The organism is Coleofasciculus sp. E2-BRE-01, from assembly GCF_040221695.1.
Taxonomy (GTDB): domain Bacteria; phylum Cyanobacteriota; class Cyanobacteriia; order Cyanobacteriales; family Coleofasciculaceae; genus Coleofasciculus.
Genome location: NZ_JAVKEA010000195.1, coordinates 1 through 45,495, shown reverse-complemented (window position 1 = coordinate 45,495; position 45,495 = coordinate 1). Strand labels below are relative to the sequence as shown.

Sequence of the window (45,495 nt, the reverse complement as noted above, 5' to 3'; positions counted from 1 at the left end):
GGTGAATGGTGGTAGGTGTGAGGTTTTTTCGCCTCCAACAGACAATTCCATCCTGACACCCGACACCCGACACCCGACACCCGACACCCGACACCCGACACCCTTGCTCAACCGAGCTTTCACCTTAAGTTGACACCAATGCTGTCTAACCCGCCCCTACACCCTACACTCTACCTGCACAGTTTCCTGTTCCCCGTTCCCTGTTCCCTTTAAGCTTAGCTTTGAGTTTGACTTGCCAAATTAATGCGATCGCTCAATTGACTCAGTTTCTGTGCCACGCTAGGATCGCGTTCTCGTAATTGGTTAATCTTGTCGCAGCTATACATCACTGTGGTATGATCCTTGCCGCCAAATTCTTCACCAATTCGGGGTAAGCTCAAATCCGTATGCTGCCGCATCAGATACATGGCAATTTGCCTAGACCAACTAATTTCTCGGCGGCGTGAGTTCCCTTTTAAGTCTTCTACCGACACATTAAAGGCATCAGCGACGGTTGTCACAATGATCTCCGGTGCAGCTTGTACGGTTGGGGTTCGCGGATTCAAAATTGGTGCAATGTTCTCGACACTCATCGGTACTCCCGAAATCGAGATGTAAGCGACGACTCGAATTAATGCGCCCTCGAGTTCGCGAATATTCGATTTATATTGAGTCGCAATATACTCGACCACCGATCGCGGCAACCGGATGTTTTCATACTCTGCCTTTTTTTGCAAAATTGCCATCCGGGTTTCCAAGTCAGGCGGCTGAATATCGGCGATTAACCCCATCGAAAAGCGAGAACATAGCCGTTCTTGCAAGCGGCTAATCTGATGCGGCGGGCGATCGGATGCCAAGACGATTTGTTTTCCGGCTTCGTGTAAGGTATTGAACGTATGAAAAAATTCTTCCTGAGTATATTCTTTTCCTTCGATAAACTGAATATCATCAATCAACAGCACCTCAGCCGCTCGATAGTGTTCCCGGAAACTTTGCATACTATCTTTGCGGATGGCGGCAATCAGATCATTGGTAAAATGTTCAGTAGACACATAAAATATCTTAGAATTGGGAGAGTTTTCCCACCGGAAATGCGCGATCGCTTGCATTAAGTGAGTTTTCCCCAAACCAACGCCCCCACACAAAAACAGGGGATTAAACTCCCGTCCTGGTGATTCGGCGACAGCCAAAGCCGCCGCATGAGCCATGCGATTATTTGAACCCACCACGAAGCGAGAAAACACGTACTTCTGATTTAACTCTGTGGGTTTAGGGAGTTGATGAGATGGACGTTCGGTATCGGGGTTGGTGGCAACCGGAGGCGACCAGGAAATACCTGTATCGCTGATTGTGGTGTTGTCGTTGTCAGTGATCACGGTAAGGTAAATGTCCACCGATTGTCCCAGGATCTCCTGCACCACATCAGTGATTGTTTTGATGTAATACTTTTGCAACCAATTTCTGGCAAAGGGATTGGGGGTACAAACCACTAAGCAATTCTGGTCAAGCTGCTGAGCGGTTGTTCCCTTGAGCCAGGTTTCAAAGGTGGGTCGGCTGAGTTGGAGTTGTAAACGCTCCAATACCTGTATCCAGAGCTGTTCGGGGGACATTTCCACGGGCATTCCTCTATTGTCGGTAATTGTTGCTTGTTCTCCTAATTCGAGCGATTGGCGAGATATTCCGGCACAGGTCTATCTTCTATATATATAGCGATTTAGCAGTGAGTGAAGTAAAACAATAAATAGCAACGGTTAGCGTCAATTTCAAACTATTATGACCCAATCCCTAGAAATCGCTCAGTTAGGCAATCCTATCTTGCGCCAGCTAGCCCAACCCATCGATAATGTCCATGACGAACCTATTCAACGGCTTATTCAGGCTCTCAAGGCAAAGGTTGTAGCCGCCAACGGTGTAGGAATCGCTGCGCCCCAAGTTTCTCAATCCTGCCGTTTGTTTATCGTAGCGTCTCGTCCCAATCCCCGGTATCCGAATGCCCCGACGATGGAACCGACAGCGATGATCAATCCGCAGATTGTGGCTCACTCAGATGAGGTGGTCAAAGGCTGGGAGGGTTGTTTAAGTATTCCCGGTATTCGAGGATTAGTACCCAGGTATCAGGCGATTGAGGTAGAGTACACCAATCAACAGGGTAAGCCGCAGCAACAACAGTTAACCGATTTTGTGGCAAGAATCGTTCAGCATGAATATGATCATCTCAATGGTCTTGTGTTTGTAGACCGCGTAGAAAGTACCCACGACTTAATCACAGAGACAGAATATCAACGGCGGATTGGTGAACAACCGTAGCAGCCAAGGCTAGAGTCATTGCACAATAGAAGCAGTTCCTAATGCTAGTTCCCTAGATCATGCCTACTGTACTCGCGGATACTCAAAATTTAATTGCAGACCTGATCGCTCGCTATCGCTCTCGCGTGGATTACTTAGCGATTCGCTTAGAAGAATCTGAAGGAACCAGCATTATCGTGCGGGGTAATAAAGTAGAAACCTTGAGTGAGGGGCTTGCTATTGGTGGACAGGTGCGAGCCTGTTATAAGGGCGGTTGGGGCTTTGCCAGTTTCAACCAACTCTCTAGCCTGAAGGAGCGACTGGAAGAAGCAATCAGCGCCGCCCGAATTGTCGGGGATGGAGAAACCCTACTTGCCCCGATTTCGATCGTGCAAGATACTTGCCAACTCCCCCTAACTGGGACTGATCCCCGGATGATTCCTCTAACAGAGAAGAAAGCGCTGTGCGATCGCTACAACCAATTGCTCAAAAGTTTTGATCCCCGGATTACAACAACCTCTGTCCGCTACGGGGACAGCCATCAACGGATTATTATCGCTACCTCCGAAGGCACGCTGATTGAGCAATCTTGGGCAGATCTAGAAATGCGTTTCTCGGCTACCGCCCGTAAGGATGAGATTGTGCAGACGGGACGAGAAACCACCGGATCTCGCAATGGCTACGAAGATCTCACTGATCTGGATATCCAGGTGCAGGGGGCGGCGCAACGGGCGGTTAATGCTTTGTCTCTGTCACCCGTTCGGGGAGGGGTTTACACGGTGGTTATTGATCCTATCCTCTCCGGTTTATTTGTTCATGAAGCCTTCGGACATCTTTCAGAAGCGGATATGGCGTATGAAAACCCCGATCTGTTGGAAGTGATGAGCAAAGGGCGTCGCTTTGGTCCACCAGATTTGCAAATCTTCGACGGTGCTGCCCCAGAGGGACATCGCGGTAGCTATTGCTACGATGATGAAGGAACACCAGCAACTACAACTCAACTGATTAAAGATGGCATTTTAGTGGGGCGTCTGCATTCTCGTGAAACCGCAGGTAAGTTAGGCGAAGCTCCCAGCGGCAATGCCCGTTGTTTAAACTACCACTATCCACCTATTGTCCGCATGACCAATACCTGGATTGAACCGGGCAAAACCCCAGTTAAGGATTTAGTCCGAGGGATTCGCGAAGGGGTTTATGCCCGCAACTGGTTAGGGGGGATGACAAATGGGGAGATGTTCACCTTTAGCGCGGGTGAAGCTTGGATGATTCGCGAGGGACAGATTGCTGAACCGGTGCGGGATGTTACCCTATCCGGTAATGTGTTTAAAACCTTAGGCGACATCGAAGCGATCGGTAATGACTTCTACTGGGATGAATCAGGCGGTTGTGGAAAAGGCGGACAGAGTGGCTTACCTGTAGGGTGTGGCGGTCCTTCTTTACGAATTCGCAATGTTGTCGTGGGAGGTAGTCAGTAGCGTTATTTGAGTCACTTGCCTGTTGTCTGTTGTTCTTTGTCCTTAGGAATAGACAACGGACAACGGACAGGTGATATACTGGGGGCGCTATTCGCGATAAATGTGTAATCCTTGATAGGCGGATCAGGTGAACCATTTAACTACGGCTCAAGAAGAGCAACTTAAAAATATAGGAATCTATTTACGACACTGTAGAGAAGAGCAGGAGAAATCAATTGAGGAAATTGCTCTCAAAACTTTTATCTCCTTACGCTCTTTGAAAGCGCTAGAGGCTGGACGGTGTGAGGATTTACCTGAACCTGTCTTTGTTCAAGGGTTTATTCGGCGGTATGCCGAAACACTGAATTTAGACAGCACAACATTACTCCAAAGCTTTGTCACCGAGGTGGTACCAGAACCCTCTGATTCTGCTGACTCTCAAGCTAAACATTCTGAACCCACCCCGATTTCGCGAGCGCGTCAATCTGATCGGCTCTACCGTCAACCTTTTCTCCTCTACATTGGCATTGGTGGAATCGTCGCGATCGGTGGATTGGTGTATCTGCTTACTCAAGTCCTCAAACCCCAACCCTCTATACCCGTTCAAGATTCTGGGACAATTGAGCAACAGCTTAATCCAAACGAACCCACTCTCACCTCAACACCTGCGCTGACTGTTTCTGATCCCAATTTCCCGGTTCAAATTACAGTAGAAATGAAAGGGGAATCCTGGGTGCGGGTTAGTGTTGATGGTAAAACGGAGTTTGAGGGAATTTTAACGGAGAACGATTCCCCAACAACGTGGAAAGCTAAAAATGAATTAACAATCCGTTCCGGAAATGCGGGGGCGGTATGGGTATCGTTGAATCAAAAAACCGCGAAACCCTTGGGAGAGATGGGTGAAGTAAAAGATGTAACCTTTACAGAATAGCGAAGGTGAAAGCCCCTGCGTTTCAACCGGGGGATGAAACTACTATTTTATTTTTTGTTTATTTCGTTCTCATCAAAGCCCGATCAACTTGTTGAAGTAAAGAGTCGCGAGTGGAGGAATTATCTAAAACCACATCAGCACGCGCCACTTTTTCGGCGAGGGGAAGCTGACTGTTGAGACGGGATTGAGCTTGTTCAAGAGAAAGGCGATCGCGTTCTCGGATGCGCTGGATTTGTTGTTCCACAGAACAGCAGACAACCCAGATTTCAGTCACTAAGTCTGTCATATTCGCTTCAAACAATAAGGGTATCACTAAAACCACCGTGGGAGACTCGCTTGTAGAGAGTTGAGACTCAATGCGATCGCGCACATAAGGATGGATCTGTTGTTCTAACCACTGGCGTTCCTCTGGGTTGGGGAAAACCATTTCCCCTAAGCGTTTGCGGTTCAGTGTGCGATCGGCTAATTGTACCTCAGAACCGTAGCGGGTAATAATTCGGTTCAAAACCGGGGAACCAGGTTGCACGGCGTCTCTGGCGTAAATATCCGCATCTAAAATCGGAAGTTGATAGGTATCGGCAAGATAATTAGAAACCGTGGTTTTACCTGTGCCAATCCCTCCGGTTAAGCCAATGATCCGTTTCAACAGTGATTCACTCAAGGTTAAAGTACGCTATCACAATAAGTATAAGTTGCAGCCGTAAAGGACGCCAGAATGCTGACCCAAGTACCAGTTACTGATATTATCCGCAAACAACGGGATTTTTTCGCCACAGGGAAAACCAAGGATGTCAAGTGGCGCATGGAACAGCTAAAATGCCTCAAACAAGCGGTTGTTGATGATCAAGAGGCAATTATCAAGGCGGTTCAAGCTGACTTAGGGCGCCCAGAGTTTGAAGCCTATTTTGAAATCGCGGCGATTACGGAAATTAATTACGCTATCAAGCACCTCAAATCCTGGGTTAAACCCAAAAAAGTAGGAGTTGGATTAGAACAATTCCCCGCCTCGGGGAAGATTTATCCTGAACCCTTGGGTGTGGTGCTGATTATCTCTCCTTGGAATTATCCCTTCCAGTTATTGATTTCTCCCTTAGTTGGTGCGATCGCAGCCGGAAACTGTGCGGTACTCAAACCCTCGGAAATTGCCGCCCATACCTCAAGTGCGATCGCCAACCTGATCCAGAAAACTTTTGATCCGGCTTATATCGCGGTTGTCGAAGGAGACGCTGATACCAGTAAAGCACTTCTGGCTGAAAAATTCGACCATATCTTTTTTACCGGGGGAACCGCGATCGGCAAAATCGTCATGGAAGCCGCTGCGAAACATTTGACGCCTGTGACGTTAGAGTTGGGCGGTAAAAGTCCCTGTATTGTCGATGCGGATACGGATCTCAAAGATACGGCTAAACGGATTACTTGGGGTAAATACCTGAATGCGGGACAAACCTGTATCGCCCCAGATTACCTGTTAGTTGATCGGCGAATTAAGTCAGATCTATTGACAGAAGTGCAAAAATGTGTTGCAGACTTTTATGGTCAGGAACCGGAGAAAAGTCCGGACTATGCCCGAATTATAAGTCACCGACATTTTGATCGGCTGGTTCCTTTGTTGAAGGACGGAAAAATAGTTATTGGTGGACAAACTCGACCAGAAGATAAGTATATCGCGCCCACTGTGATTGATGGAGTTTCGTGGGATTCACCGATCATGGAAGAGGAAATCTTTGGTCCGATTTTGCCTGTGTTAGAGTATCAGGACTTGAATGATGCGATCGCGCAGATTAATGCTCGACCTAAACCCTTAGCCCTCTACCTATTTTCCAAAGATAAACAGAAACAGCAACACGTCTTGCAGCAAACCTCATCTGGTGGTGTCTGTCTCAATGACACGGTGATGCAAGTTGGTGTGACAACTTTACCCTTTGGCGGTGTTGGGGATAGTGGAATGGGAAACTATCACGGCAAAGCCAGTTTTGATACCTTTTCTCACTTTAAGAGTGTATTGAAAAAGGGATTCTGGTTCGATTTAAATTGGCGGTATCCACCTTATAACGGCAAGTTGTCATTGTTTAAGCGAATTATTAAGTAGGTGGAATAGGTGTGCAAAACCTCTTTCCGTGTCAACTTAAGCTGAAAAATACCCAATACCTTGAGAAAAACCCCTCCCTAACCCTCCCCTTGGTAAGGGGAGGGAATTAGGGAACAGAGAACAGGAAAAAATGTATTAAATTGGCGTAACGTTCGTATTATAATTGACGAACAGTCTCAACGGCATGAACAATTATTTTTGGGGTAGCGCTACGCTGAAAAACTTATTATGTCTACGCGCACAAAAGCTATAGCATCTATCGGTTTATGGGTTAGCGGGTTCTCGCTACTCATGGGTAGTGCTTCGGCACAAACTGCTGCTATTGTGGTTAATAGCACCGCCGATGATATCAATGCTGGCGATGGCAATTGTACCCTGCGCGAAGCGATTAATAACGCCAATAGGAATAGGGATACCACAAATGACGATTGCCGGACAGGTTCTCCCCATCCTATTATTGATGCGATCGCGTTTAATATTCAATCCACTCAACCCAGCATTATCCCTAATTCGCCATTACCAACAATAACGGAAGCGGTGGTTATTGATGGCACATCCCAACCTGGTTTCCAAACTACCGCAACCCATTCCCTAACTTGTCCCAACCCAATGGGCGTTCCGCTTCCAGCCCAAACCATAACAATTAGCCGTCCAGTTATTGAGTTAAATGGTGCGGCGGCGGGTAAAGTAAGTGGTATTGCGATTGATGCGGATCAGGTAGTGATCAGAGGACTGGTAATTAATCAGTTTCAACGCGCTGGTATAGAAATATTAAATAACTCCAGCCAAATTATTATTGACAGCAATTATATTGGTACAGATATCACGGGTACAGTCGCCCTTGGTAATAACCGAGGTGTGGTGATTAAAGCCGGAAACACAACGAATCCCAATAATACTATTATTAAAAATAATGTCATTTCCGGGAATACCTTCGTGGGTGTTCTTGTCAACGGCGATGCCAATGCCGATCAGCAAGGCAATACTATTGTTAATAATTTTATTGGCACAGATTACACAGGTAAAAATGTATTGGGTAATACTACTGAAAAACGCGGTCATGGTGTAGTGATTGGGCATGGCAATTTTGCCGCTTTAGATTCCCGCTATCCTGCCCAAAACCATACCATTAGAGGCAACGTCATCGCCGGAAGCCACACGACAAATCTCTGGGTTTCCAATTATGCCAGCAATAATTTAGTGGAGTGTAATTATATTGGTACTGATCAGACAGGAACTGTCGCCTTAGGCAATTGTATAGATGGTCTGCTGATTGGCGGAACCCGCTCTGATGCACCGTCACGCCTGAACAAAATACGCCATAATTTAATTTCTGGAAATGCTCGCTGCCAAGGCAATACAGAAGCTAACCTGACGCTGCAATGGGGAGCAATTGAAAATACGATTGAAAATAATTTAATTGGTACAGATATCACAGGTACAGTGGCATTAAGTCCCATCTTAAGTACGGATGGTATTGGTATCAAAAAGTCCGCCAACCAAATTCGCAATAATGTTATCGGTGGGAATCGTCGCCACGGAATTCATATCTACCGAGGATTTGGGACACAGCCCTGGAATAACCGGATTGAAAACAATTATATTGGTATCAATCCCAGTGGTAGCAATATTGCAAATGGCGGTGATGGAATTGCTATATTTTCTAATATTTATACCCCTGATACTGTATTGCCGCTTATGGATGTTCTGATTCGGGGAACACGGATCACCGGGAATGCGATCGCGAATAATGGTCATAATGGGATTCGGTTAGAAGCGAGAGGTGATGAAGCAGGGTTGAATGCCTCTATTACTAACACCCAAATTTTAAATAACACCATTCACGATAATGGAGCCAATGGTATTCAAATCACTACGGTGGAAGCTGTTCCTGGGGGAATAGCTGAAGCAATTGAGAATTTAATCCAGACAAATCGTCTGTTTAATAATCAAGGTTTGGGCATTACTTTAAGCCAAAGTCGCTCAACATCCCACGATATCTTTCTGAATGCCGAGACAGGACAACCTTTATCTTCTTCTGTACCCATTGAGAACGATGCATTAGATTTAGACGCTGGCTCAAATCAGTTGCAAAATTACCCCACTCTTTTAAGCGCAGAGGTAAAAAATAATCACACTGAAATTCAAGGGATACTGGTTAGCACTCCTAATACCCAATTCACTCTGGAATTTTTCGCCAATAGAAGTGCTGATCCATCCAACTATGGTGAAGGCGAAGTTCCTTTAGGTTCAGTATCGGTAACGACAGATAACCGTGGAGAAGCTGAATTCACTGCCGTTTTACGTGCTACTGTTTCGGGACAATCGATAACCGCAACTGCCACTGACTCCAACGGGAACACATCCGAATTTTCTCGCCGTATTCAACTAAAGTTTTCTCTTGATAAGAGTATCAGAAACTTTGAGTAACAGAATAGATAAACGGGTAATAGAACTCGACATCGAAAAATGTTTCGATAGGATAAGCCACAAATCAATAATGGAACAGCTCATCGCCCCATCAGGCATTAAACTTAGAATCTTTCGATGCCTCAAGGCTGAAGTTAACCCAGAATTCCCCGAACAGGGTACACCTCAACGGGGAGTGTCAAGCATTACTTCGATGCTTGCGGTGTCAGCGTGGAAAATTTTGAAATTTGCCAAGTAGCCAAACTCTATCGTTATGGGGACAGAGATCGCCCCCAAAGACTGTCAAAATTGAAAAACAAGTGACAACACTTTGAGGAAAACAATATGACGGCTACTTTAACAGCACCTCAATCGATAGAATCCTGGTTGGGTGAAGAGGCAGACAATCTGTTGACGTACAACGCTAAAGTGGATAAAGGTCTGTTACATCTACCGAGTCCAGACTGGGTGGAACGGATTTTTGCCAATAGCGATCGCCCTGCCCCAGTGTTGCGTAGTCTTCAGCAGATCTACTCAAGCGGACGCCTTGCCAATACGGGTTATCTGTCTATCCTACCCGTAGACCAAGGGATTGAGCATTCCGCCGCCGCCTCTTTTGCCCCGAACCCGGTCTACTTTGATCCGGAAAACATTGTCAAACTTGCTCTGGAAGGCGGTTGTAATGCGGTTGCTACGACGTTAGGGGTTTTGGGCATGGTGTCTCGCAAGTATGCCCACCGTATCCCCTTCATTGCTAAACTGAACCACAATGAAATGCTGACTTATCCGAATCGATATGATCAGCTTATGTTCGCTAATGTCGAGCAAGCTTGGAACTTAGGCGCCGTGGCTGTTGGTGCTACGATTTACTTTGGGTCTGAGGAATCGAGCCGCCAAATCGAGGAAGTGAGTAAAGCATTTGCCCGCGCCCACGAGTTGGGGATGGCAACAATCCTGTGGTGCTATTTACGCAATAGCGTTTTTAAGCAAGATAAAGATTATCATCTTTCTGCTGATCTCACAGGTCAAGCTAATCATCTTGGCGTTACCATTGAAGCCGATATTATTAAGCAGAAGCAGCCTGAATGCAATAATGGCTATGGTGCGGTGGCTAAAGCCACGGGTGAGAAATATGGAAGAACGGACGATCGCGTTTACACTGAACTTACCAGTGATCACCCCATCGATTTAACTCGTTATCAAGTTCTTAATTGCTATGCGGGTCGTGCAGGTTTAATTAATTCTGGCGGTTCATCAGGGAAAAATGATTTTGCCCAAGCTGTTCGCACTGCTGTGATTAATAAACGGGCTGGCGGTTGTGGATTGATTTCTGGACGCAAGACATTTCAGCGACCTTTCGAGGAAGGTGTTAAGCTGTTCCACACGATTCAGGATGTTTACTTGTCCGGCGATGTGACCATTGCGTGACACCGAGTTGCATTTAAACCTCAGTCGGGGCGGGTTTAGTTACATCTAGTGTGAGATAAGTCACGATAATCGTGAAACCCGCCCCTACACAAAATCCTTCTCACAACCACGTAACCACAAGGGCACTATCTTTAGCATGAGGCTCAAAGCGTAACGGTGACGCCACGTAAACCACTCCTTCAATTAGTTTCGCTTTCTTGATCGTTGTCGTTGCTTGATAGCGTCGCTCCAATTCTTTTCGAGTTAAGCGATCGCCATTTTCTAGGGGCGGTAGGTTGGACATCGCCTGGGACTGTTTAAATGTATGGGTTTGGGAATTTTTGACCGCCATAGTACAAGACCTTTTAACCGCTATTGTCAGTATAGATAAATGTCTCTGAATTTAAGAGAGATTCTCATACCTCGACATGCCCAACAAAACCCGACAAGCTCGCTTGGATCGTTTTATCCATGCCCCCCAAACTGAACTGGCGCTGATCGTTCTCATTCTGCTTTCTGTAATCCTGGTGATTGCAGAAGTCACGCTTGATAATAACACTCAAGCCTATAAACTTGTCTATTTGACTCAAGAACTACTCACTGGCATCTTTATTATCGAGTTGACAATTCGCTATTTTGCTGCTAAGAATAAACGCCGTTTCTTCCGCCACTATTGGTTAGATATTATTGCCGTATTGCCCCTATTGCGAGCCTTTCGCCTGTTGCGGGTGTTGCGCCTCTTACGACTATTGCGAGTGGGAATCCTACTCAATCAGAATTTAAATCGTCTTGGCTCTACCTTAGCCACGAGTATTGGTGTACAGATTGGCGTATTGCTGGTTGTCGGTTTAATTATTTTAGTCGGCGCGATCGCGATTCACTTGCTAGAGGGCTTTAACAATCCAGATTTCGCCTCTGTGAAGGATTCCCTTTGGTGGAGCTTTTTTACCCTGGTATCCGGAGAACCCATCGGCGGCGAACCTCAAACCGATGCGGGACGATTGGTTACACTCATAGTAATCCTGGGTGGCTTGACGATGTTTGCCATGTTTACGGGTGTCGTTTCCGCCGTCATGGTACAACGATTGAGAACAGTGATGGAAATTAAATACTGGGAATTGGACGAACTACGCGATCATATTGTTATCTGTGGCTGGAATCGCAGTGGACATCTGCTGATTGAGCAACTGCAAGCCGATCCCAGTTTAAAACATCATCCGATTGTGGTGGTTGCTGAATTTATCCAAACCCCGGAGCGAGAACTGAAACATGTTAATCGTTCCCAAATTTACTTCTATACCGGGGATTACACGACAATTGATGTCCTGGAAGCGGTGGGAATTTATTACACCTCACGGGCTATTTTGTTGGCAGATGCCACACATCCGCGCAGTGATCAGGATCGGGATGCCCGAACTGTTTTAGCGGCATTAACGATTGAAAAACTGCATCCGGGTATCTATACCTGCGCTCAACTTCTTGATGGCAAAAATAATGTGCAACTGCGAGTAGCGGGAGTGGAAGATGTGATTGTCGCAGATGAATTGGCGAGTCATTTAATCGCGACTTCAGTCCGAAACTGGGGTTCTGTGGATGTGTTAGCGGAATTGCTCACTGTGCAAACGGGGAACCAAATCTATAAAATTTCCCTACCCCAGCAATGGAATGGTATTTCATTCTGGAATGCGGCTCAATGGCTAAAAGAGGAGCTAGATAGTATTTTAGTTGCTGTGGAACGGCAAACTCAGGGACATCGAGAGACATTGGTTAACCCACCCAAAAATGAACAACTCATGTTGGGCGATCGCTTGGTTGTGATTGCTCGCCACCAGCCCCAAATTGAGAAAATTCTCCAGTCTAAAAAGTTGTAGATCAAAGAAGAAGGGCTAAAGCCCTTACTACGAACTACGAATAGGCTGGAGTTATGGGTGTACCTGGGGCGATTGTGGGAAAAATTGGGATCGATGGATCAGCCACAGATAATTGAACTCTGATTCCCACAGGTAAGGGTGTATTCAGGGCGGTGCGAGCATGGAGTTCTTTGCCTGACGGGGTTTGGAGACAATACCGATACTCGCGACCTAAAAAATGGCGATCGCGAATCAAGATGGGTGCATCATTATCGGGTTTGAGAATTACGTTTTCTTCCCGCAGCATTAATTCCCCACAATCTGGAATGGCGTCATTCTGGAATTGGATGTTACCGGGACATTCTCCATTGCTGATTTCAAACGAACCCACCTCAGTTTCCCATAACTGTCCCCGACGACGGGCGGGTAAGAAATTGGCTTGGGTGACGAATTCGGCGACAAAACGAGAGGCTGGGTTGGTATAAATTTCTTCGGGGGTTCCCAACTGTTCTAAACATCCCGCCCGCATCACTCCCACTTGATCGGAGATGGATAGGGCTTCTTCTCTGTCGTGGGTAACAAAAATTGCGGATGTGCCGATTTCTTTAAGGATGGATCGCACTTCTTGGCGCAACCGCAGACGCACTTGCACATCCAGATTACTCAAGGGTTCATCTAACAGAATTAAACTGGGACGTGGTGCTAATGCCCGGGCGAGGGCGACTCGCTGCTGCTGTCCCCCAGATAGTTCGTGAGGATAGCGTTTCTCTAATCCTGATAATCCTACCAGTGCGATCGCGTCAGCCGTATTTTTCTTGATGGATGTTCGACTCATCCCACTGCGGCGGTTTTTCAAGCCAAAAGCCACATTCTCCGCCACATTCAGATGAGGGAATAAGGCATAATCTTGAAACACCATACCCGTGTTCCGTTGTTCTGGGGGTATCCAATACCCTGAACCCGCCACGGGGCGTCCAGCTACAACAACCAATCCCGATTGAGGACGCTCAAACCCCGCCACAATCCGCAATAGAGTGGTTTTGCCACAGCCAGAGGGACCTAATAACGCCAGTAAATCACCTTGATTCAAAGTCAGCGTCACCCGATCTACGGCTGGAGTTGTATGTTGATCATAGTGCTTGGTAATGTCCTCTAAATGTAGAATCGCTGCTTGTTCCATAGAATGTTTTTGACTCTTCACGACTTCGAGGGAACCTAGTTTTGAGATGGGTGTAGGAGTAGATGGCACTACTATCGCTTCTTACCTCCCCCTGCTCCCCCTGCTCCCAGACGTAGCATGCTACGTCTCTACATTGCTCCCTCATCTCCCCCTCTTCCGACTGCGGCTAGGAAGTAGCCAGCAGTCTTCCAGCCAAGAGGCTAGATCTCGGCGTGGTACAGTTAACTGTCTGACCACACTCCACAGTTGAATTGCTGTCACCGGATCATGAACCTCAGCCGTGAGTGGCTGGTTCATCCCGCAGTGACTCGCGATCGATAGTTCCTGTAAACGGCGGTACACTTGCCACCGATCGGCTTGATTAATGTCAATCACTTGACGAGTTTTGGGTTGAGAACTCCAGGGATTCATTTTTCTCTCAAAATGCAATATATTATCATTAATGTCCGTTGCCAGACATTAATTTTTCCATAAGAACTGCTATGACAGGGAGTTTAAGCCGGATTTCACTCCCGTTCCCTAGTGTAAGCTAGGTGGGAGTCAAATGCTAATCTTTCTCAATTAATCGACTAAAAGACAATGACGCAGGAATGATACTGCTTCTCCTCCAGCTAGCTCCATGGTTCATTAGAACCCCCTCACCCAAGCTTGGCAGAGGGAATGGGGGTAAGGGCTGTGGTTTAAGTTGACACCAATGCAGGGTCTTGCGCCCGATTTAACCGTAAAATCTATTCCAGTACTTGAACTGTGTCAAAAGCGACCTGTCGGGGCAAGTTTCACAGAAATTTAATATTTATCCGAGCAGATTTCATCAAAACTATACCCAATTGGCTGAGGTTCGGCTGCACAATAGAGAAAGCGAAAGCACCCTGCCTGAAAAAACCCTATAAGGCAGATAAATGAACCCGTGAAGCCCTGACAGGGTAAGCTCACATTCTGGTTTAGACTTCGGTCTTAAATAGGAATGTGGGCTTACCTAATTTAAGTAAACTTTGTTTGTAGTAGGCACTAAAGTGCCTTAAACTGTTTTATTTTCCAGCACTAAAGTGCTGACTACGAAGGGAAGAATGGGCTGTTTGCCTATCGCCGCGCAACTACTGGCTGCTGAAAATGATGACTGATTTTTTGACCGGAAAAAAGAAGCGGATTCCTAATCCTATCACTCAAGAATAACGCTGACTTCTTCTACAGAAAGATTACAAGCAGTCGCAATTTGTTCTAGACTTAAGCCCAATGAAAATAGTCGAATAACCGTTTGTTGCTGTTGTTGTTGCAACGCTCTTTCTGCTCTGGCTGCCCGTTGGCGTTCTTGTTCCGCCCGTTGGCGTTCTTGTTCAATGAGTTCTTCCGGAAGTGGATAAGCATTTTCTTGTTCGTCATACCAGAATAACCATTCCCTTGTCCAAGCCACGTAGGTTCCTATTCCTCGACCAATTCCTAAACCGACTTCTGGCATCCAGTAGGGTTTCCCAGTTTGTAAGATGTATTCTCCTTGGTCTAAACGATATAATTCTAAGGGTTGATGTCCGTCTCTTTGCCAGTGACTGGGGTTATAAATTAGGTAGTAAAGTACGCCTAACTGAGCATATTTTTCTTTCTTTTCGTCATATTCCTTGTTGTATTTTTTAGAGACGATTTCCATTGCCAAGATAGGCGGAATATTGTTTTCTTCCCACAATACATAGCTGAGTCGTCCGGATTCATTGGAACGTCTAGGGACACCGATACTGAGAAATCCATCGGGAACTAGCGCAGGTTGACGTTTGTTTTCATAGAGGTAGTAAATCCCCATATCTACGCCCAAAAACCAATCCTGGCGTTCTTGCCAGATGAAAGCTAGGATACTTAGGAGTAAGTTGGGAACTAAATTTTGTAGTTCATTATCCACAGGAGTATCATCGGAGCAAGGTAGCTCTTGGCTAGTGGGTAGACGAGAAAGTGGTTCAAATTGTACCATCTGTGCAGACTCCTACCTGAAACATTAAGGTTATAGCGGTTGCGATTAAGGTTAGGACATTAAATCTCTTCCACCATTTTAGCTGTGTCGAGCCACATTAGCGTTACACCTAGATAGCCGATAAAATATGGGGCTAAAGTTCCCCTACTACGAACCTGAGTAATGGTGCGTTACGCTACGCTAAACGCACCCGACAATGTTTAAGGATTCTGGTGACAGTTCAGAACCTACAGGAATCGTCACAATAAACGTTGTTCCTTTGCCTACTTCACTATCTACCGCAATGTCACCTTGATGGCGTTCCACACATTTTTTGACAATCGCCAATCCTAATCCCGTTCCCGATATTGTCCCCACATTACTGCTGCGATAAAAGGCATCAAATAATTGAGCTTGCTCTTTTTCGGGAATCCCAATTCCTTGGTCTTTAATCCTGAATGTGACTTGATCAGGATCAAAGATTAGGTCAAATTGTACCATTCCTCCTTCTGGGGAATACTTAATCGCATTTGACAGTAAATTGGTTAAAAATTGTCGTAATAGTTTCTCATCTAGACAAACCCATCGTGACCTACCTTGACGGCGAAACCCAATTTGATGGGGCGTTTTCACCGTCAGTTGTAACTCTTCCACTAATTCTTGGCAAAATGCCTCTAAATCGATAGGTACAGGTTTAAATTCCAATTTACCCGCTTCCGCTTTATTAATTAATAACACATCACTAATTAACTGGGTCATGTGGTGGATTGTATTTTGAATCCGTTGAAAATGCCGCTGCTTTTTATCCTCCTGCCATTTATGACCGTAATGTTGCAGTAATTCGCTGGATGAGAGAATTGTGGCTAAGGGGGTACGATATTCATGGGAGACGACGGAGATAATATTGGACTTGAGTTCACTGAGTTCTTTTTCTTTAGTTAAACTCTGACGCAGTTCAGCTTCTAAGTGCTGGCGCTGGGCGATTTCTTGTTGTAAATCATGATTTTTTTGTCGCAGTTCTTCCGTTTGTTTAGCGACGCGACATTCGAGTTCCTCATTAAGCTGTTGCAGTTTCTCCTCACTCTGTCGCAGCCGTTTTAAGGTTTGCGATCGCTCAATGGCATGGCGAATCGAGCGAGTCAACAATTCATGATCAATTTTACCTTTGACTAGATAATCTTGCGCCCCTTGGCGTAAGGCTTCTAAGGCAGTCACTTTATCATTTAATCCCGTGAGAACCACAATCGGCAAATCGGGTACAGTTTCATGGGTTTTTGCCACAGTTCCTAATCCTTGTTTGTCGGGGAGAGACAAGTCTAATAACACGACATCAAAGTCATGAGTCTGTACGGTTGATAACGCCTGTTTCAGTTGTTCCACATGGACTAAAGACCAAGGCATTTCTTCGGCGTCTTCTAGGATTTCTTGTAACAGATCTGCATCAGCCGGGTTATCTTCGACTAGCAATATTTTTAGAGGGGATATAGACATTGGTATTACTCCGAAGGTAGTTGAACCACAGCCAACCAAAAGGCTTCAATTATCTTGACAACTGACATAAATTGTTCGACATCAATGGGTTTGGTGACATAACAGTTGCCATTCAATTCGTATGTTTTCAGGACATCTCGTTCGGCGGCTGATGTAGTCAGAATAATCACTGGAATCCGCTTCAGTTGGGAATCCGCTTTGATTTCTGCTAAAACCTCACGTCCATCTTTTTTGGGCATATTCAGGTCAAGCAAGATTAAATCGGGGCGAGGAACATCGCTATATTGACCTTGGCGTCGTAAAAACGTTAGGGCTTCCACGCCATCTTCAACCCAGTGCAAATTGTTGAGAACTCTGGCTTCACTAAAAGCGTCAACGGTGAGATCAGCATCACTGGGAGAGTCTTCAACCAGGAGAATTTCTATCGGTCGAATTGTCTTCATAAACGTTAGAGTCATGATCAATAATGAATGAAATTGAGGTAGATGGAACAGTTAAACCGGAATCGTGAAATAAAAGGTTGTGCCAATGCCTAACTCAGAATTGACCCAAATTCGTCCTCCATGACGTTCGACAATTTTCTTACAGATAGCCAAACCAATTCCGGTTCCAGGATAGTCGCGGCGAGAATGTAATCGCTGGAATATTGTAAAAATGCGCTCTAAATATTCCGATTCCATGCCAATCCCATTATCCTGAACTACAAACGTCCATTCATTTCCCTGGTTTTGGGCAGAAATATGGACGTTTGGTGGGGTTTCACGACGAAATTTAATCGCATTAGCGATGAGGTTTTGGAAGAGTTGAGTTAATTGAGTTGGATCAGCGATGACTGTGGGTAAGGCGTCATAAGTAACTATTGCTTGACTTTCTGCGATCGCGACGTTTAAATTCTCCATTGCTTGTCGGATAATTGTCTCACTATCCGTGGGTTGTAGGGGTTTTCCTCGTGTTCCCACTCGTGAAAATTCCAGCAGATCATTGATTAATTGCTGCATCCGCGTCGCCCCGTCCATAATGTAATGGAGGTATTTATCCGCCTTAGCATCCAGTTGGTTTTGATACTTACGGCTGAGAAGTTGGGCGTAACTATTGACAGCGCGTAAGGGTTCTTGTAAATCGTGGGAGGCGACATAAGCAAACTGTTCTAAGTCGCGATTAGATTGCCATAATTCTTGATTTAGTTCTTTGAGTTTTTCTTTGGCTTGCTTGCGTTCCGTGACGACTTCGGTGTTCATAATAATGCCGCTAATGTCGCCACTATTGCCAATCCAAGGACGGATTTCCCAGGAAATCCATTGCTTCTCCCCATCGGCGCGGATAAATAAGTCTTCGTCACACTGTTCACTTGAACCTTGGAGACAACGGTGATGAATTTGTTTCCAAGTATCGGGGATTTCGGGAAAGAGTTCGTAGTGATTTTTGCCGATAATATCTTGATTTTCTAACTGATAGTCATCTAACCAGCGGCGACTGACTAACTGGTAATTCATCTGCTTATCAAACATCGCGATCGCGGCGGGGGTATATTCTAGAAGTAGCCGCAGCATTTCCGCGTTATGGCGCAAGGCTTCCTCGGTTTGTTTGGCGTCGGTAATATCTTGGACGAGGGACAAAATTGAGACCATATTACCCGATTCATCTAAAAGGGCAGATTCGTACCATTGACAAATTACCACCCTGCCATCTTTGGTCAGATTGCGATTTTGGTAGACTACACTGGAGGTACTCCCATCCAGTAACCCACTCATTTCTTGGCGGACAATTTCCACATCATCCGGATAAATAAACTGCCAATCACCTGAACGCTTGCCTAAGACTTCCGGCGTTGTCCAGCCAAAGATTTGTTCCGCTTGTTTTGACCAACGCTGCACCCGGAACTGGTTATCCCATTCCACGACAGCTAGGGGAGAATTCTCCACATGGAATCCCAAGCGTTGATGGGCGTCTTGTAAGGCTTTGGTTTGTTGTTGCAGAATAATTTCGGCTTGCTTCTTCTCGGTAATGTCCGTCCAAAACCCAACCATTTCTAAAGGGTTTCCGGCTTCATCACAAATCAGTTTCAGTTCATCATGCATCCAGCGGTAAGTGCCATCCTGATGTAAGAAGCGGTATTCATGAACATGATGTCCTGTGTCAAAAAGTTTGGGCAAATTGGCACAAACGCGGGGGACATCTTCGGGGTGAATATGGTTGACCCAAAACGGCGGGTTTGTGATAAAGTCTTGGGCAGCGTATCCCACAACAGTTGCTGTATTATCACTCATAAACGTGACGCCATAGTTCCCGGAAACCTGGCGACTATAGAGTACCGCCGGACTATGAGACAGGAGATAACGCAGGCGTTCTTGAGTTAACCGCAGTGTAGACAGGGTACGCTTGCGATCGCTAATATCCCGATTTGACCCGACAATCCGATAAGGCTTACCGTTAGCATCGCGTAAACTCGCGCCACGGGACAAAATCCAGCGGTAATTCCCCTCTTTATCCAGCAGGCGGTGTTCCAGTTCTAAGCTAGGAGTTAATCCATCAATATAGTCTTGAAACGTAGCCAATACCCGTTCCCGATCGCCTGGATGAATCCGATCCAACCATTCAGTAGCGCGATCGGAAATTTCATCGACGTGATACCCTAAAGTTTGACTCCAACGAGGAGAATAGTAAACCTGATCGGTTAGCAGATTCCAATCCCAAAGTCCATCATTTGATCCTTCTGCTACCAGTTCATACCGTTCTTGAGTTTCTTGGAGAATGGCTTCAGTCTGCTTCTGTTCAGTAATATCGCGTCCCACCGCATAAATTAACCCTTTAGCTGGAAATGAGGCGCTATTCCAAGCCAACCAACGATAGGAACCATCTTGACAGCGATAGCGATTTTCAAATTGAATGGATGTTGTACCCGTCGCCAGTTTTTCTATTTCAGTTAAGGTGGCGACGCGATCATCGGGATGGACAAATTCTATAAAGGGTTGAGTTAAAAGTTTCGCTAGGGGATAGCCGAGAATCCTTTCAAAGGCGGGATTCACTCGTTTGAAATACCCATCGCTTCCCGCAATCGCCATGAGATTAATAGACATATTGAAAAAGCGATCTAACTCACAGTCTCCGGGGAGTGAATCAGTAATTTCTCTGGCGACAGCATACCCATATCCCGCCTCGTCGTAGTTCCATGTCCACTCTAACCAGTGGTAGTTCCCCTGATAGTGGCGATAACGGTTACGAAAGGAAACAGGAACCCCTTTTGTGGCTAAAGCCGTCAGCGTGGCGGTAACATCCTCTGGATGAACCAAGTCAATCCAATGGCGCGATCGCACTTTTTCCGGTGTCCACCCCAATATCTTGCACCAAGCGGGGTTGAGTTGTCCAATCCTGCCGTCAGGTTCGATAATACAGAAGAGATCGGCTGAGTGATGGAAAAAAGCTTGCCATTTAGGGTCAGCTTGAATTATTGTATGCTGCACGGGATTGCCCATGAGAAGTCTTATCCTAGAAGCGGTTATACAGGAATGGTTTTCTTAATTTTCACCACTTTTAGGCAAACTGTTGACCGAGAAAGTACCCAATTCCTTGAGGATGGCGGCGAATTCTTCGGTAAAATTACGGATACAGAGGCGGGTGAACTATTGGCATTTTCCTAAATGTTACTCCCCTCACCACAAAACTTATTCAACAGACCCTAACTACTATGACTGAATCAACGTTTTAGGAATGTTGCAAATTAGCATCAATTAAGACAGCCAGGGCATTCTGAGCCAAAATAGCGCCAGTAGACGATTGTTCAATGGTTGCCATCAAACTCGCTCCGCCAATCAGGAGTAGATATTGCTGCGAAAAAAATTCAGGATTTTCAACTCCAGCTTCGTCAGCCAAATCCATGATGATTTGCCGAATGGATTCTCGCAAGTCCACAGAAACCTGATGAGCTTTGTGAGACGCATCAGCGATTTCTAAGACGGCATTGATAAAGGGACAACCGCGAAAGTTGGGACTGGCGTACCACTCTCGCAATACATCAAATGTTGCTAGTAATCGCTCTTTGGGAGTATTACCTCGTGCTGCTACAGCCTCTTCAAACCAACATAACCACTGGGAGGCCCGATGCTTCATTACCTCTTCAATCAGTTTGTCTTTGGAAGGAAACCAACGATAGAGTGTTCGTTTAGCGACACCTGAAGCGGCGATCACTTCATTAATACCTACATACTGAATTCCCTTCTGATAGAAAAGTTCAGAAGCGGTTTCAAGAATTTGTTGACGAGCCTGACTTGATTGAGAGTTCATAGCCAATAGGGTAGACAAGTTGGTCTCCTACGGGATATACTAGCACCCAACCGAAGTAGACAGACTTGTCTACTTGGCAAAAATTAGAGGAGACCAAGCCATGGAATTTACGATTCACACCATTGATACTGCACCTGAAGCATCCAAAGAAGCTTTAGTTCACGCCAAACAGACGTTTGGTTTTATCCCTAACTTGGAGGGAATTTTTGCTGAAGCCCCTACTTTACTCAAAGGTTCAATGGCATTATGGGACTTATTTACCGCAACCAGTTTCAGCCCTATAGAACAGCAGGTCATATATTTGACGGCTAACTACGAGAATGAATGTCATTACTGCATGGCAGCACACTCAGGTTTAGCGAAAAAAATTGGCATGACTGCCGAAGATATCGAAGCCCTGCGTCAGGGACAGCCTCTGCAAGATCCGAAGTTGCAAGCGTTGCGTCATTTTACCCAACGTTTGATCCAAGCAAGGGGGTGGGTTGAAGACCATGAGATTGCGGAATTTTTAGCGGCGGGTTATAACCAACAGCAAGTACTGGAGGTGATTTTAGGCATTGCGATCAAAGTGATGCACAATTATACGAATCATATTGCTAAAACTCCACTTGATAAAGCCTTTGAGCCATACGTTTGGTCAAAGCCTACAGTAACAGTGTAGATATAGATTTTTGGCAAAAAGATTCCTGCCTATTCCTAGGGAACATTGCCCATTAGTATCCGTGCCTTTACTCTGAAACATTACTCGTTATAACCCGGTTATAACGAGTATATTTTACTACCCCAACTCTTCAACTAAATCTATCGGTTAAATAATGTGGTAGTGTTAGAAAAAACCATCTCACCTGAGACTATCAACTTACAATGTAACTCTAGGTCACTGAAAATGTTACAAACACCCCCTAAACCATTGACTCTGGACGAGTTTATCAAGCTACCCGAAACCAAGCCAGCCAGCGAGTATATTGACGGTCAAATTATCCAAAAACCGATGCCACAGGGAGAACATAGTACCATTCAAGGGGAACTGATTATTTCAATTAATGCTACCGTTAAGCCTCGTTTTAACGGGTTTAAGCTTTTAGCCCGTAGACGCGAAGCGGCTTCTCGAAGAGTACTTTAGTTCAGGGCTTAACTTCCTCCGCTTCATGTCACGTCCTGAATAAGCTTTTCCAAATAAGTTTGAGCTTCATCAGGCGACATCAGTAACGCCTCACCCTGACGCAGAATTTCATATTTACCCCTATGATAACCATGACCTGCAATTAGCCCCAACTGAACCGCTTGATTCCCCAATTGGGTCAGCTTGTTAATACTAATTGAATCCAACTCTTGATTAAGTTTTTGTCTGATAAAATCTTCGTTCATCGTCTTCTCCGCCATAAAGGATAACCAACTCTATACGGTCAAAACCAATCAACAATCAACCCTTTAAATCGATATTCTCGGACCTACATACTGATTAAACGTTGGACTATCGGGTTCAGTATCCACAATCAGCGGACTTTCTGCACCATCAACCAACAAGCGAACTAAATAGCGTCCTCCTTTCATCCGTTCCACCGGGAAAGACACCCAAATAACATCTGTCTGGCGAGGAGACGCTTCAAACAAATAAGCCGCAGGTTGATTCGTGTCAATTTCATTCAGGGCTAACAAAACGCGCTGCTTTTTGCCTACAGTTAAATTGGATCGTACCCGTATTTCCGCAGACCGCAAATCTTCATCATCAACTGCTTTTTTGGATACCGTGGTTTTGGTAATCGTGGGACGAATCACCAACGGAGATACATTCGACTGAATACTAGAAACAAAGGTTTGAGGCTGATTAACTGTTTGCATCTGACCCCCATTCCCACTTGTCTGACTCGCCCCATTACCATTACTCGAGGTGGGTGGCATCACTTTGGCAAGACGATGCACCACTTGGAGACTATGCATTCCCGCCTGTAACGAATCAGTAGGGATAGAGGACAGGGGTAATACAATTTGGGTATCGGTAATTTCACTGGGGGTGAATTCCATTTCCCCAATCCAAACTTGGGTGATATCGCTTTTTAAATGGTTGCCTTGAATTAAGACAGTACTGTCAGCTAATATGGGTTCCAATCGTCCAGCTTGAGAAATGATCCGATCAATCTTCGGTTGATTGGTAAAGGGAACGATTCCATCCAAAGAACGAGCGCGTACTGGCAAAGGTCTACTGCCAGCTTCTTGCCCTTCCAGCATAATTACCCTAGCCCGATACGCCACCGATAACAAGTAAGTGGTTTGAAAAAAAGCTGACCAGGCTTTGGATAAGTCTTCTAGGGACAAATCGAGGGGCCACAGGGAGATTTCTTGGATCTGATCGGGTAAGTCAGACTCTAATAAATAAGAATAAGTAGAATCATGGAGAGTCCGCTCAATCCTCTCTTTTTTCAGAGTACGCCAGTCGTTAAGACCACCCATCACACTACCCATCAACCGTTGCGGTTGTAAGTCGTTGTCATTGCCGTAGAAACTAATCATGTAATGTAAGTCTAGGGCAGTTTGCGATCGCTTAGCACCTGGATTCCTCCGACTGCGGGCTTGTACTTCAGCCTGTTGACGCCACGCATGGTTAATCTGAACCTGGTAGAGAAACACATTCACACCCACTTGGGGAGTCGCTGTTCCCACTTCATTAGGTCGTAGTGTGGTCACCGTTGCCCCACTAATATCGTCCTGAATCGACGTCTGTACGATTCGTTGTAGAGTGGCGGTTACGGTAGCAATGGCTAGAGAATTACTCATGATGATGACTCAGAGGTTTCCACGGTTGACGATTGACAGTTGATAGTTCAGCTGCCATGACACGCTTGAAACAATTGACCTGACCCACAGGGACAGGGGCGAGTACTAACACCTCGAGCAAATAAGGGATTAAAGGAAGGCAGATCATCAACATAACCAACTGGTGGCTGATTATCCACAAGCACTTTAGCTTGGTCTAACTCAGGGATACACTCGATCAACTGTGACCCTATTTTTACCTGAACAGCGGTTTCTGACAAGGGGAAGACAAATTGATGGTCATTTTGTAACACTTGGATTCGTTCCAGGATTTCCGGTAACTGAAGCGGTGGACTATTTGTCGCCAGTACAACGGTATTCCCCACCTCTAAGGGACAAAGATAAACCTGGGCAAATACGGCTTGAATGGTTTTTACTTTGTCAGCATAAAACCGTTCTCGTTGAAACAGATTAACCGCCAAAATCCCATTCTCGGACAAGTGATTTTGGCAGAGTTGATAAAATTCTTGAGTGGCTAACTGATAAGGCGTGTAACCGTTGCCAATAATGGTATCAGTGAAAATAATATCGTAACGGACATCTGGGTCTTGGTTGGCGAGATAGTCTCGTCCATCTTGGAGGATAACTTTGAGGCGTTGATCAAAAGGGACACCAAAAAACTCTTTGGCAATCTCAATTAAAAGAGGTTCAATTTCCGTACATTCAATTTGAACTTGGGGAAAGTAGTGATGCAAAACTGCCGGAATTCGCCCCCCCGCAAATCCAGCGCCATAGACTCGTTTAGGTTGAGGTTGCCAAACTAAGCTGAGTAGCATGGCTTGGCTGTAGGGGGAGATTAAGTTCAGTGGATCATTGAAATCAAGCTGAGATTGGACAAAATCTGAGGTTAAATAATCCCGGTCAATCAAGGCAACTCGGATTATAGATTGGCTTTTTTCCACCATGACAAAGTGAACTCCGGATGGCTTGAAAAGTAAACATCCGTCGGGTTGAGCCTGTAGCCAATCTAGTCGTTTGTCATTTGTCATTCGTCATTCGTCATACCAAATTCGGGTTAGCTACCCCCGTTATAACCCAGTCCGCGCAGGCGGACTACCCTTCGGGAAGGCTTCGCATACATTTGTGTAGCAGCGATTTCAATCGCCTCCTCTTGCTTTTTTGGTGAATCTGTGGATTTCTGTAACCCAGCGCAGTCGTTCTTCATGTTCTAAGTTTAAGATATCGTCTAATGACCAGTGAAAGTGAAAAGCAATTAAGGCTACCTCTTGATATAAACGATCCAAGGGGTAGCCTAATATTCCCCCGATCGCGCTAATCCTCCCTGATGCTGATTGATATGATTGAAAAAGTTTTGTAAGTAAATCAAGTCTATTAAGAAAATTTGTTCTAGTAGCTTTGGTGTAACCGGAGAAAGGTTGCCGAGACGGGTGATAGCTCTAGACAAAATAACCAAAATGCGGTAATAAGATTCTTGCTGCACGCGGCTATCTTTGTGAACTACAATCTCATCTTTCCCGGTGACTAGACGCATTATCCCATGCCGATGAATACCACCATTGGTATCAACCAAACCTTTAGGGAGAGTAAATTCAAAATAGGTATAGTTATTGGTCATTTGTCATTTGTCATTTGTCATTTGTCATTTGCCCTTCGTTCTTCGTCTTTTTAGTTTTCCTGTAGGGGCGACCCGCTGCATCAATCAACAACTTTATCCATTTAATTGGATCGGGTCGCCCTTTACTTAACCACCTGTATCAAAACCTGCTTTTTGAAATTTATCTTTGAAAAAAAAATAAATTTTATCTCACTTCTAGTCAGATGATATTGATTGAGATTGTGCCGACAAACTAGAACTTTGATCAACTTGATTATCAGGTTCTAATTCGTTAATTTGACGATAAAATTGTTGTAGATAATTAAGATCACAGGCAAACAAATTTTCAATTACCGTGGGAGTGACTTCATCTAAAGCCCCCAAACGCAAAATGACTCTTGATAAAATAATCACCGTGGCATAAGCAGGATTAGATTTCACACGCGGATCACGCATGGGAACGATTTCATCAATCGCCCGCGCTAATCGCATTACCCCTTTGCGGTGTAAGTTTCCTTCCCCATCCAGATATCCTTTGGGAAGATCAAATTCAAACTCGGTTTGAATCATGTCCCTGGCTTAATCCGTGTTAATTGTTCAACAGCAACCTCGACTTCTTCGACTTGATACTCATCTCCTCTGACATTTAAATCAGAAATTTGGTAGCTAATGGGCCACGCGCCTTTGAATTCAAATCGAAACTGCTCTGTGGATGAGGTATCATAAATGACTAATGCACCATTCCGCCGTTGATCTTCCCAATCCGCTCCTTCCTGCACGGAATTCAGCCAATTCCACAGCGTCATGGAAATATTTAAGCCTCGTTTCAAGGTTAGATTGGTGTAGGTCATATTACCCGGAACCTTCGTGCGAACCACTCGCCCTCTAGCGTTCCCACTTTTGCCCCACTTCTGCGGCGTTACCTCGCAGACTTCAACGACATCCTGGGTGGCTTTAAAGCCTTTACATTCCTCAAACAGACCATCTACAGCGTCATTACTCCCATCTAAGATTAACTCTAGATAAAAGCGCGATCGCGTCAGAATTTCAACTTCTGCCACTGTTCACCTCCTTTGCCTGTGCCTCTCCTGTTATCCGGAAATGGACAAAACACTGCCCGGTGTTTTTCAAACAAACACCCAGGCAGTTGATCAAAAAAACTAGATTACGAATGGAGGCAATACTCACATTACACGTCTGCCCGTACCATTTTCGTGAATCGAATCTCCATCGTATCTTTCGCTAGTTCTCCCGGTTTACCGACATCAAATTGACTGGTTTGGGTCAGATTACTCGGAAAACAATCAATGAAATCGTACTGACAGCCAATGTTGCCATTCATATCGTAAACAAACAATGATGCTGTTTTCCGGTTTTTCCTCGATTCTGTAGCACCACCTGAGAACGAGGTGGCGTGGCATTTCTTATACCAATCGGTTATTTTCTGTTGATCCGCCTCGTTACCTGCCACGTATTCAACTTTAAGACCAGAGCCATACTCGACCGCGCCCGGGGTCGATTGAGTTTGGGTTTTTCCATCTCTTCCACAACCAATTGCTCCGCTTCCTGCCGCTACTTTCATTTCAATCGGAGGAATTGTACATTTTTCGATGACTAGCTCCATCCCATCACAGTCAAAGTAGAAAGAAGCGCAAGTGTTGTATTCAATATCCGCCATGGTTCAACTCCCAGATCATTCAGTTAATTAGATAGCTGCTGATGACAAAATACCTTCAGCGATTTACATGACGCGAGTGCAATTTTCACACACTACCGTCCAGGTTTCTTTCAGATAATCTTTGCCGTTGACATCTAATTCAGCAATGCTCATTTTCGAGGGCCACGCTTCTTGGAAGTCCCATTGGGCTACGACCTCATCGGCATTATTGTAGGCAAAGATACTTCCTGTTTTTTTGCTATCCGCCCATTTGCCCTCACCACCATCGGAGGGAGGTAGACAAGCTTTGAACCATTTCCACATGACTACACTAGCACTGGTGGAACTTGGGCTAGAGAGGCATACCAAATCAAATGTGACGACTTCCTCGAAGCCTGCTGAGTTAATCTGCCGCTCTGATTTCCCACCTTTCATGGAGCCAACCACGGCGGCTTCACCCGCTAGCTTCGGTTTGTAGTCAGGAACTTTCACGCTTTGAAAGGAAAGTTCGCCCAAACCATCAATATCACAGGAAAAACTACTAGGGGCAAGGGGTTTTAATAGGTCAGCCATATCTTTATCTCCTTACAGTCACTTGTCAACGTTTTGTTTTGATCCGTTACCGATACAGAACTTAACAAATTGACAAAATTATCAAGCTATAATCAGACAGTTTAACAGTTAGAGACTTCTGTTATAGCATGAATTTTCGCTCAGAGCGATTACAAAATGTCAAGGTCTGTGAGGTGCTGTTAAGCATTCGATGAAATTCGAGTTCCGTTACATAAGACTTATGCAAATCTAGGCAGAGGTACTCATAACTAGGCTTACTGCTTACTTCCTGCTTCATTCTGGAGGTGTCGGCACCTTCCCAGTCCACAGGCTAAAACCACCTAACTGGCGGAACCATTCCAAATTAATGGAGGCGTTGAAATCTCTCTCAAGCTCTCACCCGCAATTGTCACACCCTCCCCTTTTTATTGTATGTTTCTCAACCCGTTTCCGTTACAATTATTTACTTTACTCAATTCAGGGCGACCCGATGTAGGGGCGGGTTTTACTACTATCTTTTCGGTTGCACCTCAATGTGACTAAACCCGCCCTGTTTCTAGAGTTGTCCATTAATCCAAACGGGTCACCCCTACATGGCGTTTTAATCCCTACCTAAGGCGATTGCTTAGGTAGGGGTTTCAGGTTGTTACCTATTGATTCGGCGCCCACTGACTAATCCGGAAGATCACAAATTCAGCCGGACGAACTGGACAAACACCGACTTCTACATAGAGACGACCGAGCATAATCGTCTCATGGGTGTTGATTTCCCCATCGCACTTAACGTAGAAGGATTCCGATGGTGCAGTTCCAAACAATGCTCCTTCACGCCACAGCCGTTCTAGGAAATTGCTAACTGTACGGCGTACACGCGCCCAGAGAATTTGGTCATTTGGCTCGAACACCACCCACTGAGTACCAATTTCAATGGATTTCTCAATGTAGCTAAGTAAGCGGCGGACACTGATATAACGCCATTGCACGTTATCCGGTTCCACCAATGTGCGAGCGCCCCAAACTTTATAGCCTCGGTTGTAATTGGCGAAATTGCGGATACAGTTAATCCCCATCGGGTTCAACAGTTCCTGTTCCCGCATATTGGTGTCATAGGCTAAACCTGTTACACCGCGCGGTGTTTCGTTAGCGGGTGCTTTGAACACGCCGCGTGTTTCATCGGTGCGACACCAAATCCCCATCATGTGACCGCAGGGGGGGACATACATAGGTCGTCCACCATTCCGAGGATTCGCCACTTTAATCCAAGGATAGTAGAGAGCGCCAAACATGGAACGGCGGTTAAACAGTTTTAACCAAGCGGCGATATCTTGCGGCTTCTGCTGATCAGCCGAAACCGGGTTATCTCCTTTCGTCGGCTTAACCGGAGGTGGGTCGAGAACCGCCATCCGGTAGGCGGGACCGGGGAAGGAATTCTCGCACATACTCAGCATCATTTCCATGACACCATGAACTTGTTCTAAGTTCATCAATCCTTCTTGATACACTTTCATCAAGTCAGGACAAGCAATCATGGCGACTTCATCAATTTCAAAAATCCCCTGCGTCCCGGTGCGGTCATCCCGTTGTCCTTGTAAATCCCGGGCAAAGTTTTCTGGGGGAGAAATGTAGGGTGGCGGCGTAATCTCATAGGCTCCCTGCATGGGTCGCCGTGACAAGGGTTGTCCGCTTTGGGAAATGTCAACAGCCTGGATAAATTCCGAATCTTCAACGGCGGTAACTACATAATCAGCCACCTGGGTTTCCGCTTCCGGATTCATTGTCAGGTGGTCATACCGTTCCAATTCCTCTTCGCCCCGTGCCACAATCAGGTCAAAAAATTCACCTGTGTTGTAGGGGGGGTCGGCATCCTCTGGTGCGTCTTCCGGTAAGGGTTTGGGTGTACTTTCTTTAATCACTACCCGCAGCCGGGGTTCATCTGAACCGGGTAGCGCTAAGGCTCCCCCTTCTTCTGATTCAGATTCCGCTGGTTTAAGCGTGAATTGTAAAGAGGGGCGATTTCCGGCTGTGAGAATCTTAGTCCCCGTTTGCTCGATTGGCGGCGGTTCAGCACCCGGTAGTTTGGTGCCAATACTGGTTACCCAACAGCGACCGCCACCATTGAGAAACCACCCTTGAACTGCAAAGGGTAAATAGGCGTTAAAGTCAGTGAACCCATCAGACCCTTCTTTGGCAAAGGACTGCAAATACTGATCCCAAGTGGTAATCAGCATGGGTTTGAATAATTCGGCGTCACCGCGTATATCCTCGGTAAACCCAATAAAACCAGCGACACTCATACTAATGCCCTCAATCGGGCGACTACCTCGGTCTACCTCTTCAACGTAGACTCCTGGTGCAAAATAATCTAATGCCATGAGTAATATTCCTCCATTTAAGATTTAAATCAGCGAACAGAAAAAAACCTGAGAGTGTCAAATTCTATAAGGGGTTGACAGAGGGGGTTTTCTGTGCCAATTGAAAGGAACCAAGTACACAAGCAGACAACGCTGGATGTGCCAAAATCCCTAATCCATTCCGGAATGCTGCTGGATCTAGCCAACTTCTGAATAATATCTTTCAGTGATAGCATGTCAGAGCCTGTTCGTACAGGAGTCATTCCCTTTTGTCGCAACCCGCGATGACGCCGTAGCTCAGTTAAGTTCTTATAGAGCAACCGTTGCTTATCTAAAGCAGTATAGACCCATCGGGCTAAAAGAAATAGCGTTCTGCAAATCTGGGAATTTCCCTCAGATAAGATATATGCCAGGGTTAGGGCAACAGCAACGATCATAGAAGTCCGTGATTGGGCTGTACGGATAAGCGTAATGAGAGAAGCTAACCTTAGCTATTTTATTAGACTAGGGTCGAAAATTTGCCGTAAATATCTTTACGAATTATAAATTAAATCTTAAAAAATGTTTACTTTTGCCGCTGTTGATTTGAGAAGTTTACCCAGTTGTGGGCTATGATTGTTATTTAGCATTTTTTAGTTCAATCTAGCTTAAACTGTAAAGAAAAGTAAAACGATTGAATTCTGGAGGCTGGGTGAGATATGGATAAAACCGTGTGGGAGAGATGATGAAGATAGGGAAGATAGGGAAGATACACCCACACAGGTATTTGTTCGGTGTATAACGGCTACTATTCGCCTTGGTGGAGAGTTCTGAAGGTTGAGGATTTAAAAATTAATTGAGGATTGCATAAAACGCCGTTAGAGGACTCTGGTCATGTCACAACTCGTCAAAGCGCAACTGATTTCAACTGATGGTGGCGGAACTATTGAATTTATGTTTAATCCCAATCAGTTGGCGTTCAATCAGCAAATTAATCTCACCAAAAGTAGTGGAGCGCGGACAGGTAGGGGATTGCCAAAAGTTAACTTTGCCTATCCTGAACCCGTCATCCTCACCATCAATGACCTAATTTTTGATACCTACGAGCAAGGGGAAAATGTCCTAAAACACATCAAATCATTTCAAAAAGCGGTTGATTTTGCCGAATCAGGAGCAGGTCGAGAGAAACGCCCACCAACCTATGTGTTTACCTGGGGGTCTCAAAAGTATATTCGCTGCTTTGTTACCAAGCTGGATTACAATCTGACGATGTTTCTACCAGATGGAACACCAGTACGCGCCAAGATTAACTTGACGTTAGAAGAGATTGATGAGTCTACGTCTCAACCCGGTATGTCTGCACCTACGTCGAATGCCAGTCAACGCCAACAAGATAGCTTGGCAAGTCGTAAGGCTCGGCTTAAATCAGGCTCTGGCGCGAGTTCACCCACGTTAAGTCCTTCGCCTCCAGCAGCACCATCGGCAAGTTCACCGACTACGGGAGCTTTAGGAGGTGCCGCTGATGCAGCATCCCAGGCGGCTGATACGGCATCCCAAGCGGCTTCCCAAGCCTCCGATGCGGCGTCTCAAGCGGCTTCCCAAGCCTCCGATGCAGCATCCCAGGCGGCTGATACAGCATCCCAAGCTGCTTCCCAAGCCTCCGATGCAGCGTCTCAAGCGGCTTCCCAAGTTTCTGATACGGCATCCCAGGTGGCTGATACCGCATCCCAAGCTGCTTCTCAAGCCTCCAATGCGGCGTCTCAAGCGGCTTCCCAAGTTTCTGATGCTGCTTCTCAATTGGAAGAATGAAACAAATATCTCATATCAAGTCCGGTAGCATCGGACTTGTATCGTGAGCCGAGGGGAAAACTCTATTGTTTATTCGTTGGCTCGCCCGGAGAGCGCTCGCTCCTTACCCTATCTCCTCTTATTGGGCTTTTGTGTTTCTCTAAGATTTTCCCCACACCCCACACCCCACACCCCATACCCCACACCCCATACCCCACACCCCATACCCTGCCTACCTTTAACTTAGCTTGTCACCCCTTCAGGTACTACACCGTCTTAGAAAGTGCTGTACGGTTAATAGGCAATGCCCACCCTACGGTATATCAAGGTTTTGGCGCTCCCAAAATGTAAATTTTCAGTACCATTCCATTTAAATTGGGTATTAGTAGCGAGCAAGATGCTCGCACTACAAGGATTTCGTTATTATAGACATTAAGGTTTAAATGCTGAACTGCTTATCTCATTGCCTCTACTGCGTCGCGATCGCTAAACGAATGCCTTCGACTAACCGTAAGCGATCCATAACCCTAACGACTCGACCATGAGAGACATTTTCATCAGCATTAACAATCACCAAGAATGGAGAATCCGCCGTCACTAATGACTCTATCCCGGCTTCGAGTTGTGATAATTCAATCGGTTCTTGGTTAATAAAAATTGCTCCATTTGCCTGAATCGTGACTGTAATTATTCGGTCTTGTACCTGACTCTCGGCAGTTATCGCTGTGGGTAAATTAACAGGTAATCCTTCAGATCGGGTTAAATAAAGGGTTGAAATGATAAAAAATGCCAAGATTACGAATATCGCATCAATCATTGGCACGATATTAATCTGGAACGGTGTTTCTGAATCATCAAGTAGACGCATATTAAGGAGGTAGGGGCTGCTGAATAAGTGTTGTGGTGAGGGGAAGCAGGGGAAGCAGGGGAAGCAGGGGGAGATGGGGAAGAGGATGAACAATGAACCATCAACCATCAACCATCAACCATCAACAATCAACAAATGACCAATGACAAAAAAACGGTAGAAAAGGCTAACCTTCTCTACCGTTCAATGGGAATTATGAATCAAGTGGATTATTCAGCACCTTGAGGTAAAAGTTCCCGTTGTTCCCCAGGTTCTCCAGGAATAACTTTCACTTTGCCCTCTTCATCCACATCAACGATCGCACTGTCTCCTTCTTGCAGGCGAGTCGAAAGGATTTCTTCTGCTAATACGTCTTCTAACAAGCGCATGATTGCCCGACGTAGGGGTCTTGCGCCGTAAGATGGACTGTACCCTTCTTCCACCAAACGTTCTTTGAAGCGATCGGTGACTTCCAAGGCAATTCCCTTTTCCGTGAGACGCTTGAAGACTTCCCGCAGTAGGATGTCGCAGATTTCTTTGATCTCGTCTTTGGTTAGCTGACGGAAGACGATAATCTCATCCAAACGGTTGAGGAATTCGGGACGGAAGTACTGCTTGAGTTCCTCGTTGACCAAAGAACGGATGCGGTTGTACTGGGATTCGGCTTCATTGTCGCTTAACTCGAAACCTAAACCGCCGCCACCTTTTTCAATCACCTTAGACCCAATATTAGAGGTCATGATTAATAGGGTATTCTTAAAGTCTACTGTCCGCCCTTTAGCATCCGTGAGACGTCCGTCTTCCAAGATTTGCAGCAGCATGTTAAAGACATCGGGATGGGCTTTTTCGATTTCGTCGAATAGCACCACCGTGTAAGGACGACGACGTACCGCTTCGGTTAGCTGACCGCCTTCGTTATAACCGACGTACCCTGGAGGCGAACCAATCAATTTGCTGACGGTATGGCGTTCCATGTACTCGGACATATCCAAGCGAATCATCGCTTCTTCTGACCCGAAGAAATAAGCCGCCAAGGATTTAGCTAACTCAGTTTTACCAACCCCGGTAGGACCAGAGAAGACAAAACTGGCGATGGGACGGTTGGGGTTCTTCAAACCAACCCTTGCCCGTCGAATCGCCCGTGATACCGCTTTCACTGCATCTTCCTGACCGATGAGGCGCTGATGCAGTGTGTCTTCCATGTGCAGCAGCTTCTCGGACTCGGATTCAGTCAGCTTGCTAACTGGTACCCCCGTCCATGAGGCGACAATATGGGCGATATCTTCCTCATCGACGACCGGCGAATCATCGGTTCCCGTTTCCGCCTTTTTATTTTGAGCGATCGCGCGAATTTCGCCTTTAATTTCCATTTCCCGATCGCGCAGTTCACCCGCCCGGTCAAAGTCTTGCGATCGCACGGCGTCGTCTTTTTCCTTAAGGACTTGTCGCAGTTCCTTATCTAATTCCTTCGCCGCTGGCGGAAGTTGGGAGTTTATTAAACGCACCCGGCTACCAGCTTCATCAATCAAGTCAATCGCTTTATCGGGTAAATAGCGATCCGAAATATAGCGATCGGACAGTTTTGCCGCTGCATCCAGGGCTTCATCTAAAATTTTCAGCTTGTGATGCTGTTCATAGCGTTCGCGCAACCCGTATAAAATCTCAATCGTCTCTTCAACGGACGGTTCACCTACCATTACGGGTTGGAAGCGCCGTTCTAATGCCGCATCCCGTTCAATATGTTTACGATACTCATCCAGGGTTGTCGCTCCGATACATTGGAGTTCGCCCCTAGCTAAAGCGGGTTTCAGGATATTTGCGGCATCAATCGCCCCTTCAGCAGCACCTGCACCAATCAGGGTATGAACCTCATCAATCACCAAAATTACATTGGCAGCTTGACGGATCTCATCCATGATTTTCTTGAGGCGTTCTTCAAACTCACCTCGATACTTCGTCCCCGCCACCAGTAGCCCGATGTCCAAGGTAACGACGCGCTTTTCTTCTAAGATATCTGGGATATCGTTATTAGCAATTCGCTGCGCCAATCCTTCTGCGATCGCGGTTTTTCCCACCCCAGGTTCCCCAATCAATACAGGGTTATTTTTGGTGCGGCGTCCCAAAATTTGGATAACGCGCTCAATTTCCTTAGCGCGTCCCACTACCGGATCAAGTTTACCTTCACCCGCCATTTGGGTAAGATTGCTACCAAATTCATCTAAGGTTGGTGTTTTCGTGCGACCCGAAGATGCGCCACTGGTGACTTCTGCCGTCTCGCCCAGCATCCGGATGACTTGAGTTCTCACCTTGGTCAGGTCTACACCCAAATTTTCCAAAACTCGTGCCGCCACCCCTTCGCCTTCCCGGATCAAACCCAGCAGTAAATGCTCAGTTCCGATATAGTTATGACCCAGTTGGCGGGCTTCTTCGAGTGATAATTCTAAGACTCGTTTTGCCCTAGGGGTAAAGGGAATTTCCACAGCGACAAAGCCGGAACCTCTACCAATGATTTTCTCAACTTCAATCCGGGCATCTTTAAGATTGACACCCATCGACTTGAGAACTTTGGCGGCGACGCCAGTTCCCTCCCCGATCAAACCCAGAAGGATTTGCTCCGTGCCGACAAAGTTATGCCCCAGGCGACGTGCCTCTTCCTGGGCTAGCATGATCACCTTAATGGCTTTTTCTGTAAAGCGTTCAAACATGGCGTATTTCCATCACCTGTTGCGTGCCCGTGTACGCTGATTCTAGCATAGGAGACTTGTCAGGCTGTCTCCTATACAACAACCTGCCTATTTTTTTGGGGGAGATGAGGGAGCTGGGGGAGCTGGGGAAGCTGGGGAAGCTGGGGGAGAAGAATTTTCTATGAACAATCAACAAAGTACAGTACAAATGACAAATCACAAATCACAAATCACAGATAACTAAATAGTTGCCAACCCTGACGGGTTAAGCGGGAGACGATTTGCTTATAGCGCTCTTGCAGGATTTGCTCAAATTCCGGCTGTTGTAACCCCTTTCGCCACAGAATTAGGGCATCTTCACCCGTATCTTGGTAATATCCTCGGCGTCGTCCGGCTGGAATAAAATCAAACTTTTGGTAGAGAGACAAGGCGGCGTGATTTGAGGGTTTAACCTCTAAGGTTGCCCACTCCAACTGACGTTGTTTAGCGTCATTGAGTAAGGCATACAGTAAAAATTGCCCCAGTCCCTGATGTTGGTAGTTTGGATGCACCGCCAAAATCGTAATATGCGCTTCCTCCAGAATTGACCAGTAACAACCTAAACCCACTAAGCCATTCGGTAAAGGGGGATGCGTGGGTAAATCGTCCCCCAGGGAATTGTTTGGCATAACAACGGCTGAATGGCAACCCCATGGGCGCTGCTCCAAGCTGTTGTGTGCTTCTAAAACCAGTAATTGACTATTCGGGCTATTTAACTCGCGTTCGTAGCCCGATCGCGTCCACAGCCCACCAAAACATATTTGATCCAGATCCACAGCCGCATTGAGTTGTGCTGTGGTTAGCGGCTTTATCTCTAAGACACTCACAGCAGTCAATTGTACACTAAATAACGGACGCTTTTGGTGTACCTGCCCATATCCATCTCAAGGATGATAACGACATTATGCTATTGACTGACTCCACTCAGGTGCAAAACTCTGGACAGCGATATCTCTCAGCGAACTCTCATCCCGATAGTCGTTCTCCCAATCAGGAACTGTTGCCGCTTACCGCTACCGTTAACAGCCAAGACTGTCTAGAAATTGGCGGTTGTGATGTCAAGGGTTTAATCGAGGAATTTGGCTCTCCCCTTTATATTCTAGATGAGGTCACGGTAAGAACGGCTTGCCGCCAGTATCGGGATGCTTTTGCCCGTTATTATCCCGGTGATACCCTAGTGCTGTATGCTTCAAAAGCCTGGAATTGTTTAGCGATTTGTGCGATCGCGGCATCGGAAGGTTTGGGTGTTGATGTCGTATCCGGAGGCGAACTCTACACGGCATTAGAAGCTGGGGTACAAGCCGATAAGCTGTATTTCCACGGCAATAACAAGTCTATCGCTGAACTCCAGCTTGCGATTGAAAGCCATTGCACGATTGTTGTGGATAATCAGTTGGAGTTAGAAACTCTGGCAGATTTGGCAAAAAAAACCTCTCCGGATACCCAGGTGCGGATCATGATTCGGATCACTCCAGGGATCGAGTGTCACACCCATGACTACATCCGCACAGGACACCTGGATAGCAAGTTTGGTTTTGATCCCCACACTCTAGATAACGTTTTTGCCTTCATTAGTCAAAACCCTATTCTCGACTGTATTGGTTTACACGCTCACATTGGGTCACAGATTTTTGAGCGTCAACCCCACAAAGACTTGGGAGCGGTTTTGGTCGATTATCTCCAGAAAGCCGCTCAGTTCAATCTATCCATTCAAGAACTGAATGTCGGCGGCGGCTTAGGAATTCGCTATACCGAAGACGATGATCCCCCCACGATTGATGCTTGGGTTAAGGGGGTTTGTGAAGCCGTGGTTAATGCTTGTAACCAGCAGCAGTTACCCTTACCCCGGTTATTATCCGAACCCGGGCGATCGATTATTGGACCCGCTTGTGTGACGGCGTATACCATCGGCAGCCGTAAGGAGATCCCGCAAACGCGAACCTATCTGGCGGTTGATGGGGGAATGTCTGATAATCCACGTCCGATTACTTATCAATCAGTCTATCGTCCAGTCGTTGCCAATCGTATGTCAGCACCGATAACTGAAACCGTCACGATTGCGGGTAAACATTGCGAATCCGGGGATATTTTACTCAAAGATGCCCAATTACCCGAAACCCAACCTGGGGATCTGCTCGTGATTATGGGAACTGGGGCATACAATTACAGCATGGCGTCTAACTATAATCGTGTACCTCGACCTGCAGCGGTGTTAGTTAAGGATGGAAAAGCTGAATTAATTGTGCAGCGAGAAACCTATCAAGACTTGATCCGGTTTGATCATTTACCGAAACGACTTGTATCCCAGAATTAGGGATGAAGGAGCAATGTAGAGACGCGCCATGGCGCGTCTGGGAGCTGGGGGAGCTGGGGAAGCTGGGGAAGATGGGGGAGCAAATAACCAAGGACGAATGACAAAGGACGAATGACAAATGACAACTCCCCGCCTAATCTCGTTACAATCAAGCCAGAGTCAAGCTCTCAGTTGCTAAACGTTTAATTAAGTTCAATGCCTGCGTCGTCGTCGGGTTCTTTTCCTGACTCTGGCTGGGTTCAATCCTTATTGCTGGACAGCGTTGATGTCGGATTGGTTCTAGCCCTCACCTATATGGTTCTCCTCATTATCGGGGAGCGTCGTACCTTGTGGATGGTTCGGGGGCTAATCGTCTTGATGCTAGCGGCAGCGGTCAGTAATCGACTAGGATTGACCCTGTTGAGTTTTGTGTTAGAAAAATTGGTGGTTGGTTCGGCTGTGGCGATGGCTGTAATCTTTCAGTCAGAATTTCGCCGTTTTCTCGAACAAGTCGGGCGGGGAGAAATTCGGCAGTTGTTTCAATCCCAACGCCGCCCTATCCCTAAAGCAGATAGCGTTACAGATGAAATTGTCGATGCGGTTAAAGAATTATCCCAAAATCGGATTGGCGCATTGATAATTATGGAGACCAATGGAACTATTGACGAGCGAGATTTTTCTGTACCAGGGGTACAGTTAAATGCTGAACTGTCTAAAGAACTGCTGCAAACCATCTTCCAGACGACCACATTACTCCATGATGGGGCAGTATTGATTCGGGGGTCTCGCGTCGCCGCAGCGGGCGTGATTTTACCTCTGTCAGAGCGAACGGCTTCACGACAACTTGGCACACGCCATCGAGCCGCTATGGGAATTACTGAGCGAGTCGAAAATTGCCTTTGTATTGTTGTATCCGAAGAAACGGGTTCTATCTCATTGGCAGAACGCGGCGGACTAAACCGACCCTTAACCAGTAGTAAACTCAAAGAACTGTTAGAGGCTCGATTTTCAACGGCTGTTGACCGTGAGGCAGTTGCCCCCAGTTTACGCAGTTTAGGTCGCCAAGTTAAGTCTCAGGGACGGCTACTCATTTCGCGTTTGCTGCGTCTGCCGTCATCGACTTCTCGAAAAAAGAAATGACTATTATTATACAACTATTATGCAAACGATACTAAAAGAATTACCAAGCGATCTCGACCAGGAACGCCTACCCAAACATGTAGCGGTGATTATGGATGGCAATGGTCGTTGGGCAAAACGCCGAGGTATTCCTCGGATTATGGGTCATCGCCGAGGCGTAGACACATTAAAACAGTTGTTGCGCTGTTGTGATGATTGGGGTATTCAAGCCCTGACTGCTTATGCCTTTTCTACCGAAAATTGGGGACGTCCTATCGAAGAAGTTGAGTTTTTGATGACGCTGTTTGAGCGGGTGTTAATTCGAGAACTCAAAGAGATGATGGAGGAGAATGTACGCATTCAGTTTGTGGGTAATTTAACAGCGCTACCCCAATCCCTGCAAAATCAAATCGAACGGTCGATGATCCAAACGCAAAATAATACCGGGATTCAATTTACCGTGGCGACTAATTACGGTGGACGGGAAGAGATTTTGCACGCTTGTCGGGCAATTGCGACTCAGGTTCAGCAGGGTGAGATTCAACCGGAGGATATTGATGAAGCGCTGTTTTCTCGCCATCTTTATACCGCCAATATTGGTGATCCTGATTTGCTAATCCGCACCAGTGGAGAGATGCGTTTGTCCAATTTTCTCCTCTGGCAAATGGCTTATGCTGAATTTTATATTACCGACGCTTTTTGGCCCGATTTTGACCGCGAAGCGTTTCATCAAGCTTTAATTGCTTATCAGAAACGAGAGCGGCGTTTTGGGAAGGTTTGAGATTTAAGTTTTGAGTTTTGACTGTTACGGGCGTGCAATGGCGCGTCTGAATTGTCAGTTAATCATTCAAAAATTAACTCTGAGAATTTAGAATTTTAAGGACCAGAGAAAACCGCTGCTTCTACGTCTTCGCGACTGAGGGAATACTTGAAAGAACGCATAATGTCCCGTTGTCCTTCCGCCGCATTAATGTAACGCACGGCTAATTCCTCAACTTCCAGACAGAGTTCGGCTTGCCAATTGGGTCGTTCCACGCGCCAGCAATTGAGTTCGTTGCTATCTTGTTGACATCCTTGAGAACGGAGCCAATTTTCGATTTCAGGAAGGGGATGGTTATAGAGAGGAGTGTCAGATGAAGGAAGTACCATAGAAGTTTTCATAGATTGAGGGATGAAACAAAAACAGGGATTGACGGTGGATTAGATGGGGCGAAAAGTTGGTTAGAAGGGGGATATCGAGGGATTCGCTGTAGTTGAGTTAGGGGTGGCGTGGTGACTCGACTCAATAGAGATATCCCAGATACTTGAAAGGCATTGTCTCCTCGGGTTAAGCCAATCACAATTGCCAGTACCAAGCATCCCACGAAAGTTATCCCCAAAATAAATAGGGCAAATAACTCGCCCGCGGAGAGAGGACGGTCTGGGGGGTCAAGGTAAGCCGAGGATGAATGATCAACGCGCGATCGCACAACGGGACGGTTCAATCCGGGTGGAGGTTGAATGACGTTGACACGAGAATAGCGAATAGTTTGATCATACAGGATTCGCCGTTCTGGACTACTCAGAGTCGCGTAGGCTTCATTAAGTTGTTGGAACTTCGTCTTTGCCGTTTCCTTTGGTAAGTCGGTGGTATCGGGATGGTAACGTTTACTCAGTTCCCGATAGGCACGACGGATATCTAGAGCAGATGCGCTAGGGTGTACCCCCAGAATCCCATAATAGGTTATGGATTGTAGCTCTTTACTTGTCCTAGTCTTCTGTTTTACCCAGTCTTGAGCCATCCTAGCTGGTATAACAAACGGTCTTTAACATTTTACGCGATCGCTCTGGGTTGGTGAGCCGATAAGGAAAATTCTGCTCGTAGTAGGGGCTTTAGCCAAAGACCAACCCTGGGCAAAAGAGTTCACCGAACTTGACCAACAAACTTGGGGTCAGGGCGGGTTTATTGAATTGAGGGGTTTCTGGGAACAGGTAACGGTAAAACCCGCCCCTACGAGTCAATTTGTTTTTTCTGTATCTTGGCTGAATTGTCAAATAAAGCGGTAATAAAACCAAGATATAATTTGTGTGATTAGCTTCGCGCTTTGCCGAAGGCAATCGCGCTTTCTACTGTCCTTATCTGAAAGTGCTGCTGTAGAGCCTATAGGCAGGCACATTTTCCCATGGGAAAAACTATACCATAAAATCGTGCGATCGCGTGCTGAAACGGCAATTCTATCAGGGGTGATAAGAAACCTGGAAGAAATGGGTACACTTAATCTAATCTGCGCTAGTCGCACGAAAGCTTCCCTCCAGTCAGCAGGTTGTTCTCAATGAATACTGTTTTAGTTGTCGAAGATTCTCTCAGCCAGCGGGAATGCGTTTCTCAGCAGTTAACGTGGAGTGGGTGGAATGTCATTCAAGCCCGTGATGGTGTAGAAGCACTCCAAAAAATTCAGAGCAATTCTCCCGATTTAGTGCTATTGGATCTGTTGATTCCCCGGATTGATGGCTACAGAGTTTGTCGCCTAATCAAGGCAAATCCCCACACCCAAAATATTCCCGTGGTTCTTTTAACTGGAAAAGGACAGCGTTTAGCCCTTTCCTACGGTATTAAACACGCTGAGGCTTATGTCGGTAAACCTTGGCAACCGAGAGAATTGCTAGATACCCTGAAACGAGTGTTACTGGATACGAAAAAAGAACCGCAAATGGCTTCGGCTGATACCTGGACAGATTATGGTATTCTTATTTTCAAGATTATTCAACTCTATGAATGCCGTGTCCAACCTTGGACTGAGTATGGTTCCCAAATTATTAAACTCTATGAAAAGGCGTTGACAGCTTTTGAAAAAGCCTTGACAATTGACCCATATCACCTACGAGCCAATCATTACCGCTTAACGGTTGAGCAGAAGTGGAGTAGTTTACGGGGAAAATTAGAACAGTCTCAACCCTGTAAGGTTTGTCAATATTATCATGGCAGTGATGGGATTAACTGTGCCGTCTATCCCTGGGGGCGTCCGGGAGAATTTTGCCTAGATTGGGAATTAAGTTAGTCGTTGTTTGTAGTAGGCACTTTAGTGCCTTAATACTTTACTTTATTAATAAGCACTAAAGTGCTTACTACGGACAGGGAACGTAAAAAAAAACAAGTAGGTGGGGATAATTAAAGTTGTTCCCTGTTCCCTGTTAACTGTTCCCTAATCTCAACCGTTAACTTTAATTGTGTCCACCCACTTATCAGGCACAATAACTAGCAATAACCCGCCCTATTCCTCTAAATCGCTGATAATAGGTTTGACTTACCTTATCTGCTTGAGCCGAAAGCCGATCAATTCCAATCCCATTACGACCGTCTTCTTTCCCCGAACTGTGAATATAATAGCCATCGCCTAAAAAAAGACCCACATGATTGATTTTCTCAGGTGTGCCAAAGAAAACCAGATCACCCGCTTGCGCTTCTGCTAAAGGAATTGATTGAGTAAACGCCTGCTGCTGATAGGAATCTCTAGGTAACCAAATTCCCGACGCCGCAAATGCTGCTTGCATCAATCCTGAACAATCATAATTGAGTCCAACTGTCCCTCCCCAAAGGTAATAATTCGGCTGATGCATGGCTTTCTTCGTAAACGCTATCACCTCTGGGAGTCGGTCTTGGATTTGAGGGCGGGAGAGTGCGATCGCATGATAAGGTTGAGGGGCGATTTCCAGTTGACTGAGATCCTCGACTCGTAACCAAGCCTGATATCCATCCTCACATAACTGCACCTCTACCGCTTGTTCCCTGGCTGTCGATAACAAGGGGTGTAAATGGCGTCCAGCCGCCGCTTGAGTGGCTAAACTCGCACAGGCGGGAGAATCATAGAGGTCTAAATTAACACGGCAGATGTACTCACCATGTTTTAATGCAGATAATTCTGGAAGTACCACCATATTGGTAAGCGTTGACATCACTTGTTGAGAGCAAATTATGACATTCTTTCGTAAGGACGACCAACTGGAAAAAATTGGCACAGAGATTCTCGACGCCGTTTGGTTAGAGTTTCCTGGACTCGCCCGCAATCAAATCGCTCTCACTTGGATGGTCTATGATCCCCCCGTTCCAGTCAATACAGGGGGGGCGCTTTCGGCGGATGAATTTTGGAAGTATCCTATCCGAGGCTTTAGTTATCGAGGGGTTGAGCGAATTTATCCAGCCGATTTGGTTGCCCTATTTTATCTGGTCGCCATCCAAGAATGGTTAGAAAGCGCCATGGTTGAATCATCGGATGAACTGGAACGGGCGATTCGGGCGATGATGGTTGATGCTAGCCATGATGCTTTAAGTTTAGTCGTCGATGTCTTGAGTGGAACCACCAGTGGTCCAGGGTTAACCCCTGGTCCCTTTGAAACCTGGACGCTACAACGTAATATTGTTAATCGTTACTTTCAATCCCTCGGTTGGCAAGACTTAGAGTCGATTAACGTCAATCAAAAAACCTGGAGTGATGGACCCTATGGTCGGGAACGGCTGTTTATGGGAACCTTGATGGAAAATCGCAATATGTTAACCACGAATGCCACAGCACGGCTCCTCCATAGTATCGTGGGTGGGGTGGCGGTTTCTGGAGTGCGATCGCAGGTGATGATGAGTCTGCTTAAACACAATCTGAAGCCAGCCGATGTCCAAGATGATAATCATCAGATTACCGGATTCTTAGGCGGTGGTCTGCCGCCAGAGGCTCAGTTATGGTCTAAATCCGGCTGTTCATCTCAAATGCGCCATGATGCGGCTTACATCGAAATCCCATCAATATTACCGTATCTCCTGGTTGTATTCACACAAAGCCAAACTCATCGTCAAAATCAAGACCTTCTCCCTTTTATTTCTCAAAAGGTTGTACAAGCAATGAGTATATTGACTTAGTGGCTAGGAAACGGCAATCCTAGACAATAATAAGCAAATCGGTTTTGCTGATTTCAATCTTTACATCTTTTGTTGAGGAGTGACCTTGAAACATAATCTTTTACGCTCCGTTACTTACGGCGTTGGTTTAGGGGTAGTCACCATGGGGAACCATCCCTTACCTGTTCACGCTCAAGTATCCAGTCCAGGGGAATCATTGACTCGCCTAGAATCCATTGCGGCTGAGATACGCACCGAGGGGACGGCTGAACCCGCTAATGCTTGGGTTGATCGATTGAAAGGTGATCCGACATTAACTCAGGATGCAGTTAATCTCCCGGCTGAGTCTTCATTCCCAGAAGCCACACCGATACCCAGTGCTACGGTAGACTCACCAACGCCCTCGGTGTCCTGGAGTAAAGGACTCACTGGCAATTCAGCCACGACCCAGAGTTCGGTTAATCCAACCCTTGCAGACTCTCCAGCCTCATCCCTAAAGGGTATCAGTTCAGAAGATGCGATCGCGACTCAATCTGTCCCCGAATCACTGAACTCATCGGCTGATGCGCTGACTCTACAGCCGACTCAGGACGCAGAAATCGTGTTGAATGAGTCACAGACTTTGGCTCAAACCGATTTGGATATCCGCCGAGGAACTCGCGGCGTTCCCAACTATTTAGGGATTGGTATCAACATTGGTTTAACCGAAGAGGATGATGTCACTGAAGCTGATGCTGACGATGGAGGTGAGACGGCGTTAGGGGATGCTGGGTTTGTTATAAATGGCAAAATTGGTTTGTCTCGTAATATATCCCTGCGACCTGGTGTAATCGTTGGCGATGATGCACTCTTTATGGTTCCCTTGACTTACGACTTTATTATTCCCCGTGTTGATCCCTTTGAACCTGTGCGCTTTGCGCCGTTTTTAGGCGGAGGTGTTGCTTTGTCAACGGATAGCGATGACAATATCGGATTTTTACTGACGGGGGGTGTGGATGTACCCTTGTCGCGTTCCTTTGTCGCCAACGGGTCAATTAATATTGGTTTTATCGAAGATCAGACCGATATTGGGATTATCCTTGGCGTCGGCTACACCTTTACTGATTTCTAGTTCCTAGCCAATTTTTCTCTGTAGGGGTGACCCGCTTACCATTGGTGTCAACTTAAGGTGAAAAGCAGGGGAAGCTCATCGAGGTCGCCCCTACAATGTTGGCTCTCCCGTACTTAGAGTGATAATAAAGTCTTATGAATTAAGCTAAAGTCCCATGATGTAATGCTTGTAGGTTGGGTTGACGAAGGAAACCCAACTAATCCAGCTTAAAAGCTAGGTTTTCCTCCAATCAGACATAGAGATTCTGTCAGTTTCAATCTCCTTCAAAAACTTATGGTTGTATAATAACAGTGTCACATTGAATGGGTGTCAATGTTATTAGGATTCAAAACAGAGCTAAGGCTGAATAACTTGCAGCGAACGGCATTAGCCAAACACGCTGGTGTTTCCCGTCATGCTTGGAATTGTGCGATTCGTTTGACCGAAACCATTGCTGTATAAGCATTGTAGAGGATGGTCAGCTACTGGATTAACCACTATCCAGATAGATAACTGAGCGGAACATGATGGTGTAAGCCCATCCCCTCAAGTGCTGGGGTGAAAGCA

The 45,495-nt window shown here is 46.1% G+C and carries 42 protein-coding genes and 4 pseudogenes; 19 read left to right on the top strand and 27 right to left on the bottom strand.

What is annotated here, in order from left to right:
• Window positions 1–215: 215 nt before the first annotated feature.
• Window positions 216–1,595, bottom strand: a complete 1,380-nt coding sequence (dnaA, locus tag RIG66_RS24825) for a chromosomal replication initiator protein DnaA (RefSeq protein WP_446381362.1) — start codon at window positions 1,593–1,595, stop codon at window positions 216–218.
• Window positions 1,596–1,752: 157 nt separating this feature from the next.
• Here dnaA and def point away from each other — a divergent pair, with 157 nt between their 5' ends.
• From def to RIG66_RS24810, 3 genes are all read left to right on the top strand, one after another.
• Window positions 1,753–2,286 (top strand): peptide deformylase, encoded by a 534-nt coding sequence (gene def / locus RIG66_RS24820; protein ID WP_446381357.1) that lies wholly within the window; start codon window positions 1,753–1,755, stop codon window positions 2,284–2,286.
• 59 nt (window positions 2,287–2,345) lie between these two features.
• Complete coding sequence (locus RIG66_RS24815; protein WP_446381356.1) at window positions 2,346–3,740, top strand: TldD/PmbA family protein; 1,395 nt, start codon at window positions 2,346–2,348, stop codon at window positions 3,738–3,740.
• Window positions 3,741–3,867: 127 nt separating this feature from the next.
• Entirely contained in the window at window positions 3,868–4,650 is a 783-nt protein-coding gene (locus RIG66_RS24810) for a helix-turn-helix domain-containing protein (RefSeq protein WP_446381355.1), read from the top strand.
• 58 nt (window positions 4,651–4,708) lie between these two features.
• Here RIG66_RS24810 and coaE read toward each other — a convergent pair whose 3' ends face one another.
• Complete coding sequence (coaE, locus tag RIG66_RS24805) at window positions 4,709–5,299, bottom strand: dephospho-CoA kinase (RefSeq protein ID WP_446381361.1); 591 nt, start codon at window positions 5,297–5,299, stop codon at window positions 4,709–4,711.
• Window positions 5,300–5,365: 66 nt separating this feature from the next.
• On the opposite strand from coaE, the gene RIG66_RS24800 reads away from it, so the two are divergent.
• From RIG66_RS24800 to RIG66_RS24785, 4 genes and pseudogenes are all read left to right on the top strand, one after another.
• Window positions 5,366–6,739, top strand: a complete 1,374-nt coding sequence (locus tag RIG66_RS24800; RefSeq protein WP_446381354.1) for an aldehyde dehydrogenase — start codon at window positions 5,366–5,368, stop codon at window positions 6,737–6,739.
• A gap of 228 nt (window positions 6,740–6,967) precedes the next feature.
• Window positions 6,968–9,169, top strand: a complete 2,202-nt coding sequence (locus RIG66_RS24795; protein WP_446381353.1) for a right-handed parallel beta-helix repeat-containing protein — start codon at window positions 6,968–6,970, stop codon at window positions 9,167–9,169.
• Window positions 9,165–9,353: pseudogene (locus RIG66_RS24790) on the top strand (RNA-dependent DNA polymerase); the annotation flags it as partial. The gene RIG66_RS24795 and the pseudogene RIG66_RS24790, both read left to right, overlap by 5 nt.
• Before the next feature lie 140 nt (window positions 9,354–9,493).
• On the top strand, window positions 9,494–10,576 hold the full coding sequence (locus RIG66_RS24785; RefSeq protein ID WP_446381352.1) for a class I fructose-bisphosphate aldolase: 1,083 nt from the start codon (window positions 9,494–9,496) through the stop codon (window positions 10,574–10,576).
• A 100-nt stretch (window positions 10,577–10,676) separates the two neighbouring features.
• On the opposite strand, the gene RIG66_RS24780 is transcribed toward RIG66_RS24785, so the two are convergent.
• Window positions 10,677–10,907 carry a hypothetical protein gene (locus tag RIG66_RS24780; protein ID WP_446381351.1) on the bottom strand — a complete coding sequence of 77 codons (231 nt, stop codon included), beginning with the start codon at window positions 10,905–10,907 and terminating at the stop codon, window positions 10,677–10,679.
• 76 nt (window positions 10,908–10,983) lie between these two features.
• On the opposite strand from RIG66_RS24780, the gene RIG66_RS24775 reads away from it, so the two are divergent.
• Complete coding sequence (locus RIG66_RS24775; RefSeq protein WP_446381350.1) at window positions 10,984–12,426, top strand: ion transporter; 1,443 nt, start codon at window positions 10,984–10,986, stop codon at window positions 12,424–12,426.
• 34 nt (window positions 12,427–12,460) lie between these two features.
• Here the strand turns inward: RIG66_RS24775 and RIG66_RS24770 are convergent, their stop codons facing one another.
• The 6 genes from RIG66_RS24770 to RIG66_RS24745 form a co-directional block, all read right to left on the bottom strand.
• Entirely contained in the window at window positions 12,461–13,585 is a 1,125-nt protein-coding gene (locus RIG66_RS24770) for an ABC transporter ATP-binding protein (RefSeq protein WP_446381360.1), read from the bottom strand.
• A 141-nt stretch (window positions 13,586–13,726) separates the two neighbouring features.
• On the bottom strand, window positions 13,727–13,996 hold the full coding sequence (locus RIG66_RS24765; protein ID WP_446381349.1) for an Asr1405/Asl0597 family protein: 270 nt from the start codon (window positions 13,994–13,996) through the stop codon (window positions 13,727–13,729).
• Window positions 13,997–14,744: 748 nt separating this feature from the next.
• Window positions 14,745–15,542, bottom strand: a complete 798-nt coding sequence (locus RIG66_RS24760; RefSeq protein ID WP_446381348.1) for a Uma2 family endonuclease — start codon at window positions 15,540–15,542, stop codon at window positions 14,745–14,747.
• Window positions 15,543–15,722: 180 nt separating this feature from the next.
• Window positions 15,723–17,012 carry an ATP-binding protein gene (locus RIG66_RS24755; RefSeq protein WP_446381347.1) on the bottom strand — a complete coding sequence of 430 codons (1,290 nt, stop codon included), beginning with the start codon at window positions 17,010–17,012 and terminating at the stop codon, window positions 15,723–15,725.
• A gap of 5 nt (window positions 17,013–17,017) precedes the next feature.
• Window positions 17,018–17,470 (bottom strand): response regulator, encoded by a 453-nt coding sequence (locus RIG66_RS24750; protein ID WP_446381346.1) that lies wholly within the window; start codon window positions 17,468–17,470, stop codon window positions 17,018–17,020.
• Between the two features lie 36 nt (window positions 17,471–17,506).
• Window positions 17,507–20,485 (bottom strand): PAS domain S-box protein, encoded by a 2,979-nt coding sequence (locus RIG66_RS24745; RefSeq protein WP_446381345.1) that lies wholly within the window; start codon window positions 20,483–20,485, stop codon window positions 17,507–17,509.
• Between RIG66_RS24745 and RIG66_RS24740 the strand changes: the two genes are divergently transcribed.
• The gene (locus RIG66_RS24740; protein ID WP_446381344.1) at window positions 20,465–20,650 is read left to right on the top strand and encodes a hypothetical protein; all 186 of its coding nucleotides are present in this window, start codon (window positions 20,465–20,467) and stop codon (window positions 20,648–20,650) included. The genes RIG66_RS24745 and RIG66_RS24740 overlap by 21 nt on opposite strands.
• A gap of 64 nt (window positions 20,651–20,714) precedes the next feature.
• Here the strand turns inward: RIG66_RS24740 and RIG66_RS24735 are convergent, their stop codons facing one another.
• Window positions 20,715–21,293: a TetR/AcrR family transcriptional regulator gene (locus RIG66_RS24735; RefSeq protein ID WP_446381343.1), complete on the bottom strand. Its 579-nt coding sequence runs from the start codon at window positions 21,291–21,293 to the stop codon at window positions 20,715–20,717.
• A 100-nt stretch (window positions 21,294–21,393) separates the two neighbouring features.
• On the opposite strand from RIG66_RS24735, the gene RIG66_RS24730 reads away from it, so the two are divergent.
• Entirely contained in the window at window positions 21,394–21,954 is a 561-nt protein-coding gene (locus RIG66_RS24730) for a carboxymuconolactone decarboxylase family protein (RefSeq protein WP_446381342.1), read from the top strand.
• Between the two features lie 225 nt (window positions 21,955–22,179).
• A pseudogene (locus RIG66_RS24725) lies at window positions 22,180–22,356 on the top strand (Uma2 family endonuclease); the annotation flags it as partial.
• Between the two features lie 83 nt (window positions 22,357–22,439).
• Here RIG66_RS24725 and RIG66_RS24720 read toward each other — a convergent pair.
• The 11 genes from RIG66_RS24720 to RIG66_RS24670 form a co-directional block, all read right to left on the bottom strand.
• Window positions 22,440–22,661 carry a hypothetical protein gene (locus RIG66_RS24720; protein WP_446373437.1) on the bottom strand — a complete coding sequence of 74 codons (222 nt, stop codon included), beginning with the start codon at window positions 22,659–22,661 and terminating at the stop codon, window positions 22,440–22,442.
• Window positions 22,662–22,724: 63 nt separating this feature from the next.
• Complete coding sequence (locus RIG66_RS24715; RefSeq protein WP_446381341.1) at window positions 22,725–24,068, bottom strand: DUF4255 domain-containing protein; 1,344 nt, start codon at window positions 24,066–24,068, stop codon at window positions 22,725–22,727.
• Between the two features lie 47 nt (window positions 24,069–24,115).
• Window positions 24,116–25,096, bottom strand: coding sequence for a fused MFS/spermidine synthase (locus RIG66_RS24710; protein WP_446381340.1), 981 nt, complete (start codon window positions 25,094–25,096; stop codon window positions 24,116–24,118).
• Window positions 25,097–25,204: 108 nt separating this feature from the next.
• Complete coding sequence (locus tag RIG66_RS24705; protein WP_446381339.1) at window positions 25,205–25,351, bottom strand: DUF6760 family protein; 147 nt, start codon at window positions 25,349–25,351, stop codon at window positions 25,205–25,207.
• 8 nt (window positions 25,352–25,359) lie between these two features.
• A complete protein-coding gene (locus RIG66_RS24700; protein ID WP_446381338.1) occupies window positions 25,360–25,683 on the bottom strand; it encodes a hypothetical protein in 324 nt (107 codons plus the stop codon).
• Window positions 25,684–25,878: 195 nt separating this feature from the next.
• The gene (locus RIG66_RS24695) at window positions 25,879–26,232 is read right to left on the bottom strand and encodes a hypothetical protein (RefSeq protein WP_446381337.1); all 354 of its coding nucleotides are present in this window, start codon (window positions 26,230–26,232) and stop codon (window positions 25,879–25,881) included.
• Window positions 26,229–26,723 carry a phage tail protein gene (locus RIG66_RS24690; RefSeq protein ID WP_446381336.1) on the bottom strand — a complete coding sequence of 165 codons (495 nt, stop codon included), beginning with the start codon at window positions 26,721–26,723 and terminating at the stop codon, window positions 26,229–26,231. Before RIG66_RS24690 ends, RIG66_RS24695 begins: the two co-directional genes overlap by 4 nt.
• A gap of 128 nt (window positions 26,724–26,851) precedes the next feature.
• The gene (locus RIG66_RS24685) at window positions 26,852–27,340 is read right to left on the bottom strand and encodes a phage tail protein (RefSeq protein WP_446381335.1); all 489 of its coding nucleotides are present in this window, start codon (window positions 27,338–27,340) and stop codon (window positions 26,852–26,854) included.
• 63 nt (window positions 27,341–27,403) lie between these two features.
• Entirely contained in the window at window positions 27,404–27,892 is a 489-nt protein-coding gene (locus tag RIG66_RS24680; RefSeq protein ID WP_446381334.1) for a phage tail protein, read from the bottom strand.
• 629 nt (window positions 27,893–28,521) lie between these two features.
• On the bottom strand, window positions 28,522–30,243 hold the full coding sequence (locus RIG66_RS24675) for a phage tail sheath family protein (protein WP_446381333.1): 1,722 nt from the start codon (window positions 30,241–30,243) through the stop codon (window positions 28,522–28,524).
• A gap of 29 nt (window positions 30,244–30,272) precedes the next feature.
• Window positions 30,273–30,659 carry a hypothetical protein gene (locus tag RIG66_RS24670; RefSeq protein ID WP_446381332.1) on the bottom strand — a complete coding sequence of 129 codons (387 nt, stop codon included), beginning with the start codon at window positions 30,657–30,659 and terminating at the stop codon, window positions 30,273–30,275.
• Between the two features lie 436 nt (window positions 30,660–31,095).
• Between RIG66_RS24670 and RIG66_RS24665 the strand changes: the two are divergent.
• Window positions 31,096–31,599: pseudogene (locus RIG66_RS24665) on the top strand (CIS tube protein); the annotation flags it as partial.
• Between the two features lie 859 nt (window positions 31,600–32,458).
• On the opposite strand, the gene RIG66_RS24660 reads toward RIG66_RS24665, so the two are convergent.
• The 3 genes from RIG66_RS24660 to rimI all read right to left on the bottom strand — a co-directional run bounded on the left by RIG66_RS24660 (window position 32,459) and on the right by rimI (window position 36,386).
• On the bottom strand, window positions 32,459–32,857 hold the full coding sequence (locus tag RIG66_RS24660) for an ExbD/TolR family protein (RefSeq protein ID WP_446381331.1): 399 nt from the start codon (window positions 32,855–32,857) through the stop codon (window positions 32,459–32,461).
• 209 nt (window positions 32,858–33,066) lie between these two features.
• Complete coding sequence (locus tag RIG66_RS24655) at window positions 33,067–35,541, bottom strand: ATP-dependent Clp protease ATP-binding subunit (protein ID WP_446381330.1); 2,475 nt, start codon at window positions 35,539–35,541, stop codon at window positions 33,067–33,069.
• 209 nt (window positions 35,542–35,750) lie between these two features.
• Window positions 35,751–36,386: a ribosomal protein S18-alanine N-acetyltransferase gene (gene rimI, locus RIG66_RS24650; protein WP_446381329.1), complete on the bottom strand. Its 636-nt coding sequence runs from the start codon at window positions 36,384–36,386 to the stop codon at window positions 35,751–35,753.
• A gap of 77 nt (window positions 36,387–36,463) precedes the next feature.
• On the opposite strand from rimI, the gene lysA reads away from it, so the two are divergent.
• From lysA to RIG66_RS24635, 3 genes are all read left to right on the top strand, one after another.
• Window positions 36,464–37,873, top strand: coding sequence for a diaminopimelate decarboxylase (gene lysA / locus RIG66_RS24645; RefSeq protein ID WP_446381328.1), 1,410 nt, complete (start codon window positions 36,464–36,466; stop codon window positions 37,871–37,873).
• Window positions 37,874–38,068: 195 nt separating this feature from the next.
• Window positions 38,069–38,992: a diadenylate cyclase CdaA gene (gene cdaA, locus RIG66_RS24640; RefSeq protein ID WP_446381327.1), complete on the top strand. Its 924-nt coding sequence runs from the start codon at window positions 38,069–38,071 to the stop codon at window positions 38,990–38,992.
• Window positions 38,993–39,011: 19 nt separating this feature from the next.
• Window positions 39,012–39,752, top strand: a complete 741-nt coding sequence (locus RIG66_RS24635; RefSeq protein WP_446381326.1) for an isoprenyl transferase — start codon at window positions 39,012–39,014, stop codon at window positions 39,750–39,752.
• 95 nt (window positions 39,753–39,847) lie between these two features.
• Here RIG66_RS24635 and RIG66_RS24630 read toward each other — a convergent pair whose 3' ends face one another.
• The gene (locus tag RIG66_RS24630) at window positions 39,848–40,120 is read right to left on the bottom strand and encodes a DUF3143 domain-containing protein (protein WP_446381359.1); all 273 of its coding nucleotides are present in this window, start codon (window positions 40,118–40,120) and stop codon (window positions 39,848–39,850) included.
• An 8-nt stretch (window positions 40,121–40,128) separates the two neighbouring features.
• Window positions 40,129–40,752, bottom strand: coding sequence for a J domain-containing protein (locus RIG66_RS24625; protein WP_446381325.1), 624 nt, complete (start codon window positions 40,750–40,752; stop codon window positions 40,129–40,131).
• Between the two features lie 531 nt (window positions 40,753–41,283).
• Here RIG66_RS24625 and RIG66_RS24620 point away from each other — a divergent pair.
• The gene (locus RIG66_RS24620) at window positions 41,284–42,009 is read left to right on the top strand and encodes a response regulator (protein WP_446381324.1); all 726 of its coding nucleotides are present in this window, start codon (window positions 41,284–41,286) and stop codon (window positions 42,007–42,009) included.
• Between the two features lie 184 nt (window positions 42,010–42,193).
• Here the strand turns inward: RIG66_RS24620 and RIG66_RS24615 are convergent, their stop codons facing one another.
• Complete coding sequence (locus RIG66_RS24615) at window positions 42,194–42,886, bottom strand: C40 family peptidase (protein WP_446381358.1); 693 nt, start codon at window positions 42,884–42,886, stop codon at window positions 42,194–42,196.
• 37 nt (window positions 42,887–42,923) lie between these two features.
• Here RIG66_RS24615 and RIG66_RS24610 point away from each other — a divergent pair, with 37 nt between their 5' ends.
• From RIG66_RS24610 to RIG66_RS24600, 3 genes and pseudogenes are all read left to right on the top strand, one after another.
• Window positions 42,924–43,859, top strand: coding sequence for a serine hydrolase (locus RIG66_RS24610; RefSeq protein WP_446381323.1), 936 nt, complete (start codon window positions 42,924–42,926; stop codon window positions 43,857–43,859).
• Between the two features lie 85 nt (window positions 43,860–43,944).
• Complete coding sequence (locus tag RIG66_RS24605; RefSeq protein ID WP_446381322.1) at window positions 43,945–44,949, top strand: hypothetical protein; 1,005 nt, start codon at window positions 43,945–43,947, stop codon at window positions 44,947–44,949.
• Window positions 44,950–45,261: 312 nt separating this feature from the next.
• Window positions 45,262–45,381 (top strand): annotated as a pseudogene (locus RIG66_RS24600) (helix-turn-helix domain-containing protein); the annotation flags it as partial.
• Window positions 45,382–45,495 lie beyond the last annotated feature (114 nt).

Bases quoted from the DNA above. Each gene is read 5' to 3' on its own strand.
- def (WP_446381357.1), top strand. From the start codon at position 1,753: ATGACCCAATCCCTAGAAATCGCTCAGTTAGGCAATCCTATCTTGCGC.
- RIG66_RS24815 (WP_446381356.1), top strand. From the start codon at position 2,346: ATGCCTACTGTACTCGCGGATACTCAAAATTTAATTGCAGACCTGATC.
- RIG66_RS24800 (WP_446381354.1), top strand. From the start codon at position 5,366: ATGCTGACCCAAGTACCAGTTACTGATATTATCCGCAAACAACGGGAT.
- RIG66_RS24795 (WP_446381353.1), top strand. From the start codon at position 6,968: ATGTCTACGCGCACAAAAGCTATAGCATCTATCGGTTTATGGGTTAGC.
- RIG66_RS24785 (WP_446381352.1), top strand. From the start codon at position 9,494: ATGACGGCTACTTTAACAGCACCTCAATCGATAGAATCCTGGTTGGGT.
- RIG66_RS24780 (WP_446381351.1), bottom strand. From the start codon at position 10,907: ATGGCGGTCAAAAATTCCCAAACCCATACATTTAAACAGTCCCAGGCG.
- RIG66_RS24775 (WP_446381350.1), top strand. From the start codon at position 10,984: ATGCCCAACAAAACCCGACAAGCTCGCTTGGATCGTTTTATCCATGCC.
- RIG66_RS24770 (WP_446381360.1), bottom strand. From the start codon at position 13,585: ATGGAACAAGCAGCGATTCTACATTTAGAGGACATTACCAAGCACTAT.
- RIG66_RS24765 (WP_446381349.1), bottom strand. From the start codon at position 13,996: ATGAATCCCTGGAGTTCTCAACCCAAAACTCGTCAAGTGATTGACATT.
- RIG66_RS24760 (WP_446381348.1), bottom strand. From the start codon at position 15,542: ATGGTACAATTTGAACCACTTTCTCGTCTACCCACTAGCCAAGAGCTA.
- RIG66_RS24755 (WP_446381347.1), bottom strand. From the start codon at position 17,012: ATGTCTATATCCCCTCTAAAAATATTGCTAGTCGAAGATAACCCGGCT.
- RIG66_RS24750 (WP_446381346.1), bottom strand. From the start codon at position 17,470: ATGACTCTAACGTTTATGAAGACAATTCGACCGATAGAAATTCTCCTG.
- RIG66_RS24740 (WP_446381344.1), top strand. From the start codon at position 20,465: ATGCTGCACGGGATTGCCCATGAGAAGTCTTATCCTAGAAGCGGTTAT.
- RIG66_RS24745 (WP_446381345.1), bottom strand. From the start codon at position 20,485: ATGGGCAATCCCGTGCAGCATACAATAATTCAAGCTGACCCTAAATGG.
- RIG66_RS24735 (WP_446381343.1), bottom strand. From the start codon at position 21,293: ATGAACTCTCAATCAAGTCAGGCTCGTCAACAAATTCTTGAAACCGCT.
- RIG66_RS24730 (WP_446381342.1), top strand. From the start codon at position 21,394: ATGGAATTTACGATTCACACCATTGATACTGCACCTGAAGCATCCAAA.
- RIG66_RS24720 (WP_446373437.1), bottom strand. From the start codon at position 22,661: ATGAACGAAGATTTTATCAGACAAAAACTTAATCAAGAGTTGGATTCA.
- RIG66_RS24715 (WP_446381341.1), bottom strand. From the start codon at position 24,068: ATGAGTAATTCTCTAGCCATTGCTACCGTAACCGCCACTCTACAACGA.
- RIG66_RS24710 (WP_446381340.1), bottom strand. From the start codon at position 25,096: ATGACAAATGACAAACGACTAGATTGGCTACAGGCTCAACCCGACGGA.
- RIG66_RS24700 (WP_446381338.1), bottom strand. From the start codon at position 25,683: ATGACCAATAACTATACCTATTTTGAATTTACTCTCCCTAAAGGTTTG.
- RIG66_RS24695 (WP_446381337.1), bottom strand. From the start codon at position 26,232: ATGATTCAAACCGAGTTTGAATTTGATCTTCCCAAAGGATATCTGGAT.
- RIG66_RS24685 (WP_446381335.1), bottom strand. From the start codon at position 27,340: ATGGCGGATATTGAATACAACACTTGCGCTTCTTTCTACTTTGACTGT.
- RIG66_RS24680 (WP_446381334.1), bottom strand. From the start codon at position 27,892: ATGGCTGACCTATTAAAACCCCTTGCCCCTAGTAGTTTTTCCTGTGAT.
- RIG66_RS24675 (WP_446381333.1), bottom strand. From the start codon at position 30,243: ATGGCATTAGATTATTTTGCACCAGGAGTCTACGTTGAAGAGGTAGAC.
- RIG66_RS24670 (WP_446381332.1), bottom strand. From the start codon at position 30,659: ATGATCGTTGCTGTTGCCCTAACCCTGGCATATATCTTATCTGAGGGA.
- RIG66_RS24660 (WP_446381331.1), bottom strand. From the start codon at position 32,857: ATGCGTCTACTTGATGATTCAGAAACACCGTTCCAGATTAATATCGTG.
- RIG66_RS24655 (WP_446381330.1), bottom strand. From the start codon at position 35,541: ATGTTTGAACGCTTTACAGAAAAAGCCATTAAGGTGATCATGCTAGCC.
- lysA (WP_446381328.1), top strand. From the start codon at position 36,464: ATGCTATTGACTGACTCCACTCAGGTGCAAAACTCTGGACAGCGATAT.
- cdaA (WP_446381327.1), top strand. From the start codon at position 38,069: ATGCCTGCGTCGTCGTCGGGTTCTTTTCCTGACTCTGGCTGGGTTCAA.
- RIG66_RS24635 (WP_446381326.1), top strand. From the start codon at position 39,012: ATGCAAACGATACTAAAAGAATTACCAAGCGATCTCGACCAGGAACGC.
- RIG66_RS24630 (WP_446381359.1), bottom strand. From the start codon at position 40,120: ATGGTACTTCCTTCATCTGACACTCCTCTCTATAACCATCCCCTTCCT.
- RIG66_RS24625 (WP_446381325.1), bottom strand. From the start codon at position 40,752: ATGGCTCAAGACTGGGTAAAACAGAAGACTAGGACAAGTAAAGAGCTA.
- RIG66_RS24620 (WP_446381324.1), top strand. From the start codon at position 41,284: ATGAATACTGTTTTAGTTGTCGAAGATTCTCTCAGCCAGCGGGAATGC.
- RIG66_RS24615 (WP_446381358.1), bottom strand. From the start codon at position 42,886: ATGGTGGTACTTCCAGAATTATCTGCATTAAAACATGGTGAGTACATC.
- RIG66_RS24610 (WP_446381323.1), top strand. From the start codon at position 42,924: ATGACATTCTTTCGTAAGGACGACCAACTGGAAAAAATTGGCACAGAG.